A 50,770-nucleotide genomic window follows, 5' to 3' on the forward strand; every position below is an offset into this window, starting at 1 on the left:
TCCAGGCCGAGATCGCCGGCTACCAGGCGCGCATGGACACCGCGCTGGAGCGGGCCACCCACCAGGCCACCGCGCAGGCCAGGCAGCGCCTGGTCGAGGCCGAGTCCGAGGCCAAGGCCAACTCGGCGCTGCTGGAGGCGCAGGCGCTGGACATCCGGGCGCTGAGCGCCGCCGAGGCGCCGGAGATCCTCGACTACCGCTTCCAGCAGGACCTGCTGGACAAGCTGGAGTCGGTCGCCAACCGGCTGCCGCAGGTGGTGCACGTCGGCGAGCAGAGCGACATCGACTTCCTGGAGCTGGCCCAGAGCCTGGTCGGCGGCAAGGAGGCGGTGCTGTTCACGCCCGAGGACATGGCCGCCATCCGCGTCCGGCTGCACCAGATCGGCACCCGCGTGTCCGGCCGTGAGGCGGAGATCAACGCGCTGCTGAAGAGGGTGGCCGACGAGGTCGAGGAAACGCCGAAGCTGGAGATCACCCCGGAGGTCGAGGCCCGATGAGCCGCGAGTTCTCGAAGATCAAGGAATCGCTGGCGTCCTGGTCGGAGATCCGCCAGCTGCTGCGCGGCGGCGAGCAGGGTCAGCTCGTGCCCGTCGTCATCCCCAAGGACCGGCGCGGCTTCGCCTGGATGACCCTGATCTTCCTGGCCCTGTACTTCGCCGGCATGGCCGCGCTGACGGACTTCACCGTCCCGGCCGCGCTGGTCGCGCTGTTCTTCCTGGTCGTCGCGCTGCTCACGATGTGGCGGCGGGCGATCATCGAGATCGAGGAGGGCACCACCGGCGTGCGCAGCCGCTGGGGAGCCATCGTCTCCACGCTGCCGCCCGGCCGGCACTACCTGTGGCTGCCCTGGGACCGGGTGGACGCGGTCGTCGACACCTCGACCGAGATCCCGTACTCGGCGCCGATCGTGGCCTGCCCGACGGCGGAGAACGTGCCGCTGAAGTCGATCGAGTTCTTCCTGAAGTTCCGCATCGTGGACCCGGTGGCGTTCGTCCGCACGATCGGCGCCGGCAACTTCGACCTGGTGCTCTCCAGCGCCGTGCAGGACGCGATCCGGCAGCGCAGCCGCAGGGTGCACACCGAGCGGGCCTACGACCTGCGCGGCTCCGACGTGGGCGACATGCAGGACGCGCTCAACCGCCAGCTCGGCCGCTACGGGGTGCGCGTCACCGGCGCCAACATCCCCGACGTGCAGCTGCCCGACCAGTACCAGCAGCACCTGTCCACCCGCGAGAAGGTGGCCAAGGAGCTGCAGGCGTACGAGCGCGAGTGGGAGCTGACCCGCAAGCGCCGCATCGACACCCTGCTCATGGAGATCGAGCGGGCCAAGAAGACCCGCGACGCCCGCGTGGTCGAGGTCAAGGCCGCGCACAACACGGCGCGCAAGGACGTGGCCCGGATGCTGGAGGAGCAGGAGACCGAGGCGCAGCGGGTGCGCTGGGAGATCGAGGCCCGCGGCCGCGCCGAGCTGACCGCCGCCGAGAACGAGGCCAAGGCGCTGCGCCGGCTGGCCGACTCCTACCGCGACAACCGGGCCGTGCTCCAGTACGAGCTCGCCCGCAGGCGCCTGGACGTGGGCGCCACTCTCGCCGAGAAGGCGCCGCAGCCGCTGGTGGTGCGCACCCAGCAGGGCGGCGGCGACTCCGCACTCTCCACGCTGCTGCTGGCCCAGCTGCTCCCGCAGATCTCGGCCAACGGCAAGCGCTCCGTGGCACCACCCCCGCCCCCCACCGCATAGGGAGAAGAGACCCCCATGGTGTTCCGCAAACTGATGGCCGCGTTCGGCGCGGGCGTCGAAGTAGACACGGTCCTGTCGAACGCCACCGTCCGCCCCGGCGAACTGCTGCGCGGCGTCGTCCACTTCCGGGGCGGCGGCTCCGACTACAAGGTCGAGGCCATCACCGTGGACCTGACGGCCGTGGTGGAGATCGAGTCCGGCGACAGCGAGTACAAGACGACCTACAGCTTCCTGCGCCAGCACGTGGCGGGCCCGCTGCACCTCGCCGCCGGGGCCGAGCACCGGCAGCCGTTCGAGTTCCCGGTGCCGTGGGAGACGCCGATCAGCGCGATCGGCGGCCAGCCGCTGCGCGGCATGCGGCTCGGCGTGCACACCGAGCTCGCCCTCGCCGGCGCGCTCGACAAGGGCGACCTGGACCCGCTGTTCGTCAACCCGCTGCCGGCCCAGGACCACGTGCTCGCCGCGCTGAGCCGGTCGGGCTTCCAGTTCAAGAAGGCCGACCTGGAGAAGGGCACGCTGCACGGGTCGACGCTGCCGTTCTTCCAGGAGATCGAGTACTACGCGGGCGGCCGGTGGCGGGGCCACTTCAACGAGCTGGAGCTGACCTTCATCGCCGGGCCGCGGCAGATGGAGGTCATCATGGAGGCCGACCAGCGCGACGGCTTCCTGCGGGCCGGTCAGGACACCTACAACCGCTTCACCGTCCGCTACGACGACAACCCGGCGAGCGTCGACCAGGCGCTCCAGCGCGGCCTGGAGTCGATGGCGCGCCGGCGCGGCTGGTTCTAGCCGGTCCCGACCGTGCTCGCCGCCGGCAGGTGACCGCTCACCCCGAGCAGCGACGGCACGGACTCGAGCCGACGGGCGGCGTCGAGCAGCAGCTCGCGCCGCCCTTCGTCGTCCAGCCACACGTCGATGTCGCCGTACAGCCAGAACGCGCCCTCCAGCCCGTAGCGGGCGGGCTCGGGCAGCCCGGCGTCGGCGAACTCGCCGGGGATCTCGTCCGGGTCGTGGAAGCAGCCGCGGAACCCGCCCTCCCTCGGCGACACCATCAGCCCGGTCCCGGCGGCGTCGGCCGACCCGTCGGGCGCGGGGAGCTGGCGGGCGTCGCCCAGCCGCGCGGTCACCCCCGGCAGCCGCTCGGCCCGCGCCACGTGCAGCGGCACCGGGTCGATCAGCTCCACCTCGTAGCCGTCGGCGGCCAGCCACTCGGCGTGCGCGCCCGTGCCGCCACCCACGTCGAGCACCCGGGCGGGAGCCGGCGGCAGCACCCGGCGCAGCACGTCCTGGGTGCGCCAGAACTCCAGCCGCCCCACGCCCTCGCGCAGCCGGGTCAGCTCGCCACCCCGCTCGTAGGAGTCGAGGGTCTCCGGGCCGATCGTCATGCCCGCCGATCTTAGAGGGTAGGGTGCACGCCCTTTCCACGTGCTAGCCCGTGACCTGGCGGCGTCGTTACCATGACGGCGGAACTGACTGTACGTCGGACGGGGCAGCGATGGCACGGTTCGTGGGGGCGTTGAAGCGGATCGCGCCGTGGGCGGTCCAGAACGCCGACGTCGCCATCGCGTTGCTGCTGGCGGTCGTGATCGGCGTGCTGGGCATCATGCCCGACGAGATCTTCGGCGACAACGGCGCCACCGTGCAGACCCAGCTCGTCAGCGCCGCGACACTGGTCATCCTGGCGCTGATGGCGACCGCGCTGCTGCGCGACCGGGCCCGCCAGGCGCCGATGGAGGCCATCACCTCCGACGTGCTCGGCCGGCTGCCGGCGAGGCTGGACCGGCTGGAGCAGATCGAGTCGATGGTCGACCGCACCCGCAAGGCGCTCGACGCGCTGCAGCTCGTCCGGGTGCTGGGCAGCTCGCAGGAGATCGCGCAGGCGCACGCGGAGGCGCGCAAGGACACCACCCGGTGGAGCTTCAAGGGCGGCACCGGCACCTACCTGCGCGCGGTCACGCTGCCCCGGTGCGTGGCGGCGGCCCGCCGCGACAAGCGCCACCTGACCGTGCGGGTCGAGGTGATCGACCCGGCCGACATCGAGGTGTGCGAGACGTACGCGCACTACCGGCGTTCCCTGTCCGACCTGCCCGACGGCACCGGCGAACGGTGGACCACCGACCGGGTCAGGAAGGAGTCGTACGCGACCATCCTGGCCGCGTTCTGGCACCGGCAGCGCTACGGCCTGCTCGACATCGGGGTGGGCCTGTCGTCGACGATGACCACGTTCCGCTGGGACCTCTCCAGCAGCCGTCTGATCATGACCGTGGAGGATCCCAACCGCGCGATGACGGCGCTGGCCGGCACGTTCTACTACGAGAACTGCGACACCGAGCTGCGGCTGAGCTTCGAGCAGGCGCGCCGCGTCCCGCTGGAGCGCTACCGCGGCGTGCCGCTCGGCGACGAGCCCACGATCGAGGAGGTCCAGGAGCTGTTCGAGCGGATCGACATGCCGCTGCCCAAGTCCTACAACGGCCGCGACGTCGTCGACATCGCGCGCAAGGCGCTGCGCGCGCTCGACCCCTACGGCGAGCCGGCCCGCGAGACGGCCGGTGAGACGGCGGGGCCATGAGCTACCGCGGCGTCCAGCGGGAGCTCAGCCGGGGCCGGGCCAGGGACTGGGCGCTGGCCGCGCTCTCCGCGGACGGCCTGCGCGGCGTGCGTCACCCGCTCGGATTCGTCTGTCTTCCGCTGGAGCGCGACGGCGGCGAAGGGGTATGTATCCATCTGTGGTCCGACTCGCTGGCGCCCGCGCGCAGCACCACCTCCCAGATCCACTGCCACAGCTGGGACCTGCTCAGCCACGTCCTCTACGGCCAGGTGCGCAACGTGCACGCGGTGGTGACCGACGCCGGGCGCGACGCCACGCACCGGGTGTTCGAGGTCGTCAGCGAGCCGGGCGGCGACCGCATCTCCCCCACCCCGCGCACCGTCCGCCAGGAGACGGGGCTGGTGGAGGTGTTCGGTCCGGGCGACACCTACACGCTGCCGTCGGGCCGCTTCCACAGCAGCGTCGTCCCGGACGGCGGGCAGGCCGCCACGATCGCGCTCGGCCGGGGCCGTCCGGGCAGCCGCGACCTGTCGCTCGGCCCGCTCGGCACGGGCGGGCACGTGGTGCCGCGGCAGGCGCTCGACACCGAGGAGACGGCGCTGGCCGTCCGACTGATAGCCGCCCACCTGAGCTGAGGGGTTCGGAGATGGATCTGGATCACGCCCGCGCGGTCGCCGTCGAGGCCGCCGAGGCCGCGGGGGCGCTGCTCCTGGACGGCACCCGCGGCACGGTCGGGGTGCGGCCCAAGGGCGGCGCCGGTGACGTGGTCACCGATCTCGACCTGGCCTCGGAGAAGCTGCTGCTGGACCGGATCCTGACGGCGTTCCCGTCCCACGCGGTGATCGCCGAGGAGTCGGGCATGCTGGGGGCCGCCGGCGGCGAGTGGACGTGGCTGGTCGACCCCCTCGACGGCACCAACAACGTCTCCATCGGCCTGCCCGCCTACGTGGTCGGGCTGGCGCTGTGCCGGGCGGGCCGGCCGCTGCTCGGCGTGGTGCACGACCCGGTGACGGCCCGCACGTGGTCGGCGATCCGGGGCTGCGGCGCGCTGGCCTCCTCGGGGGCGCGGCTGACGGCGCCCTACCGGCCCGCACCGCACGGACCGCTCCTGGCTTGGACCCAGGGGTATGCTGTGAGCAGGAAAGACGCCAGAGCCGGCCTGCTGAAGTCGGCTCTCGAGCTGAGCGCCAGGCGCGTGCTGCAGCTGTGGGCGCCGTTGCTGCAGTGGGCGATGCTGGCCCGCGGCGACATCGACGGCATCGTCGGCTACCGCGCGGAAGTGATCGATCTGCCGGCCGGGGCGCTGATCGCCCAGGAGGCGGGCATCGAGATTCGGGCCCTCGACGGCGGGCCGTTCGACGACCGCATCGACGGCGCGGCCGACGATCGCAGTTTCGTGGCCGCGCACCCCAAGGCCCTGCCCGGCCTGCTGGCTCTTCTCGGCTGACCTGTCCCGACTGAAAAATCTTGAAATCGCAGGTCGTGGATGTCGATAACTTTCGCCTGTCTTCGATGTCTATATAGAGGGTGCTTGGAAGCGGCACCGTGGGAGAGGAGAGATCACCATGACGACCATGCTGACCGATTTGACCGTGAGCGAGCTGGCGCAGGTGCTCTTCGCCTCCGCGGTGCAGCCGTCCGACGCGTCGACTCCCGAGCGGATCCGTGCGGCCGTCGACGAGCGGCTGTGCGCGTGCGGTCAGGCGTTCTGCGCCGCTTTCGTGGCGCAGGAGGCCGGTGACCATCCCGAGTCCTACGCCGCCCGGATGCGCTGGGCGCTGGACACGGTCGCGGGCGCGTACCGGAAACACCTGGTGGCGGCATGACGGGCGAGCGGGGGAAGGACTGGGCGCACCCGTGGTTCGCGGCCGTGGTCGGGCCGCGTCCGTCGGAGGAGGTTCCCGAGGAGGAGGAGCGGCGCAGGCGCCGCCGCCCGGTCCGGGTGCTGAAGATCCGCCGCACGGGGTGAGCGGCGGGCCCTACCCGAACGTCACCAGCGCCCACGTGGTGGTGAGGAGCCCGACGACGGCCAGGCCTGCTCCGGTGAGCAGGAAGCGGCGCATCGGCACCCGCACGCCGTGGCGCCGGCACGACTCGAACCACAGCAGCGTGGCCAGCGACGCCCACGGCGTGATCACCGGCCCCACGTTGGTGCCGACGAGCAGGGCGAGCAGCTGGTCGCGGTCGCCGGCCGGGATGACCTCCTCGACGGCCTTGTACGCGGGCAGGTTGTTGATGGCGTTGGACAGTCCGGCGCCGACGGCGGCGGTACGGTACGGGTCGCGGTCGTCGCCGAGCAGCCAGTTCATCAGGTCGGCCAGCCCGTAGCGGCTGAGCGTGGGCACCACGAGAAACAGCCCGGTCACGAAGACGAGCAGCCGCCAGGGCACCAGGCCCCAGGTGAGCCGGGTACGGTCGCGTACCGCGAAGGCGATCACCACGATCAGGGCGGCGGCCGAGGCGGCGACGGCGACCTCGACGTGCGCCAGCAGGGCGACGATGAACAGCAGGCAGGCGGCCGAGGCGACGCCGAACAGCACCCGGTCGCCGACCGGCTCCAGCACCGGCGGCGTGTAGCGCAGGTCGCGGCGCTCGCCCCGGCGCCAGAAGAACACCCACAGGAACGCCATCGTCACCAGGATCGAGACGAGCTGCGGCGCCCACATGCGGGCGGCGAACTCGACGGGCGACAGCCCGATCTCCTCCATGGCGAGCAGGTTGGTCAGGTTGGACACCGGCAGCAGCAGGCTCGCGGTGTTGGCGAACCAGATGGTGGTCATGGCCAGCGGCAGGGCGGCGATGCGGGCCCGGGGCGCCAGGGCGAGCATGACGGGGGTGAGCAGGACGGCCGTCGTGTCGAGGTTGAGAAAGATCGTGACGAAGGACGCGAAGGCCGTGCAGAGCAGGAAGAGCGCGAAGTAGTCGCCCCGGCCGAGCACCGCCATCCTGGCCGCGATGGCGTCGAAGACCTGGGCCTCCTTGGTCAGCTCGGCGAGCACGATGATGCCGAACAGGAAGACCAGCAGCGGCCCGATGTCCGCCAGGCTCTCGGCGGCGACGGGCAGCGGCAGGAGCCCGGTCGCCACGAAGAGCAGGCCGAGCGCGAGCAGCCCGATCCTGATCCAGTCGAGCACGCCGAAGTGACGCAACACGAGGACGATGATCGCACACGGGCTGCGAAAGGCCGATCCCGCACGGGATACTGGAGGGATGGCGCGTGACGGCAGGCCGACCCAGATCTTCGTCAGCTACTCCCCCGCCGACACGGCGTGGGCGACCTGGATCGCCTGGGAGCTGGAGGCGGCTGGCTACCGCACGATGATCCAGGCGTGGGACTTCGTGCCCGGCACCAACTTCATCGACTTCATGGACCGCGGGGTCAGCGAGGCCGAGCTGGTCGTGGCGGTGCTCTCGCGCAACTACCTCAGCTCGCGCTACGGGCGGATGGAGTGGCAGGCGGCGCTGCGCGCCGACCCCGACAACCCGTCCAACAAGCTGATCACGATCCGGCTGGAGGACGTCCGGCTCGAAGGGCTGCTGTCCACGATCACCTGGGTCGACCTGCTGGGCGTCACCGATCCGGGGCAGGCCAGGGCGCTGCTGCTGGGCCGGGTCAGGGAGGCGCTGGCGGGCCGGGCCAAGCCGGAGGCGGCGCCCGCGTTCCCCACCGGCGCCGAGATCGGCGGTCCCGCTCCCACGCTGCCGCCGCCCGGCGAGCGGTCGCGGGCGCGCCGCACGCCGGTGTCGGCGCCGAAGTTCCCGCCGGCCGCGGGCCCGCATCCGCCGCGCGAGTCGATCAGCGTGCTGCACATCGGCGGCCCGCGCTTCGGCCGGGCGCTGCCCGACCCGGGCGAGCCGTTCACGCCTGAGGACATGCAGGCGCGCATCTGGGCCGACCTGACCGGGATGTACGACCGGGGGATGCCGCGGCCCGACCTGATGGTGGTCAGCGGCGACCTGACCGAGTCGGGCAGTCTCGGGCAGTTCGGGCAGGCCACCCGGTTCGTCACCGACCTGCGGCTGCTGGTCGGGCTGGAGCCGCACCGCCTGGTGATCGTGCCGGGGCCGCGTGACGTGACCAAGGCGGCGGCCAGCGCCTACTTCCTGACGTGCGAGGCCGACGACGTGAGCCCGCAGCCGCCCTACTGGCCGAAGTGGCGCCACTTCGCGGGCCTGTTCGAGGAGGTCTACCAGGGGCTGGACGACCGGGTGTTCGACGGCGGGCAGCCGTGGACGCTGTTCGAGATACCTGATCTGAAGGTAGTGGTGGCCGGTCTCAACTCGACCATGGCCATGAGCCATCTGGAGCGCGACGCGTACGCGATGCTGGGTGAGGCGCAGGCGGCCTGGTTCGCCGAGCGGCTGCGCCCGTACGAGGAGCGGGCGTGGCTGCGGCTGGGCGTGCTCGGCCACCCGCCCGACGCGCTGCACGACAGGCCCGCCTACGACCGGCTGCTGGCGCACCGGCTCAACCTGCTGTTCCAGAGCGGCGGGCAGGGCGGCGAGCTCGCGATCGCCGCGCCGCGCTCCGGCCGCCACCACGTCGTGGAGATCACCTCCCGCGGCCTCCGGACCTGGCTGCCCGACGGCGACCGGCCGGAGCGGGCCGCGCGCGCCTGGCGGGCCGCCCGCGCCACGTTCGCGGCCGAGACGGCGCCGGCGCCGCTGCCCGGCCCGCCGGCGGGGCCGGGCGGGGCCGGGCCGGACGGGCGCCCGCCGAGCCCGGTCGACCTGTTGCTCGACCGGATCACCGAGGTGTGCGAGGCCAGGCACGACCGGGCCAAGATCCGGCGGCTGCGCGACCATCTGGTGGTCACCCATCCGGAGGACGGGTTCGTCCGGCAGTCGATGATCGGCGCCCACGTCGGCGAGCTGACGGCCGAGGACGCGACCGCCTTCGTGCGGCAGGCGCACGCCACCGAGCTGTCGGCCGAGCTGGTCTACCAGGGGCCGCCGCCGCCGCGCGCGCTCCGCGACGACCTGATGCGGCGCGGCGTGCGGCTGCGCAGCTTCACCGAGTTCCAGGGGCTGCTCGACCTGTCGGGCTACGTGGCCGAGCAGACGGCCAGGCTGGCCGGCGACCGCCGCTACCCGCCGGAGCTGTACGTGCCGCAGCGCTACCGCGAGCTCGACCGGCCCGGCGGCCAGGTCAAGACGGGCCTGACCGACGAGCTGATGCGGCTGCTCTCCGCCGACCACGGCAGGTTCCTGCTGCTGCTCGGCGACTTCGGCCACGGCAAGACCTTCGCGCTGCGCGAGCTGGCCCGGCGCATCCCGGCCGAGCTGCCCCACCTGACGCCGATCTTCATCGAGCTGCGCGCCCTGGACAAGGCCCACTCGGTCGACGCGCTGGTGGCGGCCCACCTGGCCAACCACGGCGAGGAGGTCATCGACCTGAAGGCGTTCCGCTACCTGCTCCGGCAGGGGCGGATCGTGCTGCTGTTCGACGGGTTCGACGAGCTGGTCACCCGGCTCACCTACGACCGGGCCGCCGACCACCTGGCGACCTTACTGGCCGCCGCGGAGGACAAGGCGAAGATCGTGGTGGCCAGCCGTACGCAACACTTCAAGTCGCACAGCCAGGTGCTGACCTCGCTCGGCGAGATGGTGGGCGTGCTGCCGCAGCGGCGGGTGCTGGGCCTGGAGAACTTCACCCGCGACCAGATCCGCTCCTACCTCCACAACCGGTTCGACGGCGAGGACGAGGCGACGGCCCGCATGTCGCAGATGGAGGGCATCGAGGACCTGCTGGCGCTGGCCAGGAACCCGCGCATGCTCAGCTTCATCGCCGACCTGGACGCCGAGCGGCTGCGCACGGTCGCCGAGGCCCGCCACACGATCAGCCCCGCCCTGCTGTACGAGCAGATCCTGGAGGCGTGGCTGGCCTTCGAGGAGCGCCGGGCCAGGATGCCGGGGTCGGCGGCCACGCTGACCAAGGACGAGCTGTGGCAGGCGGTGACCGCGCTGGCGCTGCGGCTGTGGGAGAGCGGCGAGTCGCTGCTCGGCATCGACGACCTGACCGAGATCGCCGGCACGCTCGCCGACCTGGCGGGCGGCCAGCTCACCGCGGCGCACACCGCGCACGCGATGGGGTCGGGCAGCCTGATGGTCCGCACCGAGGAGGGCATGTTCGGGTTCATCCACGCCTCGGTGATGGAGTGGCTGATCGCCCGGCACGTGGCGGCGACGCTGGACGCGCCGGTGGTGCTGTCGCGGCGGCCGCTGTCGGCGCTGACCGTCGAGTTCCTGTGCGACCTGGCGGAGGTGCGGGCGCTGCGCGCGTGGGTGGCCGACCCGCCGGGCGACGACGTGGCCAGGGCGAACGCCGTCAAGATCGCGGCCCGGCTGCGCACCCCGGCCAGGGCCGACCTGCGCGGCGCCAACCTGAAGGGCGAGGACCTCTCGGCCAGAGACCTGCGCGAGGTCGACCTGACCGGCGCCGACCTGACCGAGGCGACGCTGGCCGGCACCAACCTGTCCAGGGCGGTGCTGCGCGACGCCCGGCTGGTCGGGGCCAGGCTCGACGGCGCGGTGCTGGCCGGGGCCGACCTCACGGGCGCCGACCTGTCGGGGGCGCGGCTGGCCAGGGCCGACCTGAGCGACGCCGCCGTGTCCGGCGCCCGCTGGCACCGCGCGGCGCTGATCGACGTGCGCGGCACCCTGCCCCACCTGCCGGGCGCGGCCGTGGTGCCCGGCCAGCCGGTGGAGACCCAGTTGGCGCCGGCCGAGATCGGCGTCCCGTACGGCTATCACTTCCAGACCAGCCGGCTGCCCGAGCCGATCGCCTACAGCCCCGACGGCGCGACGATCGCGATCGGCAACGAGGACGGCGGGGTCCTGCTCTGCGTCGGCGGGCTGCCGGTGCGCACGCTGCAGGGGCACGCCGGGCGGGTGTACGCGGTCTCGTTCTCCGGCGGCTTGCTGGTGAGCGGCGCGAGCGACGGCACCGTGGTGCTGTGGGACGCGCTGACCGGCGAGCGGCTGCGCACGCTGACCGGCCACCCGGACGGCGCCTGGCCGGTGCGGCTCAGCCCGTCGGGCGAGCTGCTGGCGGTGGGCGGCGGCGACGGCGTGGTGCGGGTGTGGGACACCTCGACCGGCGAGCCGGTCCACCAGCTGGCCGGACACCAGGCCCCGATCTACACGGCGTCGTTCGGCGGGTCGGCGCTGGTGACGGGCGACTCGGCGGGCGTGGTCCGGGTGTGGGACCTCGCCGACGGGGAGATCGTCACGACGCTGGACGACCACCGCGGCGCGGTCTACCGTGCCGTGCACGGCCCCGGCGGCGCCCTGCTGGCCACCGGCGACGAGGCGGGCACGCTGCGGCTGTGGGACACCCGCACGTGGGAGCGGCGGCACGCGCTGACCGGGCACCGCGGCAGCATCTACTCCGTCACGTTCTCCCCCGACGGCTCGCTGGTGGCCACCGGCGACACCTCCGGCGACGTGCGCCTGTGGGAGACCTCCGGCGAGTTCCGCGGCCTGCACACCACCCACGCGGCGGCCGTCTACCAGGTGGCGTTCTCGCCCGACGGCGCCACCCTGGCCACCGGCGACTCCGGCGGCGTGGTGCGGCTGCAGGCCGTGGGCGGCCCGCAGCGCACCGAGCTGATCGGGCACCGCAGCTCGGTGTGGCCGTTCGCGTGGCGGCCCGACGGCGGGCAGCTCGCCACCAGCAGCAACGACGGCACCGTCCGGCTGTGGGACCCGGAGACCGGCCAGAGCCAGCGGGTGCTGCGCGGCCACGGCAGGCGGATCACGTCCGTACGGTTCAGCGCCGACGGCACCATGCTGGCCACCTGCGGCAACGACGGCGTGGCCCGTATCTGGGAGCCGGCCACCGGGCGGAAGCTGCACGAGTTCACCGGCACCTCCGACCGGCTGGTCTCCGCGCTGTTCTCCCCCGCGGGCCCGCTGCTCGCCGCCTCCAGCAACGACGGCGGCGTGCACTTCTGGAACGTGACGACCCAGGAGTACGAGCGCGAGCTCAACACCGAGACCGACCACGTGTGGGCCGAGGCGTTCAGCCCCGACGGCACCATGCTGGCGACCGCCAACGACGACGACAGCGTGCGCGTCTGGTGGCGCTCGACCGGCCGGCTCGTCACCAACCTGGCCGACCACCGCGGCCGGGTCCGTTCGATCGCCTTCAGCCCCGACGGCCGCTACGTGGCCACCGGCTGCGACGACCGGCGGGTACGGATCTGGCACGTGGAGTCCGGCGGCCGGGTCGCCACCCTCGACGGGCACACCGACCGGGTGTACGCGGTGGCGTTCTCGCCGTCGGGCCGCCTGCTGGCGAGCGCCGGCAACGACGGCCGGGCCCTGGTGTGGGAACTGCGGCCGGGTCAGCCGTGGCACCCGCTGCTCCGGCACACCCTCGACGGCGGCACGGGACGGCTGTGGAGCGTCGCCTTCGACGCGACCGGCGACCGGCTGGCGACCGGCGGCGACGACGTGAGCGTGCGGGTGTGGGACGCGCAGTCGGGGCGGCTGCTGCACCGGCTGGCCGGGCACGCGCGGCGGGTCTGGTCGGTCGCCTTCAGCCCCGCGTCCGACCTGCTGGCCACGGCGGGCGACGACGGCGTGGTCATCCTGTGGGAGGGGGCGGAGCGGCTGGTGACGCTGCTCGGGCTGCCGGAGGGCTGGGCGGCGCTCGCCCCCGACGGGCGCTACAAGGTGCACGGCGAGACGGCCGGGCAGTTCTGGCACGTCGTGGGCATGTCGAGGTTCGAGCTGGGTGAGCTGGACGCCTATCTGCCGGGGGTGCGCCAGGTGCCGCTGGACGCGCCGTTCTAGCCTCGCGCGGCGCGCTCCAGCAGCTCCGCCCAGACCTCCTCGACGCGGGTGTCGAGCTCGTCGAGCGACCCCTCGTTGGGGATGACGATGTCGGCCACGGCCAGCCGGTCCTCGCGGCTCGCCTGGGCGGCGATGCGGGCCTTGGCGTCCTTCTCGGCCATGCCGCGGTGCGCGGCCAGCCGGTCGATGCGCACCTCGTCGGCCGCGTCGACCACGATGACCACGTCGTACATGGCCGCGAGGCCGTTCTCGGCCAGCAGCGGCACGTCGTAGACCACGATCGCGCCGGTGGGCGCCTCGCTCTGCAGCCGGGCGACCCGCTCCCCCACCAGGGGATGCACGATCGCGTTGAGCGCGGCGAGCTTCTCCTGGTCGGCGAAGACGATCGAGCCGAGCTTCTCCCTGTCGAGCGAGCCGTCGGGACGCAGCACCTCGTCGCCGAACGTGGCCACGACCCGGGCCAGACCGGGGGTGCCCGGCTCCACCACCTCGCGGGCGATCTTGTCGGCGTCGATGACGACCGCGCCCTTGGCGGCCAGCCTCTTGGACACCTCGCTCTTGCCCGAGCCGATGCCGCCGGTGAGCCCTGTTTTCAGCACAGCGGAAGCCTACCGGGCGGTCAGCGCCTCAGGTGGACCAGCGTGAGGTGGTCGTCCATGCGCTCACGACGGGTCTCGCGGTAGCCCAGGCGGCGGTAGAGGCGCAGGTTGCCCTCCGACAGATGGCCGGTGAACAGGTCGAACGCCGTCGCCTCGGGCACCTGGTCGTGCAGCGCCCGCAGCAGCGCCGTGCCCAGCCCCTGCCCCTGGCGGTCGGGCGCCACGACGAGCCGGCCCACCAGGCAGGTGGTGCCGGACAACGTGCCGGACAACGTGCTGGACAACGTGCCGCGCACCGCGCCGACGATCCGCCCGCCGTCGACGGCCTTGAGCGTGACGCCGGTCTCGATGGCCTTGCGGACCTGCTCGACGGACTCCACCAGCGGCGGGATGAACGGGTCGCCGTAGAGCTGGGCCTCGCTCACGTACGCCGCCCGCTGGACGGTCAGAATCTCCCCGGCGTCGTCGGCCAGGGCCCGCTGGATCTCCACGCCGAGCACCCTACACGCCGCGGTGGACCTCCACCCGTGGCGGAACGCCGCTGAGCGCCCCCACGACGCCGCGCGCGGCGGCCCCCTTCGCCCGTGCCCGGGACCAGGACCGGGGACAGGCTGACGCCCCATGGGAGCCATACAGGACGACTCCGGACATGGCCGACCCACCGGGGACGGCGGGCAACGGCCGGGCGGGGTACCCGGGACGCGACAAGGCCCCGCACGGATCCGTGCGGGGCCTTGTCGGTGTTACCGAACTACCAGGCGATCAGCTCTGGCCGCCCGCGAGCTTCTCGCGGAGGGCGGCAAGGGCCTCGTCGGAAGCCAGGGCGCCGCCGACCGGGGCCGACTGGCCACCGCCCTGCTGGCCCTGCGGCTCACCGTAGGAGGTCGGAGCAGCCTCGCCCGCCTCGGCCTCGGCCTTGCGGGCCTCCTCGATCTGCTTGCGGTGGGCCTCGTAGCGCGTCTGGGCCTCGGCGTACTGCCGCTCCCACTCCTCACGCTGCTTGTCGAAGCCCTCCAGCCACTCCCCGGTCTCCGGGTCGAAGCCCTCGGGGTAGATGTAGTTGCCCTGGTCGTCGTAGGTGGCCGCCATGCCGTAGAGCGTCGGGTCGAACTCGACCTCGGCGCCCACGCCCTCGTTGGCCTGCTTCAGCGACAGGCTGATGCGGCGACGGTCGAGGTCGATGTCGATGATCTTCACGAAGATCTCGTCGCCGACCTGGACGACCTGCTCCGGGATCTCCACGTGGCGCTCGGCCAGCTCGGAGATGTGGACCAGGCCCTCGATGCCCTCCTCGACCCGGACGAACGCGCCGAACGGCACCAGCTTGGTGACGCGGCCCGGCACGACCTGGCCGATCTGGTGGGTGCGGGCGAACTGCTGCCACGGGTCTTCCTGGGTCGCCTTGAGCGACAGGGAGACGCGCTCGCGCTCCATGTCGACGTCCAGGACCTCGACCGTGACCTCCTGGCCGACCTCGACAACCTCGGAGGGGTGGTCGATGTGCTTCCAGGACAGCTCGGACACGTGGACCAGACCGTCGACGCCACCGAGATCGACGAAGGCGCCGAAGTTGACGATCGAGGACACGACGCCCTTCCGGACCTGGCCCTTCTGGAGGGTGTTGAGGAACGTCTGGCGAACCTCGGACTGGGTCTGCTCCAGCCAGGCGCGGCGCGACAGAACCACGTTGTTGCGGTTCTTGTCGAGCTCGATGATCTTGGCTTCGAGCTCACGGCCGACGTACGGCTGCAGATCGCGGACCCGGCGCATCTCGACGAGGGACGCCGGGAGGAAGCCGCGCAGGCCGATGTCGAGGATGAGACCACCCTTGACGACCTCGATGACGGTTCCCGTGACGATGCCGTCCTCGTCCTTGATCTTCTCGATCGTGCCCCAGGCGCGCTCGTACTGAGCACGCTTCTTGGACAGGATCAGGCGGCCCTCCTTGTCCTCCTTCTGGAGAACCAGGGCCTCGACGTGTTCGCCGACCTCCACGACGTCAGCTGGGTCGACATCGTGCTTGATCGAAAGCTCACGCGAGGGGATGACTCCCTCGGTCTTGTAGCCGATATCGAGAAGGACCTCGTCTCGATCGACCTTGACGACGGTGCCCTCGACGATGTCGCCGTCGTTGAAGTACTTGATGGTCTCGTCGATCGCGGCGAGGAAGGCTTCCTCGGACCCGATGTCGTTGACCGCTACCTGCGGGGTGCTCGAGGTGGCCTCAGTGCTGGACGTCATGTGTGGAATTGCTCCGAACGCGGACAGGATGTCGATGTGGCGGACGCGCGGCAGGCCCTCTTCCGCATCAAGCCGAGGAATTACGACGTCGACGTGACCGAGCGCGAGCCCGCTCCGTCTGAGGCGCGCGCGAGCCCACAGCGCAGCGATCAGCATATGAGACCTTGGCGGCGGGGTCAATCCAACCAGCACATCCGCCACAGCTTGGGAAGCTAGTAAGCGTTGATCCGAAGACCGCGCTTGGCACCGATATTACCCCTAAGTCGCGACGGGATGGAGATCCGCTCCGGGTCCCCGTCGGAGACGTATCGCTCACCAGGGTGCTTGTTCAGCCACTCCAGCCAGTACTGGGAACACCATTTGCGGCATTCCCCCTTCTTGCCGTTGCTCTGGATCCGCTGGATCGCACCACGATCGAAATTTTTCGCGTACGGCGAAAGCGACGGCTCGGCGCCGGCCAGGAAGACCCCGTCGTAGTCGTACCGGGTGCCCTCCCAGGTCCCGGAGCGCGCGGCCTTCTTCTTGCGCGGCATGGACCCGTATGGGAGCGCCATGGTCTTGGCGGGGCCGGCGCCGAGCCGGACGAGCAGGCGCTCCGCCTTGGCGAGCTGCTTGCGGACCTTCGTCGTGGACAGGGTCCGCAGGTTGGGGTGGGCCCAGGTGTGGTTGGCCACCTCGAACCCGTTGCCGGTCAGCCACTTCACCGCCGCGGCCTGCTCCTGCTCGGTCTGCAGGCCGAACGGCGTGTGGTTGATCCAGAAGGTGGCGACGGGCCGGAACCCGGCGTGCTTGGCGGCGGTCTCCAGGATGATCGCGACCGCCGTGTCGGGCTTGACGTTGCCCTGGGCGTCCAGCCCGAAGTGGCTCGGGTGCCCGTCGTCGAAGGTGAGCACGACGGGGAACTTGCCGGGCGGCACCCGGATGTCGCCGGCGGCGAACTCCCTGGCGCTGATCGGCACGTAGCCCTGCCGGGCGAGCTTGTCGAGCTCCTGCCGCAGCTGGGCGGGGGTGCGGTCGATGGACGCCTGCCGCTTGCCGACGATCCGGTGATACATGATCACCGGGACCTTGCCGAGCTCGTTGGCCTTCACCTCACGGGCGGACTCCGCCGTGGCGACGATCCCGGGCGGCGGCGTCGGCTCGGGGGTCGCGACCGGCTCCGGGGTCGCCCGCCGGGATAACGCGGTCTTCGGCGCGGCGGGCTCTCCCGGGATCACCAGGAGCCCGATGATCGCGAGCGCCACGACCGCGACGTTCGCCATGCCGACGATCCGGGCGAGGAACGATGGGGACCGCACAGAACTCCCGTGCCACTCGGGGGAAACGAACCCACAGGGTAGTGCAGGACCGTCATGCCCCCGGATCACCACCCTGCTCGCGTAGGCCATGTGCCCGGCCAAAAGAGGGCGAAACGGGACAAATGGCTAGTGGCCGGCGTCCTCCCAGGTGCGCCCGATCCCGACCGACACCTCCAGCGGCACCCGCAGGTGGTAGGCGGCGTTCATCTGGTCGGTGACGAGCTGCCTGAGCGCCTCCAGCTCACCGGGCGCGACCTCGAACACCAGCTCGTCGTGCACCTGGAGCAGCATCCGCGAGGAGAGCCCCTCCTCGCGCAGCGCCTGGCGCACGTGGAGCATGGCGACCTTGATGATGTCGGCCGCCGAGCCCTGGATGGGGGCGTTGAGCGCCATCCGCTCGGCCATCTCCCGGCGCTGACGGTTGTCGCTGGTCAGGTCGGGGAGGTAGCGGCGGCGGCCCATCATGGTCTCGGTGTAGCCGTTGGTGCGGGCCTGGCGGACGATCTCCTGCAGGAAGTCGCGCACGCCGCCGAACTCCTGGAAGTACTCCTCCTTGAGCGCCCGCGCCTCGGCGACCGGGATGTTGAGCTGACCGGCCAGCCCGAAGTCGGACAGCCCGTAGGCCAGGCCGTAGTTCATCGCCTTGATCCGGGCCCGCAGCTCGCCGTCGATCTGCTCGGGCGGCAGGTCGAACACCCGGGCGGCGGTCGCCTGGTGGAAGTCGTGGCCCGACTCGAAGGCGGCGATCAGCGACTCGTCGCCCGACAGGTGGGCCATGATGCGCAGCTCGATCTGGCTGTAGTCGGCGGTCAGCAGCGTCTCGTAGCCCTCACCCACGATGAAGCCCTGCCGGATGCGGCGGCCCTCGGCGGTGCGGATGGGGATGTTCTGCAGGTTGGGCTTCTCCGACGACAGCCGGCCGGTCGCGGCGATGATCTGGTTGAACGTGGTGTGGATGCGGCCGTCGTCGGCGATCTCCTTGATCAGGCCCTCGACGGTCGTGCGGAGCTTGGTCTGGTCACGGTGGCGCAGCATGATGACCGGCAGCTCGTGGTCGGTCTGCGTGGCCAGCCAGGCGAGCTGGTCGGCGTCGGTGCTGTAGCCCGTCTTGATCTTCTTGGTCTTGGGCAGGCCGAGCCGGACGAACAGGATCTCCTGCAGCTGCTTGGGCGAGCCCAGGTTGAACTGCTCGCCGACGACCCGGTGGGCCTCCTCGACGGCGTGCTTGACCGCGGCGCCGAACTCGGCCTCCAGACCTCCGAAGTAGTCGCGGTCGACGGCGATGCCGGCCCGCTCCAGCTCCGCCAGCACGGTCAGCAGCGGCAGCTCGACGTCGGTGAGCAGGTGGGTGCCGCCGCGGCCGGCCAGGAAGGCCTCCAGCGCCTCGGCCAGCTCGCGCACCGCGTGGGCGCGCAGCGCCAGGTCCTTGGCGGGGGCGTCCTCGTCGTCGCCGAACAGCGCGGCCTGACCGTCGGACTCCTGCTCGGCGCGCAGGTCGCGGTTGAGGTAGCGTCTGGCGAGGTCCTCCAGGGCGAACGTGCGCTGGCCGGGCATCGCGAGGTAGGCCGCGAGCGCGGTGTCGCAGGTGAGGCCGCGCAGGTCCATGCCCTGCGCCCACAGCGCCAGCATCGAACCCTTGGCGTCGTGGACGGCCTTGGGCCTGGACGCGTCGGCCAGCCAGGCGCGCAGCGCCGACTCGTCGGCCTCGGTGAGCTTGGCCGGGTCGATGTGGGCGGCGGTGCCGTCGGGCGAGGCGACGGCGATGGCGTCGACGCGGCCGGTGCCGCTGCCGTAGGCGCCCTTGAAGGCCAGCCCGGCCCGGCCCTCGGGCAGGGCCGACAGCCAGCCGGCCACCCGGTCGGGGCCGAGGATCACGGTCTCGACCTCGAAGCCCTGGTCGGGCTCGAGCTCGCCGGTGCCGAGCGTCTTGAAGACGCGCTCGCGCAGCTCGCCGCGGATCTGGAGGGTGTCGAACAGCTTGTTGAGCTCCTCGCGGTCCCAGGCGCCCTGCTTGAGGTCGGCGACCTCGGCCTCGACCGCGACGTCGCGGAGCAGCTCGGTGAGCCGGCGGTTCATCAGAACCTGGGCGACGTGGTCGCGCAGCTTGTCGCCGACCTTGCCCTTGACCTCGTCGACCCGGTCGACCAGCGCGGTGAGCGAGCCGAACTCGCGGACCCACTTGGCGGCGGTCTTCTCGCCGACGCCGGGGATGCTGGCGAGGTTGTCGCTGGGGTCGCCGCGGAGCGCGGCGAAGTCGGGATACTGAACCGGGGTGAGGCCGTACTTGTCCTGCACCGCCTCCGGCGTGAAGCGGGTCATGTCGCTGATGCCGCGGCGGGTCATGAGCACGGTGACGTTCTCGTCGACGAGTTGCAGCGCGTCGCGGTCGCCGGTGACGATGAGCACGCTCATGCCCTCGGCGGAGGCGCGGGTGGCCAGCGTGGCGATCAGGTCGTCGGCCTCGAAGCCGGCCTTGGACAGCCGCGGGATGCGCAGGATGTCGAGCAGCTCGAAGATGAGCTGCATCTGGCCGCGGAAATCTTCTGGGGTCTCCGCTCTGTTGGCTTTGTAGGCGGAGTATTCCTCGTGCCGGAAGGTCGGCTCCGAGCGGTCGAAGGCCACCGCGATGTGCGTCGGCTGCTCGTCGCGCAGGATGTTGGTCAGCATCGACGTGAACCCGTAGACCGCCTCGGTGTGCTGACCGTCGGTGGTCATGAGGTTGGCGTCCTTCAGCGCGTAGAAGGCGCGGTAAGCCAGGGAATGCCCGTCGAGCAACAGCAGGCACGGGCGGCTGGGGGTCACTTCACTCTTCGGCACACTGGCAGCCTAGTCTGCGACTGCGACAGAAAACCCGAGCTGGAAAGAGTGGAGGCGTCCCCTTGACGCAGATCGACCCCTCAATCGACCCCGCGGTCGCCCTCGAACTCGTGCGGTCCCAGACCGGCCTGCTCGCCGACCGGATGGGCATCGAGTTCCTGGAGGCCACGGCGCAGCGGGTGGTCGCCCGCATGCCGGTGGAGGGCAACACGCAGCCGTACGGACTGCTGCACGGCGGCGCCTCGGTGGTGCTGGCCGAGACGGTGGGCTCGACCGGGGCCGCGCTGCACGCCGGGGCCGGCCGGATCGCGGTCGGCATCGAGATCAGCGCCACCCATCACCGCTCGGCGACGTCGGGCTTCGTGACGGCGGTGGCCACTCCCCTGCACGCCGGGCGGACGCTGGCGACCTACGACATCGAGATCACCGACGAGGAGGGGCGGCGCGTCTGCACCTCGCGCCTCACGTGCATGCTCCGTGACGCCTGACCTTTTCGTGACTTTCGCCCGCCCTTTGCGCATGGCCCCCAGGGGTCGCTACGGTTGACACCACTAGAGCCCGCGGGGAAGGCCGAGTAGATAACAGGTGAGGCCGGGGAAGCCTTGCATGGTCCCAAAGGCCCCCCACGGGCTCTTTCACTGCCGAAACAGATCGTTATCAAGCCGCAACCCTCAGCTGCCAGGTGCGACTCCTGATTTAGCCCCTGACCTGCCTCCTTTGTTTCCTCACATGAGTGACACACACATGTCACTAAATGGTGACGAAGGATACTGAACCGGGCGTACGCGAAATAAGCTCCCGCCACAGCATCCCAGTTGTGCCTGCGATGCCCGCGTGTCGAGATGGAGGGGCACAACCCCGCCTTGACCTATTTGAGGGAGCACCATTGCGCAGAGCCGTGATCGCGTTCACGGCCTTCCTGGGTGGACTCATCCTGCTGCTTGCCGCTCCGGCCCACGCGGCCGAACCGGAACAGAGCCTGAGGGGAACACTCAATTTCCAAGGCCAGCCAGTGAACGGCGTGAAGATCGTGGTGACCACCGAGAGCGGGCAACCCGTTCAGGAGACCACCAGTGACGCCAAGGGCACATGGGAAGTGCCGATCGACAAACCCGGCGCCTACAAGGTCACGCTGGACCCCGCCTCGCTCCCGCAGAACATGGCCATCCGCGGCGGCAGCAACCAGCGGACCCCGACCGTGTACGAGGGCAACCCGACCACCGTCTTGTTCGCCCTGCAGGAGAAGGGCGCCGACGGCGCGCCCGCGCCGGACGAGGGAGGCGGCAGCGCGTTCTGGCAGCGCGCCGCCCAGCTCACCTTCGAAGGGTTCAACCTGGGGCTGATCATCGCCCTGGCGGCGCTCGGCCTGTCACTCATCTACGGCACCACCGGCCTGACGAACTTCGCCCACGGCGAGCTCGTCACCTTGGGAGCCTTGCTCGCCTATCTCATCAACGTGCCCTTCGGGCTGCACATCATCCCGGCCGCCGTCCTGGCGGTCATCCTGGCCGGCGGGCTGGGCTACGCGCAGGACCGGTTCTTCTGGGGCGGCCTGCGCAAGCGAGGCACCGGAATCATCGCCGCGATGATCATCTCGATCGGCGTCGCGCTGTTCCTGCGCAACCTGTTCCTCATCCTGTTCGGCGGCGAGACCCAGGCGTTCGCCCAGTACAACGCCCAGGCCGGCCTGCAGATCGGGCCCATCTCGGCCACGCCCAAGAACCTCGTCTCGATGGGCGTCGAGCTGGCCGTGCTCATCATCGTCGGCATCGCCCTGCTGCGCACCCGTACCGGCAAGGCCACCCGCGCCGTCGCCGACAACCCGGCCCTGGCCGCGTCCTCGGGCATCAACGTCGACCGGATCATCCGCATCGTCTGGACCGGCGGCGGCGCCATCGCCGCGCTCGCCGGCATCATGCTCGGCCTGTCGCAGAACCTGAAGTTCACGATGGGTCAGGAGCTGCTGCTGCTGATCTTCGCGGGCGTCACGCTCGGCGGTCTGGGCACCGCCTTCGGAGCGCTGGTCGGCTCGATCATCGTCGGCCTGTTCATCCAGGTGTCGACCCTGTGGGTGCCACCGGAGCTCAAGAACGTCGGCGCTCTGGCCATCCTCATCCTCGTGCTTCTCTTCCGGCCGCAGGGCATCCTGGGCCGCCGAGAGCGGATCGGCTGACCGGGGGGAATCATGAACTGGGACATCATCCTCTCCACCACCGTCAAGGCCGCCATCGGCGTCGAGACGGTGTGGTACGCGCTCGCCGCCATCGGCATCAACATCCACTTCGGCTACACCGGCCTGCTCAACTTCGGCCAGTCCGCCTTCCTCGCCGTCGCCGGCTACGGCCTGGCGGTCACCGTCACCGTGATCGGGCTGCCGTTCTGGATCGGCATCGGGGTGGGCCTGCTCGCCGCCGTGCTCCTCGCCCTTTTGCTGGGCATCCCGACCCTGCGGTTGCGGGCCGACTATCTGGCCATCGTGACCATCGCCGCGGCCGAGATCGTCAGATTGATCTTCCGTTCGGTGGAGTTCAGGGACATCTTCGGCGGCTCCGACGGCCGGCGCGGCTTCTCCCAGGGGTTCTACGAGATCAACCCCTACGGCGAAGGCACCTACGGCTTCTGGCCGCTCAGCTTCAACGAGCGCGAGATGTGGGTGCTCACCGTCGCCTGGATCCTGATCGCCATCTCCTGCGCCATCGTCTTCCTGCTGATGAAGAGCCCGTGGGGACGCGTGATCAAGGCCATCCGCGAGGACGAGGACGCCGTGCGCAGCCTCGGCAAGAACGTGTTCTCCTACAAGATGCAGTCGCTCATCCTCGGCGGTGTGCTCGGCTGCCTCGGCGGCTTCATCTACGGGCTCGCCACCGGGTCGGTGCAGCCTGACATCTTCGGCACCGAGACCACGTTCTACGTCTACACGATCGTCATCCTCGGCGGCGCCGCCCGCGTGTTCGGCCCGGTGATCGGCTCGGCCATCTTCTGGGTGCTGCTGGTGCTCATCAACGGCCTGCTCTCCGGCGCTGTGCAGTCCGGCCTCATCCCGTTCATGGAGATCACGCAGGTCGGCCCGTTCCGCTTCGCCCTGGTCGGGCTGGGGCTGATCCTGCTGCTGGTCTACCGCCCGCAAGGTATCTTCGGGGACAAGAGGGAGCTGGCCATCAATGCACGCTGAGACCACGGCCGACCGCAAGGCCGCCGCGCTCGCCGTCTTCAAGGACCTGGCGCGCGAGCCCGGCGTCCCCAAGCCCGACCCGATCCTCGTGGTCGACAACGTCGTGCGCCGCTTCGGCGGCCTGACCGCCGTCGACGTCCAGCACGTGGAGATCCAGCGCGGGTCCATCACCGCGCTCATCGGCCCCAACGGCGCCGGCAAGACCACGTTCTTCAACCAGCTCACGGGGTTCGACACCGCCGACTCGGGCGAGTGGACGTTCAACGGGCGCAGGATGAACGGCGTGCCGGCCCACAAGGTCGCCCGCAGCGGCATGGTGCGCACGTTCCAGCTCACCAAGGCGCTGTCGCGGCTCACCGTGCTGGAGAACATGCGGCTCGGCGCGCAGGGCCAGACGGGCGAGAGCTTCTGGCAGGCGATGCTGCCCTTCCTGTGGACCAGGCAGGAGGACGAGATCACCGCGCGCGCCGACGACCTGCTGGCCAGGTTCAAGCTCGACGCCAAGCGCGAGGACTTCGCCGGCTCGCTCTCGGGCGGCCAGCGCAAGCTGCTGGAGATGGCCCGGGCCCTCATGGTCAAGCCCGAGCTGGTGATGCTCGACGAGCCGATGGCCGGCGTCAACCCGGCCCTCACCCAGTCGCTGCTCGGGCACGTCAAGGACCTGCGCGAGCAGGGCATGACCGTGCTGTTCGTCGAGCACGACATGGACATGGTGCGCGACATCAGCGACTGGGTCATCGTCATGGCGCAGGGCACCGTCATCGCCGAGGGCCCGCCGGACACCATCATGTCCGACGAGCGGGTCATCGACGCCTACCTGGGCGCCCACCACGACGCGCCGCTCACCGAGAGCGAGCTGGAGGAGCAGCTCCAGGAGGCCGAGGAGGCGCTCGAGGCCGAGATCGAGGAGGAAAGCAAGTGAACGCCGTCCCCGAGTCCAAGGCCGCCGTCACCGACCGCAGCGACCATCTGAGCGGCGCCGAGAACGCCGTCCTGCGCTGCGACGAGCTGATCGCCGGCTACCTGCCGGGGGTCAACATCCTCAACGGCTCCGACCTGTACGTCGCGGAAGGCGAGCTGATCGGCATCATCGGCCCCAACGGCGCCGGCAAGTCGACCCTGCTCAAGGCCATGTTCGGGCTGGTCAACATCCGCAGCGGCACGGTCACGCTGAAGGGTGAGGACATCACCAACATGAAGGCGCACCAGCTGGTCTCACGCGGCGTCGGCTACGTCCCGCAGACCAACAACGTCTTCCCGAGCCTGACCATCGAGGAGAACCTCGAAATGGGCGCCTACCAGGTGCCCGGCAAGTTCAAGGAGCGCTTCGAGTTCGTCTGCGAGCTGTTCCCGGCGCTCAAGGAGCGGCGCAAGCAGCGCGCCGGCTCCCTGTCGGGCGGCGAGCGGCAGATGGTCGCCATGGCCAGGGCGCTCATGACCGAGCCGTCGGTGCTGCTGCTGGACGAGCCGTCGGCGGGCCTGTCGCCCAAGCTGCAGGACCTGGTGTTCATCCAGGCCCAGCAGATCAACAAGGCCGGCGTCACCATCATCATGGTGGAGCAGAACGCCCGGCGCTGCCTGCAGATCTGTCACCGCGGCTACGTCCTGGACCAGGGCCGCAACGCCTACACCGGCACCGGGCGCCAGCTCGCCAACGACCCCAAGGTCATCGAGCTGTACCTCGGCACCCTCGCCAAGGCGTAGACCCGGCGCGAAGAACGGAGAAGGGGCTCCCCGGGGCCTCTTCTCCGTTCTTTAATGTCCGGTGTGAAGCGTTTTCTGGCAATCCTGCTCATGCTCCCCGTGCTGGCCGCCTGCCAACAGGCTCCCGCCGCCGGCGGCTCCTACAGTACGGGCGGCGATCCCGACGACGATCCGTGCGCCCGCGTGGTCTCCGCCATCGGCTACGCCGACCTCCTGCTGAAGCCCGCGGGCGAGGAGGACGCGCAGCACTTCGAGGACGCCGTCCTGGGCCGCCTGGCCGAGGTACGCGGCATCACCCTGCAGTTCGGCCCCCGGCTGCCCGGCTCGCTCGGCGGCGCCGTCCGCACGGTCGAGAGCACCACCGAGGGCCTCTCCAAGGCCGACGTGCCGCGCTCCCGGCAGGTGTCCCTGCTCAAGGAGTACCGGGCCGCCGCCGGCCGGATCGAGCGGGCCTGCGACTGAGCACGCGAAAGGGCCCCGGTCCTCAGGGGGGAGGGGACCGGGGCCCTAAGGCTCAGCCGAGGAGCGATCAGCCCTCGATGTTGCCCGTGCGGTACTCGATCGCCTTGGTGCCGTACTTGTTGTCGTCGCCGTACTGGTAGATACCGATGGTGGCGACGGCCGGGTCACCGGCGTCGTTGAACTCGACCGGACCGCTCACGCCGTCGTAGTCGATGTCCTTGCCGGCCTTGAGCAGCTCGACGCAGGTCGGGAAGTCCTTGCACTTCTCGCCGCCCTTGCTGACCTCGGCCAGTTTGGCCGCGATCGCGGTGCCCGCGTCGCTCTTGGCGGCCTCGGCCGCCAGCGCGATGAGGTTGGCGGCGTCGTAGGACTCGGGCGCGTAGCTGAAGTCCTCGAGGTCGGGGTCGACCGCGAGCAGCTTCTTCTGGAAGTCCTCGGGAGCCGCGGCGCCGGGGATGGTGCCCTTGACGCCGTTCAGCGTGCCCTTGGGCATCTTGACGTAGTTGGTGTTGGAAGTGTTGCCGTCGACCATGTACCACTTGTGCTTGTCGGCCGGCAGACCCTGCTTGACCAGCTCGTTGATGACCTTGGCGGTCTCCTCGAAGCCGATGAGGACGATGCCCGCCGGGTTCTCCGCCTTGATCTTGGCGATGTCGGCGGCGAAGTCGGCGGCCTTCGGGTCGTAGTCGACGCGGGCGACCACTTCGGCGCCGCCGTCCTGGACGGTCTTGGCGACCTGGTCGGCCAGGCCGGTGCCGTAGGAGTCCTGCATCGCCATGATGGCGACCGTGGCGTTGCCGTCGGCGACGATCAGGTCACCGAGGACGCGGCCCTGGAGCTTGTCCGGCGGGGAGGTCCGGAAGTAGAGGCCCTGGTCGGCGATGGTGGTGAACTTGTCGGAGGTGTTGGCCGGCGAGAAGTGGACGACACCCGCCCCGGTGATCTTGTCGATCACGGTCTCCGACACCGACGAGGAGGCGGCGCCGATGATGGCGTCGGCCTTCTGCGCCAGCAGGTTGTCGACCGACTGGGAGGCGATGTTGGTGGTGGTGTCGCCCGAGTCGGTGTGGATCTTGGCGACTTCCTTGCCGAGCACGCCGCCGGCTTCGTTGATCTCCTTGACGGCGAGGTCGACGCCCGCGAACTCGGGCGGGCCGAGGAACGCCAGCGACCCCGTCTGCGGCAGCAGCGTGCCGAGGGTCAGCGTGCCGTCGCCCTGAGCCGCGGGGGCCGCGGACGATGGCGCGGCAGACGAGGGTGAAGATGGCGCGGCGGTGTCGCTGCCACCACCGCAAGCTGTCAGGGCGAGGCTGGTGGCAGCCACGACAGCAAGCACCCGTCCCACGGGAGCAATGCGGACCATGAAGTAATCTCCTTCATTCCAGGCCGGGATCCGTCAGCACCGCCGAGCGTTCCCGATCGAATGGTGGAAACGTACAAAATGCCTGCATGGTGATGCCAGGGCAGTGGGCCAACTGTCGGCACTTGGATGCGGAGTCGTAATCAGTCCTCAACTTACGCTCGCGATCAGTACGTGCTTAGTCTGCGACGAGTGAAGCGGATTACGACTCTTGCGATCCTGATCGTCCTCCTCGCAGGTTGCGGCGGGGGCGAACCGTCTCCCTCCGTCACGGCACCACCGCCGGGTGTGTCGGTCTCCCTGGGCCAGTGGCGCTCCGACGAGCCCGAACACAGGCTGCAGGTCGCGGTCCGGAATACCACGGAGACCCCGGTGCACTTCGCGGACGTTCAGCTCGTGACGGCATCATTTGCCACATTACCCCCACAAAAGGCAGAAATCACGGTCAAGAAGACCGAGAGAACGGACGTGCCGGCCCCCTTCGGGAAGGCCGTCTGCCTCCCCGACCGCCTGCCGGAGGTCCAGCCCGCGACCGTCGTGGCCCACGTGCGCGTCGGCGACGAGCAGAGCCCGCGCAAGGTCGTCTTCCCGGTGACCCACCCCGACCCGCTGCTGACCCGGCTGCTGCGCGACGAGTGCTCGGAGCACCTCATCAAGCAGGCGGCCGACATCGGCTTCGGCCCCGAGTGGAAGCGGGTCGGCGACGCCATGCACGGCACGCTCGTCCTCACCCGCCGCGGCAAGGGCGCCGTGACCGTGCACCGCATCGACGGCACCACCCACTACATCGCCGCCCCGGTCACCCCCGGCGAACCGCTCGCCGAACTGGCCGCCGACGCCCAGAACGCCGAGGTCCCCATCCAGCTGACCCCCGGACGCTGCGACCCGCACGCCTTCGCCGAGGCCAAGAAGGCCTTCCTCTTCCCGGTACGCGCCGGGGTCGACGGCGGTGAGCAGCGCGTCGTCATCGTGGTGCCGCCCAAGGACGTCCAGGACCGGCTCATCCACTACGCGCTGGACGTGTGCGGGCTGCCCACCTCGTGACCGCGCCGGGGCGCTCAGCCCCGGTCGGCGGCGTCGTCGATGACGATCTGGGCGACCTCGCGCATGCTCAGCCGGCGGTCCATCGACGCCTTCTGGATCCACCGGAACGCCTGCGGCTCGCTCCAGCCGTGCTGCGTCATCAGCCGGCCCTTGGCCCGCTCCACCAGCTTGCGCGTCTCCAGCCGCTCGGTCAGGCTCGTCACCTCGGCGGCCAGCGCCACCATCTCCTCGTGCCGGCTCACCGCCATCTCGATCGCCGGCACGAGGTCGGCCTTGGTGAACGGCTTGACCAGATAGGCCATCGCCCCCGCCTCCCTGGCCCGCTCGACCAGGTCACGCTGGGAGAACGCGGTGAGGATCAGGCACGGCGCGATGCGCTCGGCCACGATCCGCTCCGCCGCGGAGATCCCGTCGAGCACCGGCATCTTGACGTCCAGGATGACGAGATCGGGCCGCAGATCGGTGGCCAGCTGGATCGCCTGCTCCCCGTCACCGGCCTCCCCCACGACGACGTAGCCGTCTTCCTGGAGCATCTCCTTGAGGTCGAGGCGGATGAGCGCCTCGTCTTCCGCGATCACCACTCGCCGCTGCGTACTCACGAGCAGAAGAGTACCGATGTCCGGTAGATTAGATCCACGTCGGCCTTCACCGCGACACCCGAAGTCGCGCCCGGTGAAGGCGGCGACCTCCGCCCCGATAGACCAATCGGCAGAGTCGATGGACTCAAAATCCATTCAGTGTGGGTTCGAATCCCACTCGGGGCACCTCTTCGCCGGGCGGCCCGCCCGGCCGCCACCTCGTTCCCTCTCGCTCGCGGGCATAGCCGGCCGATCTTCGGAAATGTAACCGGTGTGGTGGTTCTCTGGAGGTGGGTGCCGTGGGGCTGAGCGTGATGGAGCGGGCCAAGTTCCTGGCGGAGCCGCACGTGGCCGGCGTGTCGGTGGACGCGGGGGCCGACCGGGCGCCGCTGAACGTGCCGGTCTGGTACGACTACGAGCCGGGCGGCGACGTGGAGTTCCTCACCGGCCGCGACTCGCGCAAGGCGGCGCTGATCGCGAAGGCGGGCCGGTTCTCGCTGCTCGCGCAGCGGACCAGCCCCACCTACCGGTACGTGTCGGTGGAGGGGCCCGTCGTGTGGTCGGGCCCGACGACGCTGGAGCAGCTCGCCCGGATCGCCGCCCGCTACCTTCCGGCGGAGGCGCTTCCCGGATACGTGGAAGGGTCCGACCTGGGCGCTCTGGTGACGTTCCGGATGCGGCCGGAGCGCTGGCTGTCGGCCGACCTGGGCGCGGTCTGAGGAGCGGCGTCACGGTATTTTGAGGCACGTGACTGCTATCGATCCCACCGTGACCGGCGCGTTCGGCATCGGCCTCGCGACCGTGGCCGCCGACGGCACCGTACTCGACACCTGGTTCCCCGCCCCCGAGCTGGGCGACCCGCCCGCGACGGGCACCGAGCGGCTCGCCGCCGAGGAGGCCGGCGAGCTCGCCGCCCTGGTGGGGCCGGATCCGGCGCGCGGCGTGGAGGTGGTGGCGGTGCGGACCGGCATCGCCAAGCTCTCCGAGCCTCCGGCCGACGCGCACGACGCCTACCTGCGGCTCCACCTGCTGTCGGCGCGGCTGGTGCGGCCGCACGGGCTCAACCTCGACGGCGTGTTCGGCAAGCTGGCCAACGTCGTGTGGACCAGCCACGGGCCGTGCGCGGTGGCGGGCTTCGAGGTGACCCGGGCGCGGCTGCGGGCCAACGGGCCGGTCGCGGTGTACGGGGTGGACAAGTTCCCGCGCATGGTCGACTACGTGATGCCGTCGGGGGTGCGCATCGCCGACGCCGACCGGGTGCGCCTGGGCGCCCACCTGGCCACCGGCACGACGGTGATGCACGAGGGGTTCGTCAACTTCAACGCCGGCACGCTCGGCGCGTCCATGGTCGAGGGCAGGATCTCGGCCGGGGTGGTCCTCGGCGAGGGCTCCGACCTGGGCGGCGGCGCGTCGATCATGGGCACGCTGTCAGGCGGCGGCAAGGAGGTCGTCTCGGTCGGCGAGCGCTGCCTGATCGGCGCGAACGCCGGCATCGGCATCTCGCTGGGCGACGACTGCGTCGTCGAGGCCGGGTTGTACGTGACGGCCGGCACGAAGGTGCGGCTGCCCGGCGGCGACGTGGTCAAGGCCAGGGAGCTGTCGGGGCGCAGCGGGCTGTTGTTCCGCCGCAACTCCGAGACCGGCGCCGTCGAGGTGGTCGATCGCCAGGGCACCGGCATCGAGCTGAACGAGGCGCTGCACGCCAACTGACCAGGGTCCGGGTACGCGCCAGGCGCGTACCCGGGCAGGGCCCCTAGTTGGCGTGGGAGACGGCCGAGCCGATGGTGTGGACCCGCAGGGCGTTGGTGGAGCCGTGCGTGCCGGGAGGCGAGCCGGCCACGATGACCACCTTGTCGCCCTTCTCCAGCCGGCCGAGCGACAGCAGCGACGCCTCCACCTGCCGCACCATGTCATCGGTGTGGTGCACGAACGGCACCTGGAACGTCTCCACCCCCCAGGTCAGCGAGAGCTGGCCCCGCACGTGCGGCGAGGAGGTGAAGGCGAGCAGCGGGATCGGCGAGCGGTAGCGGGCCAGGCGCCGGGCCGTCTCGCCGGACATGGTGAAGGCCACCAGGGCCTTGGCCCCGACGATGGCGCCGACCTCGGCCGCCGCCCTGGCGATGGCGCCGCCGGTGGTCTCCGGCATCCGCTCCAGGGTGTGGGTGGCCTGCAGGGACGACGCCTCGGCGGCGCAGGCGATGCGGTCCATCGTGGAGACGGACTCGATCGGGTAGTTGCCGACGGAGGTCTCGCCCGACAGCATGACCGCGTCGGCGCCGTCCATGACGGCGTAGGCGACGTCGGAGGCCTCGGCGCGGGTGGGGCGGGGGGCGTTCATCATCGAGTCGAGCATCTGGGTCGCGACGATGACCGGGCGGGCCTTCTCGCGGCACAGCTCGATGATGCGCCGCTGGACGATCGGCACCTGCTCCAGCGGCAGCTCCACCCCGAGGTCGCCGCGGGCGACCATGATGCCGTCGAAGGCCTCGACGATCTCGGGCAGCCGCTCGACCGCCTGCGGCTTCTCGATCTTGGCCAGCAGGGGCAGGCGGACGGCCTCCTGCTCCATGATGTTGCGCACGACGTCGGCGTCGGAGGGACGGCGGACGAACGACAGGGCGATCATGTCGACGCCGGTGCGGAGCGCCCAGCGCAGGTCGGTCTCGTCCTTGTCGGTGAGCGCGGGGGCGCTGACGTTGACGCCGGGGAGGTTGAGGCCCTTGTTGTCGGAGATCATGCCGCCGATCACGACGCGGGTGACGACCCGCTCGCCGTCGACCCGGGTGACCTCCAGCACGAGCCGGCCGTCGTCGACCAGGATGGTGTCGCCGGGGCGGACGTCCTTGGACAGGCCCTTGTAGGTGGTGGAGACCTGCTCGCGGTCGCCGGGCACGTCTTCGGCGGTGATCGTGAAGACGTCGCCGAAGCCGAGCCGGACCGGGCCCTCCTCGAAGCGGCCGACGCGGATCTTGGGGCCCTGCAGATCGGCGAGAACGCCTACACCGCGGCCGAGGTCGGCCGCCACCTCCCTGACGCGGTCGTAGACCTCTCTGTGCAGGTCATGGTCGCCATGGCTGAGGTTGAACCGTGCGACGTCCATGCCCGCGGCGATGAGATCGCGCAGGCGTTCGGGTGAGGACGTGGCTGGGCCTAGGGTGCAGACGATTTTCGCGCGACGTGTCACGAGTCCTACCTTAATTGGTACAGACCACTTGGCAGTCAAGGTCGACGGAGAACGTACCCCACGTAGGAGAACAGCACGACAACGGCGACCAGCAGACGAGCCATGTTCGTATATTCCTCCGGGTAGACCACGCCCTCGATGTAGTGGTCGATGAAGCCGCTGGCCGGCAGCCCGAGCAGGCCGGCGTTGCGGCGCCCCCAGTCTTCCACGAGCGTGAGCGGGCACTCGATGCCGGTGGTGATGGACAGCAGCCCCCACCCGACGACGGCGAGGTGCGCCCAGACGGTCCGCCGCCACCGCCAGGCGAGGAAACCGCCCAGCACCAGGTAGGCGAGGAAGGCGAAGTGCACCACCATCGCCAGATCGGCGATGAGGCGATACATCATGGTTCGAAGGTAGCCGCCTCCAGGGCGTTGACGATGCCGTGACCGTAGAAGCCGTTCTTGTCCGCCTCACCTTCGCACTGGTGGGTGTGCTTCTCGCCGAACACGTCGTAGACGAACGCCCGGGGGTTCGGGCACGACGCGCGGGTGGCCGTCTCGTACAGGTACTTCTCGACGGTGGCGGGCGCGAGGGTGACGCCGCCGGACCCGGGCTCGCCGAAGCGGCTGATCAGGATGGCGGCGACGCCGGCGGCGTGCGGGGCCGCCATGGAGGTGCCTTCGAGATACTGGTAGTAGGAGCAGGTGCCGCCGGTGCAGTCGCGGATCACGTCCCCGCCCTTGGGCTTGCCGTCGGCGCCGATGCGGCCCTTGGCGCGCAGCGCCTTCTCGGGGGCGGCGGCGAGGATGGTGCGGGTGGCGGAGGCGCCCTTGCCGTCGAGCGAGTCGCCGCCGGGCGCGGCGATGTCGGCCTGCTCGACGCCGTAGTCGCTGTAGATGGCCTTGCGGCCGGACGGGCCCACCGACGCGACGGAGATGACGCCGCGGGACTCGGCGGGGACGTTGAGACAGCTGTTGTCGACCTGGCGGACCTTCTCCTCCCCGCGCGGGTAGCCGGGGCTGTCGTCGTCGGTCTTCGGCTTGCCGAGATCGGTGGAGCCGTTGCCGAGCGCGGAGATGAGGGTGACGCCCTTGTTCCTGGCGTAGTCGAGGGCGCGCTGCATGCCGGTGATGATGGCGCGCTGTTCGAGCTGTTCCTTCTTGCTGTCGGCCGGGTTGGCGGTGCAGTTGAACAGCCACGGGTCGACGTAGTAGCTCATGTTGACCACGTCGACGCCGATGTCGCCGGCGTAGGTGAGTGCGTCGAGGCTGGCCTTGAGGAAGAAGAAGCCGGAGTCCTGGCCCGCCCGGATGTTGACGAGCTGGACGCCGGGGGCCACGCCGGCGATGCCGATGCCGTTGATCGGGGAGGCGATGGTGCTGGCGACGTGCGTGCCGTGGCCGTCGTCGTCCTGGTCGACGGGGTCCTTGCAGCCCGCGGCCTCGCAGGGGCCGTCGAGGGTCTCGCCGTTGTCGTCCTTCGGCCGGTCGGTGACGAAGTTGCGGCTGAGCTTGCGGTTGAAGTTGGGCGCGATGTCGGGGTGGGTGCCGTCGATCCCGGTGTCGATGACGCCGACGAGGACCTGCTTGGTGCCGGGCGCCTTCTCGTTGGCGCGGTCGGCGCCGATCATCCGCATGTCCCACTGGTGGCCGGCGAGCGGCTCGCCGCCGCCTTTCTCGCTGAAGGCGGAGGCGTCGGGGAAGGTCTTGGCGGGGGTCGAGGAGGCGTGCCCGATGGCGCGGTCGGCGGAGACGCCGACCACGGCGGGGTCGTCGCCGACCGCCTCGGCGAAGCGGTCGTCGTGGCCCCGGGCGAGCACGTAGCCGAGCTTGGCCTCGGCGCCGGTGCCGGCGCCGGCGCCGGTGACGGTGCCGCCCGCGTCCCGGACGGCGCTCAGCGCGCCGGACCGCTCCCCGTCGGCGTAGAAGACGAGATACTCGGTGGCGGCCGTGGCCGCGGGGGCGGCGGGGGCGCAGGCGGTCAGCGCGGCTGCCGTGGCCAGCGCCGCAAGGACCGGGGCTACTCGCCGCATTTCTCCCCTATCATCCGTACATCTCCAGAATGTGCATCTTCCCGACCTGCGGCAACTGATGCAACCCGGCAGGCATGACCCGCCCCCGGACAGCGCGAACGCCCGCCCCGGCGGACGGGACGGGCGTCGGGCACGGGCCGGACGGATCAGACCAGCGGGCGGGCGGTCGGCAGAATCGGGTACGGCAACGCCGTCTCACCGGTCAGGTAACGGTCGACGCCGCTGGCGGCGGCACGACCCTCGGCGATGGCCCAGACGATGAGCGACTGGCCGCGGCCCATGTCACCGGCCACGAACACGCCGTCGACCTTCGACATGTAGGTTTTGTCGCGGGCGACGTTGCCCCGGGCGTCGAAGAACCCGTCGCCGCCCTGGTCCGCCAGGTCGGTCAGCAGCGGGCCCTTCTCCGGGCCGAGGAAGCCCATGGAGAGCGTGACCAGGTCGGCCGGGATCTCCCGCTCGGTGCCGGGGATCGGCTTGAACCCGGCCTGCGGGCCCTCGACCTCGACCAGGCGCAGCGCCTTGACGTTGCCGTCGGCGTCGCCGACGAACTCGGTGGTGGACACCGCGTACACCCGCTGCCCGCCCTGCTCGGCGAGCTCCTCGTGGGCGCTCTCCATCTTGAACAGGATCGGGAACGTCGGCCACGGCTGCCCGGACGGCCGGGCGGCCGGCGGCTGCGGCATGATCTCCAGCTGGGTGACGGACGCGGCGCCCTGCCGGATGGCCGTGCCGATGCAGTCGGCGCCGGTGTCGCCGCCGCCGATGACCACGACGTGCTTGCCCTCGGCGGAGATCGGCGAGACCGGGAAGTCGCCCTCCTGCACCTTGTTGGAGAGCGGGAGGTACTCCATCGCCTGGTAGACGCCCTTGAGGTCGCGGCCCGTCACCGGCAGGTCGCGCCACTGGGTGGCGCCGCCGCACAGCACCACCGCGTCGTACTGCTCGCGCAGCTCGGCGGCGGTGACGTCGAGGCCGACGTTGACGCCGGTGCGGAACTCGGTGCCCTCCGCCCGCATCTGGGCCAGACGGCGGTCGATGTGCCGCTTCTCCATCTTGAACTCGGGGATGCCGTAGCGCAGCAGCCCGCCCACGCGGTCGGCGCGCTCGTACACCACCACGTCATGACCGGCGCGGGTGAGCTGCTGGGCGGCGGCCAGCCCGGCCGGGCCGGAGCCGATCACGGCCACCCGCTTGCCGGTCTTGCGCTGCGGCGACTGCGGGGTGACCCAGCCCTCGGCGAACGCGCGGTCGATGATCTCGACCTCGACCCGCTTGATCGCCACCGGGTCGGCGTTGATGCCGAGCACGCACGCCGCCTCGCACGGAGCCGGGCAGAGCCTGCCGGTGAACTCCGGGAAGTTGTTCGTGGCGTGCAGCCGCTCGATCGCCTCGCGCCAGTCGGTGCGGTAGACCAGGTCGTTCCACTCGGGGATGAGGTTGCCCAGCGGGCAGCCGTTGTGGCAGAACGGGATGCCGCAGTCCATGCAGCGGGCCGCCTGCTTGGTCAGCTTGTCCTGCGAGAAGTCCTGATAGACCTCCCGCCAGTCGCCGATGCGGACGTCGACCGGGCGGCGCGCCGGCAGCTCCCGCTCGTGCGTGAGGAACCCCTTGGGATCAGCCATCGGTACGCCTCCCTTATCCCTGAACCGCGGCCGCCATGACGGCCTCGTCGATGTCCCTGCCTTCGATGCGGGCGGCCTCCGCGGCCTCCAGGACCCGCTTGTAGTCGGTCGGCATGATCTTGCCGAACCGGGCCAGCGCGGAGTCCCAGTCGGCCAGCAGCTGCTTGGCGGCCGGGGAGCCGGTCTCGGCGAAGTGCTTCTCGACGGTCTCCTTGAGGAACTCGGCGTCCTGCCCGGTGAGCGCCTCGATGGCGACCATCTCCCGGTTGACCCGCTCGGGCTTGAGGTCGAGCAGGTAGGCGACGCCGCCGGACATGCCGGCCGCGAAGTTGCGCCCGGTGGGGCCGAGGACGACCACCTTGCCGCCGGTCATGTACTCGCAGCCGTGGTCGCCGACGCCCTCGACGACGGCGGTCGCGCCGGAGTTGCGCACGCAGAACCGCTCGCCCGCCACGCCGCGGATGAACACCTCGCCGGAGGTGGCTCCGTACAGGGAGACGTTCCCGGCGATGATGTGGCCGTCGAGCGGCGCCTGCTCGTACGGCCGGAGCGTGACGCGCCCGCCGGACAGGCCCTTGCCGAGATAGTCGTTGGCGTCGCCGGTGAGCCGCAGCGTGATGCCGCGGGGCACGAACGCGCCGAACGAGTTGCCCGCCGAGCCGGTGAAGGAGATGTCGATCGTGTTGTCGGGCAGGCCCTTGCCGCCGTGACGCTTGGTGACCTGATAGCCCAGCATGGTGCCGACCGTGCGGTTGACGTTGCGGATCGGCAGGTCCAGCGTGACCGGGGTGCCGTCCTTGAGCGCGCCCTCGGCCAGCTGGATGAGGGTGTTGTCCAGGGCGTGCTCCAGGCCGTGGTCCTGGCCGGTGACGCGGCGCAGCGCGGCGCTCTCGGGCACCGCCGGCCGGTGCAGGATCGGCGACAGGTCGAGCCCGTTCGCCTTCCAGTGGTTCTCGGCGGCCGTGGTGTCGAGCATCTCGACGTGCCCGATGGCCTCGTCGAGCGAGCGGAAGCCCAGCTCGGCGAGATACTCGCGGATCTCCTCGGCGATGAACTCGAAGAAGTTGACCACGAACTCCGGCTTGCCGGAGAACCGCTTGCGCAGCTCCGGGTTCTGCGTGGCGACGCCCACCGGGCAGGTGTCGAGGTGGCAGACCCGCATCATCACGCAGCCGCTGACCACGAGGGGCGCGGTGGCGAAACCGTACTCCTCGGCGCCCAGCAGGGCGGCGATGACCACGTCACGACCGGTCTTGAGCTGGCCGTCGACCTGCACCACGATGCGGTCGCGCAGGTTGTTGAGCAGCAGCGTCTGCTGGGTCTCGGCCAGGCCGAGCTCCCACGGCGCCCCGGCGTGCTTGAGGCTGGTGAGCGGCGAGGCGCCGGTGCCGCCGTCGTGGCCGGAGATGAGCACCACGTCGGCGTGCGCCTTGGACACCCCCGCCGCGACCGTGCCGACGCCGACCTCCGCGACCAGCTTCACGTGGACCCGCGACGCCGGGTTGGCGTTCTTCAGGTCGTGGATGAGCTGGGCCAGGTCCTCGATCGAGTAGATGTCGTGGTGCGGCGGCGGCGAGATGAGGCCGACGCCGGGCGTGGAGTGGCGGGTCTTGGCGACCCACGGGTAGACCTTGTGGCCGGGCAGCTGGCCGCCCTCGCCGGGCTTGGCGCCCTGCGCCATCTTGATCTGCAGGTCGTCGGCGTTGACCAGGTACTCGGAGGTGACGCCGAACCGGCCGGAGGCCACCTGCTTGATCGCCGAGCGGCGGGCCGGGTCGTAGAGCCGTTCGGGGTCCTCGCCGCCCTCGCCGGTGTTGGACTTGCCGCCCAGCCGGTTCATCGCGATGGCGAGCGTCTCGTGGGCCTCCATCGAGATCGAGCCGTACGACATCGCGCCCGTGGAGAACCGCTTGACGATCTCCGAGACGGGCTCGACCTCCTCGATCGGGATCGGGTCGCCCTTGCGGAACCGGAACAGGCCGCGCAGCGTCATCAGCCGCTCCGCCTGGGAGTCCACGAGGTCCGTGTACTCCTTGAAGATCTCGTAGCGGCGGGTGCGGGTGGCGTGCTGCAGCTTGAAGACGGTCTCGGGGTTGAACAGGTGGGGCTCGCCCTCGCGCCGCCACTGGTACTCGCCGCCGACCTGGAGCTTGCGGTGGGCGTTCTCGGCCTTCGGGTAGGCGTGCCGGTGACGCTCGGCGGCCTCCCTGGCGAGCACGTCGAAGCCGACGCCGCCCAGGCGCGAGGTGGTGCCGGTGAAGCAGGAGTCGATGACCTCCTGGCTGAGCCCGAGCGCCTCGAAGATCTGCGCGCCGGTGTAGGAGGCCACCGTCGACACGCCCATCTTGGACATGATCTTGATGACGCCCTTGCCGTACGCCTTGATCAGGTTGCGCACGGCCTTGCGCTTGTCGACCTTGAGCGTGCCGCTGTCGACCAGGTCTTCGACGGTCTCGATCGCGAGGTAGGGGTTGACCGCGCCGGCGCCGTAGCCGATCAGCAGCGCCATGTGGTGGCACTCACGGGCCTCACCGGTCTCGATCACCAGACCGATCTTGGTCCGGGTCTTCTCCTGGATGAGGTGGTGGTGCACCGCCCCGGTGAGCAGCAGCGACGGGATGGGCGCGAGCGCCTCGCCGGAGCCGCGGTCGGACAGCACGATGACCCGGGCGCCGTCGGCGATGGCCTGGGACACCTCGGCCCGGATCTCGTCCAGGCGGTGCAGCAGCGCCTCGCCGCCGCCCGCGACCTCGTACAGGCCGGAGACGACGCGCGGGTGGAAGCCCGGCAGGTCATGCTGGTCGTTGATGTGGATGATCTTGGCGAGCTCGTCGTTGTCGATCACCGGGTACGGCAGCACGAGCTGGCGGCAGGACGTGGGCCCGGGGTCGAGCAGGTTGCCCTCGGGGCCGAGCGTGCTGGCCAGGCTGGTCACCAGCTCCTCGCGGAGCGCGTCCAGCGGCGGGTTCGTCACCTGGGCGAACAGCTGGCTGAAGTAGTCGAACAGCAGCCTGGGCTTCTCGCTGAGCACCGCGACGGGGGTGTCGGTGCCCATGGAGCCGATCGGCTCGACGCCGGTGCGGGCCATCGGGGTGAGGATGACGCGCAGCTCCTCCTCGGTGTAGCCGAAGGTCTGCTGCCGCTTGACGAGCGCCTCGTGGCTGGGGATCTCCCGCTGCCGCGCGGGCAGCTCCTCGAACCGGACCAGCCCGGCGTGCAGCCACTCCGCGTACGGGAGCGCGGCGGCCAGCTCGGCCTTGATCTCGTCGTCCTCGATGATCTTGCCGCGGGCGGTGTCGATCAGGAACATCCGGCCCGGCTGCAGGCGGCCCTTGCGGACCACCTCCTCGGGCGCGAAGTCGAGCACGCCGGCCTCGGAGGCGAGCACGACCAGCCCGTCGGCGGTCACCCAGAAGCGGCCGGGACGCAGGCCGTTGCGGTCGAGCACGGCGCCGGCGAGCGTGCCGTCGGTGAACGTGATCGACGCCGGGCCGTCCCAGGCCTCCATCAGGGAGGAGTGGAACTCGTAGAAGGCGCGGCGCGCGGGATCCATCTCGGTGTGGTTCTCCCAGGCCTCCGGGATCATCATCAGCACCGCGTGCGGCAGGCTCCGGCCGCCGATGTGGAGCAGCTCCAGCACCTCGTCGAAGGAGGCGGTGTCGCTCGCGTCGGGGTCGCAGATCGGGAAGAGCCGCGCCAGGTCGCCGGGGATGAGCTCCGAGTCGAGCATGGCCTCGCGGGCGCGCATCCAGTTGCGGTTGCCCTTGACGGTGTTGATCTCACCGTTGTGCGCGATGTAGCGGTACGGGTGCGCGAGCGGCCAGCTCGGGAACGTGTTGGTGGAGAACCGCGAGTGGACCAGCGCGATCGCGCTCTCGTAGCGCTCGTCGGACAGGTCGGGGAAGAACGGCTCGACCTGGTCGGGGGTGAGCATCCCCTTGTAGACCACCGTGCGGGCCGACAGGGACGGGAAGTAGACGTCCACCTCGTGCTCGGCGCGCTTGCGCAGGCAGAAGGCGAGCCTGTCGAGCTCCAGCCCGGCCTCGCCGCCGGGCGAGGACACGAAGATCTGCTTGAAGTACGGCATGACCGCGCGGGCGCTCGGCCCGGGCAGCGTGTGGTCGACCGGCACGTCACGCCAGCCGAGGACGGTCAGGCCCTCCTCCGCGGCGATCTCCTCGATCATGCCGGTGGCGATGGCGCGCGCCTGCTCGTCGATCGGCAGGAACGCGATGCCGGTGGCGTACTGCCCGGCGGCGGGCAGCGGGAAGCCGGTGATCGCGCGGTAGAAGGCGTCGGGGATCTGGGTGAGGATCCCGGCTCCGTCGCCGGTGTCCGGCTCGCTACCCTTGGCCCCCCGATGATCAAGATTGCACAGCGCCGTCAGCGCCTTGACCACGATCCCGTGCCCCCGGCGACCAGCGACGTCGGCAACCATGGCGACACCGCAGGCATCATGCTCGTTGGCGGGGTGGTAGAGGCCCTGGGGCTCGGGGAACCCGAGGTGGGCAGCAGGCATTGCATCCCTCCCGTCGTCATCGTCTGTCTTGGACTGCTTACAGGCGGGGACGACGTTGGCCCTGCTGCATATCGTGTGTAGAGGTTACCGCACGCTGCCGGAATGGTGCCCATCGCGTCCGCATCACGAACATTTCGCCCGTTTCGCCAGGTCAGCGGCGCAAGTCGATCACGCTGGGTGACACGCGGGATTCGCGCGCGGCTCCCGGGGTAGGAAACGGCCTCAGGCGCTCAGGTGGCGTCGAGGACGCGTGACTGCACCACGGCGCTCAGGCCGTCGAGGTCGATGAGAGGCTTGACCAGATCGGCCCCCGCCGCGCCCGGTGCTGCCCCGGCCCAGCTGACCGTCACGTAGTGGCCCAGGGCCCTGGCCTCGGCGCGGCTGCGCTCCGGGTCGAAGGAGGCGGCCTGCCGGACGAACCCGTCCGAGCGCAGGGCCGACACCAGCGCGTCGGCGGCGCGCCCGTCCGGCAGGTTGAGTATGACGAACTGCCCCGCCAGCCCCTCCCCCGTGTACGTCGCGCGCAGCGCCTGCGTGCACCCGCCGGCCTCGATCCCCCACAGCGCGTCCGCGCAGTCGGAGAACTCCTCGACCGCGCCGCGCCGCAGCGCCCCCAGGGTCTCCGTGGCGCCGGTGAAGACCTCGGCCGAGGTCAGCGGCCGGGCGTCGGCCTGACGGGTGTCGACGAGCGCGTACAGGGCCGAGGTGGGCTGGGTGCGCAGCACGGCGGGCCGGGGCGCCTCCCTGCCGAACCACAGCCACGCCCCCGCCACGATGACGGCGAGCGCGGCCGACACCAGCGCGATGACGAGTCGGACCGGCATCTAGCCCCCTTGTGACACCCACGGACGACCGTTGCGGACGGACCCGCACGGCCCGCAGGAGCGTACACGCATCACGACCCCGGCCCCGTGACCGCCACGACCCGTTGGTAGACCGGCTTCTCGGCGCCGCGCAGGGCCAGGGCCAGCGACACGTAGTCGTCCTTGGCCGTCGGCTCCGCGCCGTCGGCCCTGCCGATCCACACCAGCCCGACGTAGTGGCCGAGGGCGTAGCCGCCCGCCTCGGTGTAGCCGCCGGCGGGGAAGGCGGCCTTCTCGCTCTCCAGCGGGAGAGTCCAGCCGCCCCGGTAGAGGGTCTTGAGCGACTCGACCAGGTCGGTGGCCGCCTGCCCGTCACGCAGGTTGAGCAGCGTGTACTGGCCGACGTAGCGGCCGTCGGCGCTGACGTACAGGCTGCGGGCGGCCTGGCTGCACTCGGCCTCGGTCACCTGCTCGGCCAGCGCCTCACCCCACAGCGCGGCGGAGCAGTCGGCGTCCAGCTTGCTGGCGACCAGTTTGAGCCTGAGCTTCTTCTCACCGGTGAGCGTCTTGTGGGCGAAGACCTCCTTCGCGGTGAGCGGCTTGGCGTCCTTGCCGCGATCGGCCACGGGCTCGAACAGCTTGGGCGAGGCCCAGCCATGGAAGGTCTGCGGAAGCGCGGCGTTCGTCTGCGACAGGGCGTCGCCCGTCCGGCGGTCGGGCGTGTAGGAGCCGAGCGAGACCACCACGATGACCAGCGCGGCCGCGGCCGCCAGGACGGCGACGGCCGAGACGATGACGACGAGGAGTTTCTGCCGGTCGGGGCTGACCCCCCAGTCGGTGAGGAGCGGGAGCTGCCAGTCGGAGCGGGGCGCCCGGCGGCGCCTGCGGGTGCGCGGCGGACCGGTCACAGCGCCACGCCTTCGATCGCGTTGCCGAGGGCGAACGTCAGCGCGGCGGCCACCCCGCCCACGACGAGCTGCCGCAGCCCCGAGTACCACCAGCTGCGGGCCGTGACGAGCGACACCAGCGCGCCCGCGCCGAACAGCGCCGCGCACGACACCGCGGCCGACACCCACAGCTCCGTGGCGCCGAACAGGTAAGGCAGCAGCGGCAGCGCGGCGCCCACGGCGAACGACAGGAACGACGACCCGGCCGCCAGCTTGGGCTTGGGCAGGTCGCCGGGGGTGACCCCGAGCTCGTTGCGGGTGTGGAGCTCCAGCGCCTGCTGGGGGTCGCGGGAGAGCTGCCTGGCCACCTCGGCGGCCAGCTCGGGCTGGACGCCCCGGTCGGTGAAGGTCCGGGTCAGCTCGGCCAGCTCGTCGTCGGGGTGGCGGGCCAGCTCGCGCGCCTCCACCTTGATCTCCCGCAGGGCCAGCTCGCGCTGGCTGGCGACGGAGACGTACTCGCCGCCCGCCATGGAGAAGGCCCCCGCGGCCAGCCCGGCGACTCCCGCGAGCGCGATGACGCCGGGCTCGCCGGTGCCGCCCGCGACCCCGGCGATGAGCGCGAAGTTGGACACCAGGCCGTCCATCGCCCCGAACACGGACGGCCGCAACCAGCCGCCGCTGACATCGCGGTGCTGGTGGTGCGCCTCCGCGCGGGCACTCATCGGCTGTTCTTCTCCTCGGGTACGGGCTCGGCATCCTGATCGGCGGCCCGAGGCGTATCGGAGGGCGTGTCGTCGACGGGATCGGCCGGGGTGTCGGCGGGTGTCCCAGCTGAGGACTCGGCCACCGGATCGTCGGGCGCGTCCCGCTCGTCCTCCGGGTCGGCCTGGTCGCTCCCGTGCGCCGGATCGGCGTCCTCGCCGGTCTGGACGGTGACGACCTCGGCGGAGGTCTTGTTCCTGGTGACCCAGAAGTAGACCAGGGCGCCGACGAACAGCGCGATGGCGGTGTACTGGTTGATGCGCAGGCCGAGGAACTCGACCGCGTAGCCGATGCCGCCGACCGGGTCGATGCGCAACCCCTCGATCCAGAACCGGCCCAGCGTGTAACCGGCGACGTAAAGCGCGAACAGCCGCCCGTGACGCAGCGAGAACCGCCTGCCGGCGTAGATCAGCACGAAGCCGAGCGCGACGTTCCACAGCGACTCGTACAGGAATGTCGGGTGGTAGAGCACGCCGGGCTCGCCGCCGTGCTCGATGTCGATCTCCAGGCCCCACGGCAGCGTGGTGGGCGAGCCGTACAGCTCCTGGTTGAACCAGTTGCCCCACCGGCCGATCGCCTGGGCGAAGGCGATGCCGGGCGCGACCGTGTCGGCCACGGCGCTGAGGGACAGGCCGCGGCGGCGGCACGCCCACCAGACGCCCACCCCGCCCAGAGCGATCGCGCCCCAGATGCCGAGCCCGCCCTCCCAGATGAACAGCGCCTGGATGGGCTGCTTCTCACGGCCGCTGAAGTAGAGCTGCCAGTCGGTGATGACGTGGTAGAGGCGGCCGCCGATCAGACCGAAGATCACCGCCGGCACGGCGATGTCGATGATCGTGCCCTTCTCGCCGCCGCGAGCGCGCCAGCGGCGCTCGCTCAGCCAGACAGCGAAGATCACGCCGAGCACGATGCAGAGCGCGTAGGCCCTGATCGGGAGGAAACCGAAGAGATACCAGACCCCCTCGGAGGGGCTGGGAATCGAGGCTAGGGGCATGTCGGTGAGGGTAGCGGACACGACGCTACTTGGCCGCCTCGGTGACGGTTTCGCGCAGCTCCTGAGGCGTGAACGCGACGTTGTTGTCGATCGCGGTGCCGTTGACCTTGACGGTCGGCGTGCCCTCGATCTTCTGCTCGTCGCCGATCTTCTTGCTGTAATCGAGCTGCGCCTGCGCGTGGGTCTGGGAGGTCACGCAGGTCTCGAAGGCGGGGTCGGTGACGCCGGCGTCCTTGCCCCACTCGACCAGGTCCTCCAGCTTGAAGCCCTCCACGACCTCGCTGGGCTGGTTCTCGAAGAGCGTGTCGTGGAAGGTCATCCACTGGGCGCCGTCGGCGACGCAGCGGGAGGCGGCCCCGGCCCGCAGCGAGTTACCCTTGGTCGGCTCCTGGGAGAAGATCGTGATCGGGTGGTAGACGACCTTGGCCAGGCCCTCGGCGGCGAGGTTCTTGAAGGTCGCGCCGCTGACCCGCTCCAGCTCCCGGCAGGCGGGGCACTGGAAGTCCTCGTAGATGTCGACCACCGGCTGGGTCACGCCCTCCTTGGCCATGACCACGGCGCCGTCGGGCTGCACGGTGATCGGCGCCAGCGCCTCACCTGCCTGCTCCGACTGCGACCTGCTCGCGGTGTACCACCACCCGGCCCCGACGGCGGCCAGCGCGACCACGCCTGCCGTCACATAGGTGACGACCTTCTTGCGTCGCTCCCGCACGCGGTCGGCGGCGCGCTGCAGTTCGATCTTCTCACGCGCCGACTTCGCCCGGTCGCCCTTGCCCATCGCCGTTCTCCTCTTCTCCGATCGGGTGATCAAGCCCCGCCAGGCCCAACGGCCCGTCGAGCGCGAAGCGCCCGGGCGGGAAGCGCACGATCCAGGCGCCCAGCAGCACGAAGCCGAAGTCACGCAGGATGTCGACCAGGTATGTCGGCTCCTGCCCGGCGCCGAGTTCGCCGCCGCCGCCGAAGCAACCGCAGTCGATGCGGAGCCCATGGGCCCACGCCCAGGCGATGCCGAAGACGAAGGCGAACATCAGCAGCGCGGCGACCACGGCGGCCACGCGGGTCATGAGACCGATGACCAGCAGCACGCCGACCACGATCTCCACGATGGGCAGGCCGTAGCCGACCGTCGTGGCCACCGAGTCGGGCAGCAGCTCGTACGCTCTGACCGCCACGACGGACTCGGACGGGTTGCCTATCTTGAGGCCACCGGCCACGATCAGCACCCCGCCCAGGACCAGCCGGGCGACCGTCGTCACCCAGGGTATCGCCGATCTGGCGGTGCGTGACGCATCCGACGCGTTCACGGGCTATCTCCTCTTCGCTGTGTACCGGGAAGCGCACAGTATCGAGATCTATCTGATCACGCAGGCGATAAGACTCTGCTAAGCCCCGATTGCCGCAGGTCACGCCGGGCATGCCGAAGCTCCCCGGGGGCGCCGGGGAGCTGGTCGGACAGGGTCAGCCGCGTGACCGGACCCCCTGGGCCATGTCGCGGGCCAGCTCCTGGACCGAGGCGCGGCCCGCGGCCTCGTCGGGCGCGTCCAGCAGGCGGCGGATGAAGGCCGAGCCGACGATGACGCCGTCGGCGTAACGGGCCACCTCGGCCGCCTGGGCGCCGGTGCCGACGCCGAGCCCCACGCACACGGGCAGGTCGGTGTGCGCGCGGGTGCGCTTCACCAGGCCCTCGGCCGCGACGTTGACCGACTCCCTGGCGCCCGTGACGCCCATCAGCGAGGCCGCGTACACGAACCCGGTGCAGCAGTCGACGACCGCCTTGATGCGCTCGTCGGTCGAGCTGGGCGCGACCAGGAACACGGTGTCGATGCCGGACTCGGCGGACGCCGCGCACCACTGCCCCGACTCCTCGGGCGTCAGGTCGGGCGTGATGGTGCCGACGCCGCCGGCGTTGGCCAGGTCGCGGGCGAACCGGTCGGCGCCGTAGCGGTCGATCGGGTTCCAGTAGGTCATCACGAGCGTCGCCGCGCCGGTGGCCGCCACGCCCTCGACGGTGCGCAGCACGTCGGCGATGCGGGTGCCGTTGACCAGGGAGCGGTGGACCGCGTCCTGGATGGTCGGGCCGTCCATCAGCGGGTCGGAGTAGGGCAGGCCGATCTCGATGACGTCGCAGCCCGCCTCGACCAGGGCCGCCGCCGCGGCGATGCCGCCGTCCTTGGTCGGGAAGCCCGCGGGCAGGTAGCCGACGAGGGCGGCCCGGTTGTCCGCCTTGGCCTTGGCGAACACCGTCTGGAGAGTCGTCATTGGTGGTCCTGGTCGTCAGAGGTTGAAGTACTTCATGGCCGTGCCCATGTCCTTGTCGCCGCGCCCGGAGAGGTTGACCAGGATGGTCGCCCCGGGGCCCAGCTCACGGCCGAGCTCCAGCGCCCCGGCCAGCGCGTGGGAGGACTCGATGGCGGGGATGATGCCCTCGGTCCTGGCCAGCAGCGAGAACGCGGCCATCGCCTCGTCGTCGGTGACGCCGTGGTAGACGGCGCGGCCGGAGTCCTTGAGCCAGGCGTGCTCGGGGCCGACGCCGGGATAGTCGAGGCCGGCCGAGATCGAGTGGGACTCGATGGTCTGGCCCTCGTCGTCCTGGAGCACGTAGGTGCGCGAGCCGTGCAGCACGCCGACCGAGCCGGCGGTGAGGGTGAGGGCGTGCTCGCCGCTGTCGAGGCCGTGACCCGCGGCCTCGTAGCCGTGGAGCTGGACGCCCTGGTCGCCGATGAAGGCGTGGAAGATGCCGATGGCGTTGCTGCCGCCGCCGACGGCGGCGCACACGGCGGTGGGCAGCGCGCCGGTCAGCTCCAGCATCTGACGGCGGGCCTCGACGCCGATGATGCGGGCGAAGTCGCGCACGATCTCCGGGAACGGGTGCGGGCCCGCGACGGTGCCGAACAGGTAGTGAGTGGTGTCGACGTTGGTGACCCAGTCGCGGAACGCCTCGTTGATGGCGTCCTTGAGCGTCTTGGAGCCGTTGTGGACCGGGACGACCGTGGCGCCGAGCAGCTTCATCCTGGCGACGTTGAGCGCCTGGCGCTCGCAGTCGACCGCGCCCATGTAGATCACGCACTCCAGGCCGAGCAGCGCGGCGGCGGTGGCGGTGGCCACGCCGTGCTGGCCGGCGCCGGTCTCGGCGATGACGCGCTTCTTGCCGAGCCGCTTGGTCAGCAGCGCCTGGCCCAGCACGTTGTTGATCTTGTGGGCGCCGGTGTGGGTGAGGTCCTCGCGCTTGAGGACGACCCGCGCGCCGCCCGCCTGCTCGCTGAAGCGCGGCACGTCGGTGAGCGTGGTGGGCCGGCCCGCGTACGTGCGCAGCAGGTGGTCGAACTCGCGCAGGAAGCCCGCGTCGTTCTTGGCCTCGGCGTAGGTGCGGGCGACCTCGTCGAGCGCCGGGATGAGCGCCTCGGGCACGAACCGGCCGCCGAAGATGCCGAACTTGCCGCGCACGTCTGGATCGTCGCCGTGGACGCCGTTGCCGGCGAGATCGGCGGCGGTGAGGATCGTGCCTTCGTTTGCCACTGCTATCCCTCTGCTCCGTGGTCGGGGCGTGTCGCGGGGTGGGCGCCGGCGGTCACCAGGGCCTCCACGGCCCTGCGCGGGTCCTTGCCGGTGACCAGGCTCTCCCCCACCAGCACGGCGTCGGCGCCCGACCTTGCGTAGGCGAGCAGGTCGTGCGGCCCGCGCACGCCCGACTCTGCGATCTTGATGACATTATCGGGGATCTTCGGCGCCAGCTTGCTGAAGACGTCGCGGTCGACCTCGAGTGTCTTGAGATTGCGGGCGTTGACGCCGACGACACGGGCCCCGGCCGCGACGGCCCGGTCGAGCTCCTCCTGGGTGTGGACCTCGACGAGCGGGGTGAGCCCGATGGACTCGGCGCGCTCGATCAGCGACACCAGGGCCTCCTGCTCCAGGCAGACCACCATGAGCAGGGCCAGGTCGGCGCCGTGGGCCCTGGCCTCCCAGAGCTGGTAGGAGGTGAGGATGAAGTCCTTGCGCAGGATGGGGATGTCGACGCGGGCACGCACGGCGGCCAGGTCGTCGAGGCTGCCGCCGAACTTGCGCCGCTCGGTCAGCACGCTGATCACGTGGGCGCCGCCCGCTTCGTAGTCGGCCGCCAGGGCCGCCGGATCCGCGATCGCGGCCAGCGCGCCCTTGGACGGGCTGGAGCGCTTGACCTCGGCGATCACCGAGACCCGGTCGCCGCCGAGCGCGGCGAGCGCGTCGCGGGGCGCGGGAGCCCGGTCGGCCTGCTGCTTGAGCTCGTCAAGCGACACGGCCTGCTGGCGTGCGGCGAGGTCGGCACGCACCCCGTCGAGGATGTCGTCGAGGACGCTGGGCCCTTCGGTCCGCTCACTCACGCGCTTCGGGTCCCTCCGGTCGGCAGTGGGGGTGGAGGCCGGCAGTTCGCTTGGCGTCCGCTCCCGGCCCGTCTCTGCGATGGTATCGGCCCCGGCGAGGTCGGCTCGCCACAGGGGCCTGACTAGGGCGCCAGGAACGCCCCGAAGGGGAGATTGCGGACGATCCAGTAGACGATGACGATCGCCAGGAAGGCCCACAGCCACCCGGGATGGGCGAGCGTGGTGCGCCGGGGCCGGCCCCGCCACGCGGTCACCATCCACCGGCCCCACCAGAACAGCAGGAAGGGGACCATCGCCAGAGCCAGCGGGTTGAGCCCGAGGGCCGCCACCGGGTCGAGATGGGCGAGCGCGTGGATGGTGCGCATCGTGCCGCAGCCCGGGCAGTAGAGACCCGTCGCCCACAAGAAGGGGCAGGTCGGGTAGTTGCCGGGCTCGTTGGGGTCGATGGTGCCGACGACCGCGAAGACGGCGCCGGCGGCCGCGGCGACACCGAGCGGCGCGAGCACTGCCTTGAGCCGGTCAGCGCCGCGCCGATCGAGGTTCGCGTCGGTCATGATGCGTTTCAGTACGAGTAGCTGTAGGTGGAGACGCTCGCGGCGATGAGCACGAAGAAGACGATGTAGCCCACGACGATGAGCACCCACAGCGCGATGCCCGCGATCAGCGAGCGCTTCCACCAGGTCTTGGCCTCCTCGGAAGCGGCCATGGCGCCCTGCATGTCGCCGATCTGCCACTTCTGGTTGACCTGGGTCGACTTGACGATCGAGACGATGCCCAGGGGAAGGCAGCAGAACAGGGTCGTCAGGATGGCCGGGACCAGGTGGTTGTCCGGCGGGGTGCCGTAGTTGCCACCGCCGGGCTGCTGGCCGTAGCCGGGGGGCTGGCCACCGTAACCGCCGTAACCGCCGCCACTCGGGGGCTGCTCACCGTAACCGCCGTAGCCACCGCCGCTCGGCGGCTGCTGGCCATAGCCGCCGCCACTGGGCGGCTGCTGGCCGTAACCGCCACCGCTCGGAGGCTGCTGACCGTAGCCACCACCGCTCGGCGGCTGCTGGCCGTAACCGCCACCGGGCGGCTGGGCGCCGTATCCGCCGTCGCCCTGGTTTCCGTAACTCATGTTGGTTAACTCCTCATGTCGTCAGTTTGCTGCGAGGTGCGCGCGGCAGCCTAGCGACAAACCATGGGCGACATGCAATAACGTTCACCTTGCGGGTAACTTGTAATCTGCCTGCAAACCTCAGTAGCTCACCGAGGCCGCGCCCGCCAGACCGAGCAGAGCGAGCCAGGCGCCGCCGAAGAGCAGCCACAGCAGGAGCCACAGGACGATCGTGATGTACGAGGTCACGAGGCCGGCCATGGCCATGCCCTGGCCCTCCTCGCCGGTCCGCTTGATCTTGGACATCGCGATGTGGCCGCAGATGGCGCCGGGGATGCTGGTCAGGCCGCACAGCACCAGGCCGACGATGCCGAGCACCAGCGAGGCCACGGCCAGGCCGTTGGTGGACCTGGGCGGGGGGTAGGGGTTGTAGGGCTGGCTGTAGGGCTGCTGCCCGTAGAAACCCCCGCTGGGCGGCTGCTGACCGTAGACGTAGGAGCCGCTGCCGGGCTGCTGGCCGTATCCGCCGCCGGTCGGGGGCTGCTGGCCGTATCCGCCGCCGCTCGACGGCTGCTGGCCGTATCCGCCGCCGGTCGGGGGCTGCTGCCCGTACCCGCCGCCGCTCGACGGCTGCTGCCCGTACCCGCCCCCGCTGGAGGGCTGCTCGCCGTACCCGCCGCCCGGCGGCTGGCCGTAGCCGCCCCCGCCGCTCGGCGGCTGCTGACCATAGCCGCCGCCTGCCGGTGGCTGCTGGCCGTAGCCGCCACCGGGCGGCTGGGCGCCGTACCCGCCCTCGTCCCCATAGCTCATGAGCTCGGCTCCTCGTCACGGTCGTGCGGCCGTCATGTGGCCGTACGAGATCGAATCCGCAAACTCCGAGATCCACCGCCCGGGCATCAACCGGACACGACAGCGAGCGCACCCCGCCGAGCGGATTCCCCGTCGTCCACGAACTTAGCGCGATTCGGTGGGGTCGTCCCCCCGGTCGAGCGCATCCCACAGGGCCCGGTCGCCGTCGGCCTGGACGCGGGGCCGGGCGGCGGCCCTGTCGTACCGGTCGGACATGCCCGTCCACCTGCCGCCCCGCACGACGGCGAGGACGCCGCCGGCCAGTATGAGCAGGGCGCCGAGCCCGCCCAGCACCGGCCACGCGACGGTCAGGTCCCACTCCAGCGGACCCGCCGCGCCGAGGACGTTGTGCTCGCGCAGCCAGGTCTCGATCCCGGCCCTGCCGGTGGCGCCCCACATGGCGGCGGCGGCGCCGAGCCCGCAGAGCGCCAGCAGCACCCCGACGACGCGCCGGCCGATCCCCTTGGTGGCCAGCACGGCCACCACGCCGGCCAGCCCGGCCAGCGCGAGCGGGGTCAGCACCGGGCTCAGGTCACCGCCGGTGGGGACGGTCAGCTCGCCGCTCCCCCGTACGGCCTCCACCCAGGTGCGGCCGGCGGCGAGCAGCACGAGCAGGCAGCCGATGGCGGTGAGCGCCGCCCACAGCCACGGCTCCCGCGACGATCTGGCCGGGCTCACTACGGCTCCGCGTGCTCGGGGGCGGCCCCCTGGACGGCCGGCAGCCGGTCGGCGTCGAAGCAGGTGCGGTCGCCGGTGTGGCAGGCCGCGCCGACCTGGTCGACCCGGAGCAGCAGGGTGTCGCCGTCGCAGTCGAGCGCGACCTCGCGGACGTACTGGACGTGACCGGACGTGTCGCCCTTGACCCAATATTCCTGGCGGCTGCGGGACCAGTACGTCGCCCTGCCCGTGGTGAGCGTGCGATGCAGCGCCTCGTCGTCCATCCAGGCGAGCATGAGCACCTCGCCGGTGTCATGCTGCTGGACGATCGCGGGCACCAGCCCGTCGCCGCCGCGCTTCAGTCTCGCGGCGATCTCGGCATCAAGCGGCATGCCGCCATTCAACCAGCCTCCCGGTACTCCCCCGCGCCAAGCCCCGGCCCGGAGCCCAGGAAAGGGCGCGACCCACCCCGCGCGACACCCCGCCCGCCCGGGTCAGCCCGACCAGGAAAGAGCATCAATCCCCGTGACATCCCCGCGCGGCGCCCACCCCGTGCCGGTCGAGGGCAAGGGAGAGGGCCCCGAGCACCTCGCGGGCCCTCCCGTCACGACCTGGGAGAGGCGCGGACCCATCCCCGCCCGGGCCAGCCGAGGGCCAGGGAG

General features: G+C 71.0%; 46 protein-coding genes and 1 tRNA gene (1 of these 47 cut by a window edge). 19 read left to right on the forward strand and 28 right to left on the reverse strand.

Going from position 1 to position 50,770, the window contains the following annotated elements; genetic code table 11:
* The 3 genes in view from ACGFI7_RS16065 to ACGFI7_RS16075 are tightly spaced (at most 15 nt apart) and all read left to right on the forward strand, a layout consistent with a single transcriptional unit that may run on beyond the window.
* Nucleotides 1-497, forward strand: partial view of an SPFH domain-containing protein gene (locus ACGFI7_RS16065; RefSeq protein WP_393404709.1) — the final stretch only. 1,090 nt of this gene lie to the left of the window's left edge; the window shows 497 of its 1,587 coding nt (coding positions 1,091-1,587); its start codon lies off the left edge, out of view; the stop codon is at nt 495-497.
* Complete coding sequence (locus tag ACGFI7_RS16070) at nt 494-1,738, forward strand: SPFH domain-containing protein (RefSeq protein ID WP_393404712.1); 1,245 nt, start codon at nt 494-496, stop codon at nt 1,736-1,738. Before ACGFI7_RS16065 ends, ACGFI7_RS16070 begins: the two co-directional genes overlap by 4 nt.
* A gap of 15 nt (nt 1,739-1,753) precedes the next feature.
* Nucleotides 1,754-2,527 (forward strand): sporulation protein, encoded by a 774-nt coding sequence (locus ACGFI7_RS16075; RefSeq protein ID WP_393404713.1) that lies wholly within the window; start codon nt 1,754-1,756, stop codon nt 2,525-2,527.
* Here ACGFI7_RS16075 and ACGFI7_RS16080 read toward each other — a convergent pair.
* Nucleotides 2,524-3,123, reverse strand: a complete 600-nt coding sequence (locus tag ACGFI7_RS16080; protein WP_393404715.1) for a class I SAM-dependent methyltransferase — start codon at nt 3,121-3,123, stop codon at nt 2,524-2,526. The two genes, ACGFI7_RS16075 and ACGFI7_RS16080, sit on opposite strands and share 4 nt — an antisense overlap.
* Before the next feature lie 110 nt (nt 3,124-3,233).
* Here ACGFI7_RS16080 and ACGFI7_RS16085 point away from each other — a divergent pair, with 110 nt between their 5' ends.
* The 5 genes from ACGFI7_RS16085 (at nt 3,234) to ACGFI7_RS16105 (ending at nt 6,255) form a co-directional block, all read left to right on the forward strand.
* Nucleotides 3,234-4,307, forward strand: coding sequence for a hypothetical protein (locus ACGFI7_RS16085; protein WP_393404717.1), 1,074 nt, complete (start codon nt 3,234-3,236; stop codon nt 4,305-4,307).
* Nucleotides 4,304-4,921, forward strand: a complete 618-nt coding sequence (locus ACGFI7_RS16090) for a hypothetical protein (RefSeq protein WP_393404719.1) — start codon at nt 4,304-4,306, stop codon at nt 4,919-4,921. The genes ACGFI7_RS16085 and ACGFI7_RS16090 overlap by 4 nt, the downstream gene beginning before the upstream one ends.
* Nucleotides 4,922-4,932: 11 nt before the next feature.
* Nucleotides 4,933-5,733, forward strand: a complete 801-nt coding sequence (locus ACGFI7_RS16095; RefSeq protein ID WP_393404721.1) for an inositol monophosphatase family protein — start codon at nt 4,933-4,935, stop codon at nt 5,731-5,733.
* A 118-nt stretch (nt 5,734-5,851) separates the two neighbouring features.
* Nucleotides 5,852-6,112 (forward strand): hypothetical protein, encoded by a 261-nt coding sequence (locus ACGFI7_RS16100; RefSeq protein WP_393404722.1) that lies wholly within the window; start codon nt 5,852-5,854, stop codon nt 6,110-6,112.
* Nucleotides 6,109-6,255 carry a hypothetical protein gene (locus tag ACGFI7_RS16105; protein WP_393404724.1) on the forward strand — a complete coding sequence of 49 codons (147 nt, stop codon included), beginning with the start codon at nt 6,109-6,111 and terminating at the stop codon, nt 6,253-6,255. Before ACGFI7_RS16100 ends, ACGFI7_RS16105 begins: the two co-directional genes overlap by 4 nt.
* A gap of 10 nt (nt 6,256-6,265) precedes the next feature.
* On the opposite strand, the gene ACGFI7_RS16110 is transcribed toward ACGFI7_RS16105, so the two are convergent.
* Entirely contained in the window at nt 6,266-7,438 is a 1,173-nt protein-coding gene (locus ACGFI7_RS16110; protein ID WP_393404727.1) for an SLC13 family permease, read from the reverse strand.
* A 58-nt stretch (nt 7,439-7,496) separates the two neighbouring features.
* On the opposite strand from ACGFI7_RS16110, the gene ACGFI7_RS16115 reads away from it, so the two are divergent.
* Nucleotides 7,497-13,085 carry a TIR domain-containing protein gene (locus ACGFI7_RS16115; protein WP_393404730.1) on the forward strand — a complete coding sequence of 1,863 codons (5,589 nt, stop codon included), beginning with the start codon at nt 7,497-7,499 and terminating at the stop codon, nt 13,083-13,085.
* On the opposite strand, the gene coaE is transcribed toward ACGFI7_RS16115, so the two are convergent.
* From coaE to polA, 5 genes are all read right to left on the reverse strand, one after another.
* Nucleotides 13,082-13,684 (reverse strand): dephospho-CoA kinase, encoded by a 603-nt coding sequence (coaE, locus tag ACGFI7_RS16120; RefSeq protein WP_393404732.1) that lies wholly within the window; start codon nt 13,682-13,684, stop codon nt 13,082-13,084. The two genes, ACGFI7_RS16115 and coaE, sit on opposite strands and share 4 nt — an antisense overlap.
* A 20-nt stretch (nt 13,685-13,704) precedes the next feature.
* Nucleotides 13,705-14,175, reverse strand: coding sequence for a GNAT family N-acetyltransferase (locus ACGFI7_RS16125; RefSeq protein ID WP_393404735.1), 471 nt, complete (start codon nt 14,173-14,175; stop codon nt 13,705-13,707).
* Between the two features lie 271 nt (nt 14,176-14,446).
* On the reverse strand, nt 14,447-15,925 hold the full coding sequence (rpsA, locus tag ACGFI7_RS16130) for a 30S ribosomal protein S1 (protein WP_393404738.1): 1,479 nt from the start codon (nt 15,923-15,925) through the stop codon (nt 14,447-14,449).
* 212 nt (nt 15,926-16,137) lie between these two features.
* Nucleotides 16,138-17,223, reverse strand: a complete 1,086-nt coding sequence (locus ACGFI7_RS16135) for a polysaccharide deacetylase family protein (RefSeq protein WP_393404740.1) — start codon at nt 17,221-17,223, stop codon at nt 16,138-16,140.
* Nucleotides 17,224-17,349: 126 nt separating this feature from the next.
* Entirely contained in the window at nt 17,350-20,040 is a 2,691-nt protein-coding gene (gene polA / locus ACGFI7_RS16140) for a DNA polymerase I (RefSeq protein WP_393404743.1), read from the reverse strand.
* Nucleotides 20,041-20,183: 143 nt separating this feature from the next.
* Here polA and ACGFI7_RS16145 point away from each other — a divergent pair, with 143 nt between their 5' ends.
* The 6 genes from ACGFI7_RS16145 to ACGFI7_RS16170 all read left to right on the forward strand — a co-directional run bounded on the left by ACGFI7_RS16145 (nt 20,184) and on the right by ACGFI7_RS16170 (nt 25,378).
* Nucleotides 20,184-20,528 (forward strand): PaaI family thioesterase, encoded by a 345-nt coding sequence (locus ACGFI7_RS16145; RefSeq protein ID WP_393405677.1) that lies wholly within the window; start codon nt 20,184-20,186, stop codon nt 20,526-20,528.
* A 533-nt stretch (nt 20,529-21,061) separates the two neighbouring features.
* The gene (locus ACGFI7_RS16150; protein WP_393404745.1) at nt 21,062-22,213 is read left to right on the forward strand and encodes a branched-chain amino acid ABC transporter permease; all 1,152 of its coding nucleotides are present in this window, start codon (nt 21,062-21,064) and stop codon (nt 22,211-22,213) included.
* Between the two features lie 12 nt (nt 22,214-22,225).
* Nucleotides 22,226-23,212: a branched-chain amino acid ABC transporter permease gene (locus ACGFI7_RS16155; protein ID WP_393404748.1), complete on the forward strand. Its 987-nt coding sequence runs from the start codon at nt 22,226-22,228 to the stop codon at nt 23,210-23,212.
* Nucleotides 23,202-24,134: an ABC transporter ATP-binding protein gene (locus tag ACGFI7_RS16160; RefSeq protein ID WP_393404750.1), complete on the forward strand. Its 933-nt coding sequence runs from the start codon at nt 23,202-23,204 to the stop codon at nt 24,132-24,134. The genes ACGFI7_RS16155 and ACGFI7_RS16160 overlap by 11 nt, the downstream gene beginning before the upstream one ends.
* A complete protein-coding gene (locus tag ACGFI7_RS16165) occupies nt 24,131-24,916 on the forward strand; it encodes an ABC transporter ATP-binding protein (RefSeq protein ID WP_393404752.1) in 786 nt (261 codons plus the stop codon). The genes ACGFI7_RS16160 and ACGFI7_RS16165 overlap by 4 nt, the downstream gene beginning before the upstream one ends.
* 63 nt (nt 24,917-24,979) lie before the next feature.
* A complete protein-coding gene (locus tag ACGFI7_RS16170) occupies nt 24,980-25,378 on the forward strand; it encodes a hypothetical protein (RefSeq protein ID WP_393404754.1) in 399 nt (132 codons plus the stop codon).
* A gap of 67 nt (nt 25,379-25,445) precedes the next feature.
* On the opposite strand, the gene ACGFI7_RS16175 is transcribed toward ACGFI7_RS16170, so the two are convergent.
* Complete coding sequence (locus tag ACGFI7_RS16175; protein ID WP_393404757.1) at nt 25,446-26,702, reverse strand: ABC transporter substrate-binding protein; 1,257 nt, start codon at nt 26,700-26,702, stop codon at nt 25,446-25,448.
* A 504-nt stretch (nt 26,703-27,206) separates the two neighbouring features.
* On the opposite strand from ACGFI7_RS16175, the gene ACGFI7_RS16180 reads away from it, so the two are divergent.
* Nucleotides 27,207-27,782: a hypothetical protein gene (locus ACGFI7_RS16180; RefSeq protein ID WP_393404759.1), complete on the forward strand. Its 576-nt coding sequence runs from the start codon at nt 27,207-27,209 to the stop codon at nt 27,780-27,782.
* Nucleotides 27,783-27,796: 14 nt separating this feature from the next.
* Here the strand turns inward: ACGFI7_RS16180 and ACGFI7_RS16185 are convergent, their stop codons facing one another.
* On the reverse strand, nt 27,797-28,381 hold the full coding sequence (locus ACGFI7_RS16185; protein WP_393404761.1) for an ANTAR domain-containing response regulator: 585 nt from the start codon (nt 28,379-28,381) through the stop codon (nt 27,797-27,799).
* Between the two features lie 91 nt (nt 28,382-28,472).
* Between ACGFI7_RS16185 and ACGFI7_RS16190 the strand changes: the two genes are divergently transcribed.
* The 3 genes from ACGFI7_RS16190 to dapD all read left to right on the forward strand — a co-directional run bounded on the left by ACGFI7_RS16190 (nt 28,473) and on the right by dapD (nt 30,070).
* Nucleotides 28,473-28,546 (forward strand) — tRNA-Leu (locus tag ACGFI7_RS16190).
* A gap of 113 nt (nt 28,547-28,659) precedes the next feature.
* Complete coding sequence (locus ACGFI7_RS16195; protein WP_393404763.1) at nt 28,660-29,079, forward strand: pyridoxamine 5'-phosphate oxidase family protein; 420 nt, start codon at nt 28,660-28,662, stop codon at nt 29,077-29,079.
* A 28-nt stretch (nt 29,080-29,107) separates the two neighbouring features.
* Nucleotides 29,108-30,070: a 2,3,4,5-tetrahydropyridine-2,6-dicarboxylate N-succinyltransferase gene (gene dapD / locus ACGFI7_RS16200; RefSeq protein WP_393404765.1), complete on the forward strand. Its 963-nt coding sequence runs from the start codon at nt 29,108-29,110 to the stop codon at nt 30,068-30,070.
* Between the two features lie 43 nt (nt 30,071-30,113).
* Here dapD and pyk read toward each other — a convergent pair whose 3' ends face one another.
* The 19 genes from pyk to hisI all read right to left on the reverse strand — a co-directional run bounded on the left by pyk (nt 30,114) and on the right by hisI (nt 50,500).
* On the reverse strand, nt 30,114-31,544 hold the full coding sequence (gene pyk / locus ACGFI7_RS16205; protein WP_393404767.1) for a pyruvate kinase: 1,431 nt from the start codon (nt 31,542-31,544) through the stop codon (nt 30,114-30,116).
* A gap of 35 nt (nt 31,545-31,579) precedes the next feature.
* Nucleotides 31,580-31,930 (reverse strand): DUF2784 domain-containing protein, encoded by a 351-nt coding sequence (locus tag ACGFI7_RS16210; protein ID WP_393404769.1) that lies wholly within the window; start codon nt 31,928-31,930, stop codon nt 31,580-31,582.
* Complete coding sequence (locus tag ACGFI7_RS16215; RefSeq protein ID WP_393404771.1) at nt 31,927-33,558, reverse strand: S8 family serine peptidase; 1,632 nt, start codon at nt 33,556-33,558, stop codon at nt 31,927-31,929. The genes ACGFI7_RS16210 and ACGFI7_RS16215 overlap by 4 nt, the downstream gene beginning before the upstream one ends.
* A gap of 146 nt (nt 33,559-33,704) precedes the next feature.
* Nucleotides 33,705-35,183 carry a glutamate synthase subunit beta gene (locus ACGFI7_RS16220; RefSeq protein WP_393404773.1) on the reverse strand — a complete coding sequence of 493 codons (1,479 nt, stop codon included), beginning with the start codon at nt 35,181-35,183 and terminating at the stop codon, nt 33,705-33,707.
* Nucleotides 35,184-35,196: 13 nt separating this feature from the next.
* Nucleotides 35,197-39,702, reverse strand: a complete 4,506-nt coding sequence (gene gltB, locus ACGFI7_RS16225) for a glutamate synthase large subunit (protein ID WP_393404775.1) — start codon at nt 39,700-39,702, stop codon at nt 35,197-35,199.
* A 230-nt stretch (nt 39,703-39,932) separates the two neighbouring features.
* Nucleotides 39,933-40,526, reverse strand: coding sequence for a hypothetical protein (locus ACGFI7_RS16230; protein ID WP_393404777.1), 594 nt, complete (start codon nt 40,524-40,526; stop codon nt 39,933-39,935).
* A gap of 71 nt (nt 40,527-40,597) precedes the next feature.
* Nucleotides 40,598-41,413 (reverse strand): hypothetical protein, encoded by an 816-nt coding sequence (locus ACGFI7_RS16235; protein WP_393404779.1) that lies wholly within the window; start codon nt 41,411-41,413, stop codon nt 40,598-40,600.
* On the reverse strand, nt 41,410-42,114 hold the full coding sequence (locus tag ACGFI7_RS16240) for a VIT1/CCC1 transporter family protein (protein WP_393404781.1): 705 nt from the start codon (nt 42,112-42,114) through the stop codon (nt 41,410-41,412). The genes ACGFI7_RS16235 and ACGFI7_RS16240 overlap by 4 nt, the downstream gene beginning before the upstream one ends.
* A complete protein-coding gene (gene lgt, locus ACGFI7_RS16245) occupies nt 42,111-43,148 on the reverse strand; it encodes a prolipoprotein diacylglyceryl transferase (protein ID WP_393404783.1) in 1,038 nt (345 codons plus the stop codon). Before lgt ends, ACGFI7_RS16240 begins: the two co-directional genes overlap by 4 nt.
* Nucleotides 43,149-43,173: 25 nt before the next feature.
* Nucleotides 43,174-43,926: a DsbA family protein gene (locus ACGFI7_RS16250; RefSeq protein ID WP_393404785.1), complete on the reverse strand. Its 753-nt coding sequence runs from the start codon at nt 43,924-43,926 to the stop codon at nt 43,174-43,176.
* On the reverse strand, nt 43,892-44,452 hold the full coding sequence (locus ACGFI7_RS16255) for a DoxX family protein (RefSeq protein ID WP_393404787.1): 561 nt from the start codon (nt 44,450-44,452) through the stop codon (nt 43,892-43,894). The genes ACGFI7_RS16250 and ACGFI7_RS16255 overlap by 35 nt, the downstream gene beginning before the upstream one ends.
* 154 nt (nt 44,453-44,606) lie before the next feature.
* Nucleotides 44,607-45,407, reverse strand: a complete 801-nt coding sequence (gene trpA, locus ACGFI7_RS16260; RefSeq protein WP_393404789.1) for a tryptophan synthase subunit alpha — start codon at nt 45,405-45,407, stop codon at nt 44,607-44,609.
* A 15-nt stretch (nt 45,408-45,422) separates the two neighbouring features.
* Entirely contained in the window at nt 45,423-46,646 is a 1,224-nt protein-coding gene (gene trpB / locus ACGFI7_RS16265; RefSeq protein ID WP_393405679.1) for a tryptophan synthase subunit beta, read from the reverse strand.
* A 20-nt stretch (nt 46,647-46,666) separates the two neighbouring features.
* Nucleotides 46,667-47,506, reverse strand: a complete 840-nt coding sequence (trpC, locus tag ACGFI7_RS16270) for an indole-3-glycerol phosphate synthase TrpC (protein WP_393404791.1) — start codon at nt 47,504-47,506, stop codon at nt 46,667-46,669.
* 122 nt (nt 47,507-47,628) lie between these two features.
* On the reverse strand, nt 47,629-48,060 hold the full coding sequence (locus ACGFI7_RS16275) for a DUF2752 domain-containing protein (protein WP_393404793.1): 432 nt from the start codon (nt 48,058-48,060) through the stop codon (nt 47,629-47,631).
* An 8-nt stretch (nt 48,061-48,068) separates the two neighbouring features.
* A complete protein-coding gene (locus tag ACGFI7_RS16280; protein WP_393404795.1) occupies nt 48,069-48,623 on the reverse strand; it encodes a CD225/dispanin family protein in 555 nt (184 codons plus the stop codon).
* Between the two features lie 120 nt (nt 48,624-48,743).
* Nucleotides 48,744-49,412 carry a DUF4190 domain-containing protein gene (locus ACGFI7_RS16285; RefSeq protein ID WP_393404797.1) on the reverse strand — a complete coding sequence of 223 codons (669 nt, stop codon included), beginning with the start codon at nt 49,410-49,412 and terminating at the stop codon, nt 48,744-48,746.
* A gap of 144 nt (nt 49,413-49,556) precedes the next feature.
* Entirely contained in the window at nt 49,557-50,129 is a 573-nt protein-coding gene (locus ACGFI7_RS16290; RefSeq protein WP_393404799.1) for a Trp biosynthesis-associated membrane protein, read from the reverse strand.
* Nucleotides 50,129-50,500 carry a phosphoribosyl-AMP cyclohydrolase gene (gene hisI, locus ACGFI7_RS16295; protein ID WP_393404802.1) on the reverse strand — a complete coding sequence of 124 codons (372 nt, stop codon included), beginning with the start codon at nt 50,498-50,500 and terminating at the stop codon, nt 50,129-50,131. The genes ACGFI7_RS16290 and hisI overlap by 1 nt, the downstream gene beginning before the upstream one ends.
* Nucleotides 50,501-50,770: the final 270 nt, after the last annotated feature.

The organism is Nonomuraea sp. NPDC048826 (assembly GCF_043198225.1).
In the GTDB taxonomy this organism is placed as follows: Bacteria; Actinomycetota; Actinomycetes; order Streptosporangiales; family Streptosporangiaceae; genus Nonomuraea.

Bases quoted from the DNA above. Each gene is read 5' to 3' on its own strand.
- ACGFI7_RS16250 (WP_393404785.1), bottom strand. From the start codon at position 43,926: ATGGGCAAGGGCGACCGGGCGAAGTCGGCGCGTGAGAAGATCGAACTG.
- hisI (WP_393404802.1), bottom strand. From the start codon at position 50,500: ATGCCGCTTGATGCCGAGATCGCCGCGAGACTGAAGCGCGGCGGCGAC.
- ACGFI7_RS16105 (WP_393404724.1), top strand. From the start codon at position 6,109: ATGACGGGCGAGCGGGGGAAGGACTGGGCGCACCCGTGGTTCGCGGCC.
- ACGFI7_RS16070 (WP_393404712.1), top strand. From the start codon at position 494: ATGAGCCGCGAGTTCTCGAAGATCAAGGAATCGCTGGCGTCCTGGTCG.
- ACGFI7_RS16100 (WP_393404722.1), top strand. From the start codon at position 5,852: ATGACGACCATGCTGACCGATTTGACCGTGAGCGAGCTGGCGCAGGTG.
- ACGFI7_RS16155 (WP_393404748.1), top strand. From the start codon at position 22,226: ATGAACTGGGACATCATCCTCTCCACCACCGTCAAGGCCGCCATCGGC.
- gltB (WP_393404775.1), bottom strand. From the start codon at position 39,702: ATGCCTGCTGCCCACCTCGGGTTCCCCGAGCCCCAGGGCCTCTACCAC.
- ACGFI7_RS16215 (WP_393404771.1), bottom strand. From the start codon at position 33,558: ATGCGGCGAGTAGCCCCGGTCCTTGCGGCGCTGGCCACGGCAGCCGCG.
- ACGFI7_RS16145 (WP_393405677.1), top strand. From the start codon at position 20,184: ATGGGCATCGAGTTCCTGGAGGCCACGGCGCAGCGGGTGGTCGCCCGC.
- trpA (WP_393404789.1), bottom strand. From the start codon at position 45,407: ATGACGACTCTCCAGACGGTGTTCGCCAAGGCCAAGGCGGACAACCGG.
- ACGFI7_RS16075 (WP_393404713.1), top strand. From the start codon at position 1,754: ATGGTGTTCCGCAAACTGATGGCCGCGTTCGGCGCGGGCGTCGAAGTA.
- ACGFI7_RS16240 (WP_393404781.1), bottom strand. From the start codon at position 42,114: ATGAGTGCCCGCGCGGAGGCGCACCACCAGCACCGCGATGTCAGCGGC.
- rpsA (WP_393404738.1), bottom strand. From the start codon at position 15,925: ATGACGTCCAGCACTGAGGCCACCTCGAGCACCCCGCAGGTAGCGGTC.
- ACGFI7_RS16090 (WP_393404719.1), top strand. From the start codon at position 4,304: ATGAGCTACCGCGGCGTCCAGCGGGAGCTCAGCCGGGGCCGGGCCAGG.
- ACGFI7_RS16080 (WP_393404715.1), bottom strand. From the start codon at position 3,123: ATGACGATCGGCCCGGAGACCCTCGACTCCTACGAGCGGGGTGGCGAG.
- ACGFI7_RS16220 (WP_393404773.1), bottom strand. From the start codon at position 35,183: ATGGCTGATCCCAAGGGGTTCCTCACGCACGAGCGGGAGCTGCCGGCG.
- ACGFI7_RS16115 (WP_393404730.1), top strand. From the start codon at position 7,497: ATGGCGCGTGACGGCAGGCCGACCCAGATCTTCGTCAGCTACTCCCCC.
- ACGFI7_RS16095 (WP_393404721.1), top strand. From the start codon at position 4,933: ATGGATCTGGATCACGCCCGCGCGGTCGCCGTCGAGGCCGCCGAGGCC.
- ACGFI7_RS16085 (WP_393404717.1), top strand. From the start codon at position 3,234: ATGGCACGGTTCGTGGGGGCGTTGAAGCGGATCGCGCCGTGGGCGGTC.
- ACGFI7_RS16160 (WP_393404750.1), top strand. From the start codon at position 23,202: ATGCACGCTGAGACCACGGCCGACCGCAAGGCCGCCGCGCTCGCCGTC.
- ACGFI7_RS16230 (WP_393404777.1), bottom strand. From the start codon at position 40,526: ATGCCGGTCCGACTCGTCATCGCGCTGGTGTCGGCCGCGCTCGCCGTC.
- ACGFI7_RS16285 (WP_393404797.1), bottom strand. From the start codon at position 49,412: ATGAGCTATGGGGACGAGGGCGGGTACGGCGCCCAGCCGCCCGGTGGC.
- ACGFI7_RS16210 (WP_393404769.1), bottom strand. From the start codon at position 31,930: ATGATGTATCGCCTCATCGCCGATCTGGCGATGGTGGTGCACTTCGCC.
- lgt (WP_393404783.1), bottom strand. From the start codon at position 43,148: ATGCCCCTAGCCTCGATTCCCAGCCCCTCCGAGGGGGTCTGGTATCTC.
- ACGFI7_RS16275 (WP_393404793.1), bottom strand. From the start codon at position 48,060: ATGACCGACGCGAACCTCGATCGGCGCGGCGCTGACCGGCTCAAGGCA.
- ACGFI7_RS16280 (WP_393404795.1), bottom strand. From the start codon at position 48,623: ATGAGTTACGGAAACCAGGGCGACGGCGGATACGGCGCCCAGCCGCCC.